51 protein-coding genes and 1 tRNA gene are annotated in these 57,671 nt (G+C 65.3%); 31 read left to right on the top strand and 21 right to left on the bottom strand.

The window, feature by feature from the left end:
* Window positions 1–16: 16 nt before the first annotated feature.
* Window positions 17–1,609 (bottom strand): lysine--tRNA ligase, encoded by a 1,593-nt coding sequence (locus tag PMES_RS11950; protein ID WP_159965954.1) that lies wholly within the window; start codon window positions 1,607–1,609, stop codon window positions 17–19.
* Between the two features lie 377 nt (window positions 1,610–1,986).
* On the opposite strand from PMES_RS11950, the gene PMES_RS11945 reads away from it, so the two are divergent.
* Entirely contained in the window at window positions 1,987–2,172 is a 186-nt protein-coding gene (locus PMES_RS11945) for a PLDc N-terminal domain-containing protein (protein WP_159965953.1), read from the top strand.
* 16 nt (window positions 2,173–2,188) lie between these two features.
* On the opposite strand, the gene dacB is transcribed toward PMES_RS11945, so the two are convergent.
* The 3 genes from dacB to mgrA all read right to left on the bottom strand — a co-directional run bounded on the left by dacB (window position 2,189) and on the right by mgrA (window position 5,420).
* Window positions 2,189–3,637, bottom strand: coding sequence for a D-alanyl-D-alanine carboxypeptidase/D-alanyl-D-alanine endopeptidase (dacB, locus tag PMES_RS11940; protein ID WP_159965952.1), 1,449 nt, complete (start codon window positions 3,635–3,637; stop codon window positions 2,189–2,191).
* A gap of 79 nt (window positions 3,638–3,716) precedes the next feature.
* On the bottom strand, window positions 3,717–4,373 hold the full coding sequence (locus PMES_RS11935) for a nicotinate-nucleotide adenylyltransferase (protein ID WP_159965951.1): 657 nt from the start codon (window positions 4,371–4,373) through the stop codon (window positions 3,717–3,719).
* Between the two features lie 15 nt (window positions 4,374–4,388).
* Entirely contained in the window at window positions 4,389–5,420 is a 1,032-nt protein-coding gene (mgrA, locus tag PMES_RS11930; protein ID WP_159965950.1) for an L-glyceraldehyde 3-phosphate reductase, read from the bottom strand.
* Window positions 5,421–5,579: 159 nt separating this feature from the next.
* Between mgrA and PMES_RS11925 the strand changes: the two genes are divergently transcribed.
* The 8 genes from PMES_RS11925 (at window position 5,580) to PMES_RS11890 (ending at window position 13,913) form a co-directional block, all read left to right on the top strand.
* Window positions 5,580–6,542 (top strand): MBL fold metallo-hydrolase, encoded by a 963-nt coding sequence (locus tag PMES_RS11925; protein ID WP_159965949.1) that lies wholly within the window; start codon window positions 5,580–5,582, stop codon window positions 6,540–6,542.
* A 136-nt stretch (window positions 6,543–6,678) separates the two neighbouring features.
* Window positions 6,679–8,472 (top strand): gamma-glutamyltransferase, encoded by a 1,794-nt coding sequence (gene ggt, locus PMES_RS11920; protein ID WP_159965972.1) that lies wholly within the window; start codon window positions 6,679–6,681, stop codon window positions 8,470–8,472.
* Between the two features lie 169 nt (window positions 8,473–8,641).
* Window positions 8,642–9,547, top strand: coding sequence for a 30S ribosomal protein S6--L-glutamate ligase (gene rimK / locus PMES_RS11915; RefSeq protein WP_159965948.1), 906 nt, complete (start codon window positions 8,642–8,644; stop codon window positions 9,545–9,547).
* On the top strand, window positions 9,544–10,581 hold the full coding sequence (locus PMES_RS11910; protein WP_159965947.1) for a succinylglutamate desuccinylase/aspartoacylase family protein: 1,038 nt from the start codon (window positions 9,544–9,546) through the stop codon (window positions 10,579–10,581). The genes rimK and PMES_RS11910 overlap by 4 nt, the downstream gene beginning before the upstream one ends.
* Before the next feature lie 64 nt (window positions 10,582–10,645).
* Window positions 10,646–11,281 carry a lysozyme inhibitor LprI family protein gene (locus PMES_RS11905; RefSeq protein WP_159965946.1) on the top strand — a complete coding sequence of 212 codons (636 nt, stop codon included), beginning with the start codon at window positions 10,646–10,648 and terminating at the stop codon, window positions 11,279–11,281.
* Window positions 11,282–11,374: 93 nt separating this feature from the next.
* Window positions 11,375–13,030, top strand: coding sequence for an energy-dependent translational throttle protein EttA (gene ettA, locus PMES_RS11900; protein ID WP_159965945.1), 1,656 nt, complete (start codon window positions 11,375–11,377; stop codon window positions 13,028–13,030).
* Between the two features lie 203 nt (window positions 13,031–13,233).
* A complete protein-coding gene (locus PMES_RS11895) occupies window positions 13,234–13,425 on the top strand; it encodes a hypothetical protein (protein WP_159965944.1) in 192 nt (63 codons plus the stop codon).
* 80 nt (window positions 13,426–13,505) lie between these two features.
* A complete protein-coding gene (locus tag PMES_RS11890; protein ID WP_159965943.1) occupies window positions 13,506–13,913 on the top strand; it encodes a DUF7282 domain-containing protein in 408 nt (135 codons plus the stop codon).
* Window positions 13,914–14,236: 323 nt separating this feature from the next.
* Here PMES_RS11890 and PMES_RS11885 read toward each other — a convergent pair whose 3' ends face one another.
* The 4 genes from PMES_RS11885 to PMES_RS11870 form a co-directional block, all read right to left on the bottom strand.
* A complete protein-coding gene (locus PMES_RS11885) occupies window positions 14,237–15,142 on the bottom strand; it encodes an MBL fold metallo-hydrolase (RefSeq protein WP_159965942.1) in 906 nt (301 codons plus the stop codon).
* Between the two features lie 61 nt (window positions 15,143–15,203).
* The gene (locus PMES_RS11880) at window positions 15,204–16,250 is read right to left on the bottom strand and encodes a YeeE/YedE family protein (RefSeq protein ID WP_159965941.1); all 1,047 of its coding nucleotides are present in this window, start codon (window positions 16,248–16,250) and stop codon (window positions 15,204–15,206) included.
* Window positions 16,251–16,288: 38 nt separating this feature from the next.
* Window positions 16,289–16,624, bottom strand: a complete 336-nt coding sequence (locus tag PMES_RS11875) for an ArsR/SmtB family transcription factor (RefSeq protein ID WP_159965940.1) — start codon at window positions 16,622–16,624, stop codon at window positions 16,289–16,291.
* Between the two features lie 89 nt (window positions 16,625–16,713).
* On the bottom strand, window positions 16,714–17,097 hold the full coding sequence (locus PMES_RS11870; RefSeq protein ID WP_159965939.1) for a thioredoxin domain-containing protein: 384 nt from the start codon (window positions 17,095–17,097) through the stop codon (window positions 16,714–16,716).
* A gap of 109 nt (window positions 17,098–17,206) precedes the next feature.
* On the opposite strand from PMES_RS11870, the gene PMES_RS11865 reads away from it, so the two are divergent.
* From PMES_RS11865 to PMES_RS11820, 10 genes are all read left to right on the top strand, one after another.
* The gene (locus PMES_RS11865; RefSeq protein ID WP_159965971.1) at window positions 17,207–17,947 is read left to right on the top strand and encodes a cytochrome c biogenesis CcdA family protein; all 741 of its coding nucleotides are present in this window, start codon (window positions 17,207–17,209) and stop codon (window positions 17,945–17,947) included.
* Window positions 17,948–18,135: 188 nt separating this feature from the next.
* On the top strand, window positions 18,136–18,612 hold the full coding sequence (gene soxX / locus PMES_RS11860) for a sulfur oxidation c-type cytochrome SoxX (protein WP_159965938.1): 477 nt from the start codon (window positions 18,136–18,138) through the stop codon (window positions 18,610–18,612).
* Between the two features lie 23 nt (window positions 18,613–18,635).
* Window positions 18,636–19,058, top strand: a complete 423-nt coding sequence (gene soxY, locus PMES_RS11855) for a thiosulfate oxidation carrier protein SoxY (RefSeq protein ID WP_159965937.1) — start codon at window positions 18,636–18,638, stop codon at window positions 19,056–19,058.
* Window positions 19,059–19,081: 23 nt separating this feature from the next.
* Window positions 19,082–19,411: a thiosulfate oxidation carrier complex protein SoxZ gene (gene soxZ, locus PMES_RS11850; RefSeq protein ID WP_159965936.1), complete on the top strand. Its 330-nt coding sequence runs from the start codon at window positions 19,082–19,084 to the stop codon at window positions 19,409–19,411.
* A 37-nt stretch (window positions 19,412–19,448) separates the two neighbouring features.
* A complete protein-coding gene (soxA, locus tag PMES_RS11845) occupies window positions 19,449–20,309 on the top strand; it encodes a sulfur oxidation c-type cytochrome SoxA (protein ID WP_159965935.1) in 861 nt (286 codons plus the stop codon).
* An 85-nt stretch (window positions 20,310–20,394) separates the two neighbouring features.
* Complete coding sequence (soxB, locus tag PMES_RS11840) at window positions 20,395–22,089, top strand: thiosulfohydrolase SoxB (RefSeq protein WP_159965934.1); 1,695 nt, start codon at window positions 20,395–20,397, stop codon at window positions 22,087–22,089.
* Window positions 22,090–22,127: 38 nt separating this feature from the next.
* Complete coding sequence (gene soxC / locus PMES_RS11835; RefSeq protein ID WP_159965933.1) at window positions 22,128–23,387, top strand: sulfite dehydrogenase; 1,260 nt, start codon at window positions 22,128–22,130, stop codon at window positions 23,385–23,387.
* On the top strand, window positions 23,371–24,591 hold the full coding sequence (locus PMES_RS11830) for a c-type cytochrome (protein WP_159965932.1): 1,221 nt from the start codon (window positions 23,371–23,373) through the stop codon (window positions 24,589–24,591). The genes soxC and PMES_RS11830 overlap by 17 nt, the downstream gene beginning before the upstream one ends.
* An 84-nt stretch (window positions 24,592–24,675) precedes the next feature.
* Window positions 24,676–25,107 (top strand): DUF302 domain-containing protein, encoded by a 432-nt coding sequence (locus PMES_RS11825; protein WP_159965930.1) that lies wholly within the window; start codon window positions 24,676–24,678, stop codon window positions 25,105–25,107.
* 140 nt (window positions 25,108–25,247) lie between these two features.
* Window positions 25,248–25,829, top strand: coding sequence for a rhodanese-like domain-containing protein (locus PMES_RS11820; RefSeq protein WP_159965928.1), 582 nt, complete (start codon window positions 25,248–25,250; stop codon window positions 25,827–25,829).
* 22 nt (window positions 25,830–25,851) lie between these two features.
* Here the strand turns inward: PMES_RS11820 and PMES_RS11815 are convergent, their stop codons facing one another.
* Window positions 25,852–26,322, bottom strand: a complete 471-nt coding sequence (locus PMES_RS11815) for a DsrE family protein (RefSeq protein WP_159965926.1) — start codon at window positions 26,320–26,322, stop codon at window positions 25,852–25,854.
* Between the two features lie 615 nt (window positions 26,323–26,937).
* Here PMES_RS11815 and PMES_RS11810 point away from each other — a divergent pair.
* A complete protein-coding gene (locus PMES_RS11810) occupies window positions 26,938–27,144 on the top strand; it encodes a cold-shock protein (protein WP_159965924.1) in 207 nt (68 codons plus the stop codon).
* Between the two features lie 98 nt (window positions 27,145–27,242).
* On the opposite strand, the gene parA is transcribed toward PMES_RS11810, so the two are convergent.
* Window positions 27,243–27,872 carry a ParA family partition ATPase gene (gene parA / locus PMES_RS11805; protein WP_159965922.1) on the bottom strand — a complete coding sequence of 210 codons (630 nt, stop codon included), beginning with the start codon at window positions 27,870–27,872 and terminating at the stop codon, window positions 27,243–27,245.
* 76 nt (window positions 27,873–27,948) lie between these two features.
* Window positions 27,949–29,130 (bottom strand): M24 family metallopeptidase, encoded by a 1,182-nt coding sequence (locus PMES_RS11800; RefSeq protein WP_159965920.1) that lies wholly within the window; start codon window positions 29,128–29,130, stop codon window positions 27,949–27,951.
* Window positions 29,131–29,313: 183 nt separating this feature from the next.
* On the opposite strand from PMES_RS11800, the gene PMES_RS11795 reads away from it, so the two are divergent.
* The 6 genes from PMES_RS11795 to PMES_RS11770 all read left to right on the top strand — a co-directional run bounded on the left by PMES_RS11795 (window position 29,314) and on the right by PMES_RS11770 (window position 33,201).
* A tRNA-Gly gene (locus PMES_RS11795) sits at window positions 29,314–29,387 on the top strand.
* A 133-nt stretch (window positions 29,388–29,520) separates the two neighbouring features.
* On the top strand, window positions 29,521–30,210 hold the full coding sequence (locus PMES_RS11790) for a DUF533 domain-containing protein (RefSeq protein WP_159965918.1): 690 nt from the start codon (window positions 29,521–29,523) through the stop codon (window positions 30,208–30,210).
* Window positions 30,211–30,381: 171 nt separating this feature from the next.
* Window positions 30,382–30,798, top strand: coding sequence for a Fur family transcriptional regulator (locus PMES_RS11785; protein WP_159965901.1), 417 nt, complete (start codon window positions 30,382–30,384; stop codon window positions 30,796–30,798).
* Window positions 30,799–30,895: 97 nt separating this feature from the next.
* On the top strand, window positions 30,896–32,170 hold the full coding sequence (gene eno, locus PMES_RS11780) for a phosphopyruvate hydratase (protein WP_159965900.1): 1,275 nt from the start codon (window positions 30,896–30,898) through the stop codon (window positions 32,168–32,170).
* Window positions 32,171–32,322: 152 nt separating this feature from the next.
* Window positions 32,323–32,466, top strand: a complete 144-nt coding sequence (locus PMES_RS11775) for an entericidin EcnA/B family protein (protein WP_159965899.1) — start codon at window positions 32,323–32,325, stop codon at window positions 32,464–32,466.
* A 48-nt stretch (window positions 32,467–32,514) separates the two neighbouring features.
* Entirely contained in the window at window positions 32,515–33,201 is a 687-nt protein-coding gene (locus tag PMES_RS11770) for a haloacid dehalogenase type II (RefSeq protein ID WP_159965898.1), read from the top strand.
* Here the strand turns inward: PMES_RS11770 and pgi are convergent.
* From pgi to zwf, 3 genes are all read right to left on the bottom strand, one after another.
* Complete coding sequence (pgi, locus tag PMES_RS11765) at window positions 33,198–34,835, bottom strand: glucose-6-phosphate isomerase (RefSeq protein WP_438943241.1); 1,638 nt, start codon at window positions 34,833–34,835, stop codon at window positions 33,198–33,200. The two genes, PMES_RS11770 and pgi, sit on opposite strands and share 4 nt — an antisense overlap.
* 2 nt (window positions 34,836–34,837) lie before the next feature.
* Complete coding sequence (gene pgl / locus PMES_RS11760; RefSeq protein WP_159965897.1) at window positions 34,838–35,512, bottom strand: 6-phosphogluconolactonase; 675 nt, start codon at window positions 35,510–35,512, stop codon at window positions 34,838–34,840.
* A 137-nt stretch (window positions 35,513–35,649) separates the two neighbouring features.
* Window positions 35,650–37,104: a glucose-6-phosphate dehydrogenase gene (gene zwf / locus PMES_RS11755; RefSeq protein ID WP_159965896.1), complete on the bottom strand. Its 1,455-nt coding sequence runs from the start codon at window positions 37,102–37,104 to the stop codon at window positions 35,650–35,652.
* Window positions 37,105–37,351: 247 nt separating this feature from the next.
* On the opposite strand from zwf, the gene PMES_RS11750 reads away from it, so the two are divergent.
* A complete protein-coding gene (locus PMES_RS11750; RefSeq protein ID WP_159965895.1) occupies window positions 37,352–38,302 on the top strand; it encodes a radical SAM protein in 951 nt (316 codons plus the stop codon).
* Window positions 38,303–38,309: 7 nt separating this feature from the next.
* On the opposite strand, the gene PMES_RS11745 is transcribed toward PMES_RS11750, so the two are convergent.
* From PMES_RS11745 to PMES_RS11725, 5 genes are all read right to left on the bottom strand, one after another.
* Window positions 38,310–38,909 (bottom strand): HNH endonuclease, encoded by a 600-nt coding sequence (locus PMES_RS11745; protein ID WP_159965893.1) that lies wholly within the window; start codon window positions 38,907–38,909, stop codon window positions 38,310–38,312.
* Window positions 38,910–39,080: 171 nt separating this feature from the next.
* Complete coding sequence (locus PMES_RS11740; protein WP_159965892.1) at window positions 39,081–42,257, bottom strand: efflux RND transporter permease subunit; 3,177 nt, start codon at window positions 42,255–42,257, stop codon at window positions 39,081–39,083.
* Entirely contained in the window at window positions 42,254–43,603 is a 1,350-nt protein-coding gene (locus PMES_RS11735; protein ID WP_159965890.1) for an efflux RND transporter periplasmic adaptor subunit, read from the bottom strand. The genes PMES_RS11740 and PMES_RS11735 overlap by 4 nt, the downstream gene beginning before the upstream one ends.
* A 53-nt stretch (window positions 43,604–43,656) precedes the next feature.
* A complete protein-coding gene (locus tag PMES_RS11730; RefSeq protein ID WP_159965889.1) occupies window positions 43,657–44,190 on the bottom strand; it encodes a GbsR/MarR family transcriptional regulator in 534 nt (177 codons plus the stop codon).
* 96 nt (window positions 44,191–44,286) lie between these two features.
* Window positions 44,287–45,198 carry an HpcH/HpaI aldolase/citrate lyase family protein gene (locus PMES_RS11725; RefSeq protein WP_201288997.1) on the bottom strand — a complete coding sequence of 304 codons (912 nt, stop codon included), beginning with the start codon at window positions 45,196–45,198 and terminating at the stop codon, window positions 44,287–44,289.
* A gap of 338 nt (window positions 45,199–45,536) precedes the next feature.
* Here PMES_RS11725 and PMES_RS11720 point away from each other — a divergent pair, with 338 nt between their 5' ends.
* From PMES_RS11720 to PMES_RS11710, 3 genes are all read left to right on the top strand, one after another.
* Window positions 45,537–46,748 carry an AGE family epimerase/isomerase gene (locus PMES_RS11720; protein WP_159965887.1) on the top strand — a complete coding sequence of 404 codons (1,212 nt, stop codon included), beginning with the start codon at window positions 45,537–45,539 and terminating at the stop codon, window positions 46,746–46,748.
* A 189-nt stretch (window positions 46,749–46,937) separates the two neighbouring features.
* Entirely contained in the window at window positions 46,938–47,777 is an 840-nt protein-coding gene (locus tag PMES_RS11715; protein WP_159965886.1) for a c-type cytochrome, read from the top strand.
* 271 nt (window positions 47,778–48,048) lie between these two features.
* Complete coding sequence (locus PMES_RS11710) at window positions 48,049–49,338, top strand: PQQ-dependent sugar dehydrogenase (protein ID WP_159965885.1); 1,290 nt, start codon at window positions 48,049–48,051, stop codon at window positions 49,336–49,338.
* Window positions 49,339–49,608: 270 nt separating this feature from the next.
* Here PMES_RS11710 and PMES_RS11705 read toward each other — a convergent pair whose 3' ends face one another.
* Window positions 49,609–54,744, bottom strand: coding sequence for a DUF11 domain-containing protein (locus PMES_RS11705; protein ID WP_159965883.1), 5,136 nt, complete (start codon window positions 54,742–54,744; stop codon window positions 49,609–49,611).
* Window positions 54,745–54,951: 207 nt separating this feature from the next.
* Between PMES_RS11705 and PMES_RS11700 the strand changes: the two genes are divergently transcribed.
* Window positions 54,952–55,884 (top strand): IS5 family transposase, encoded by a 933-nt coding sequence (locus PMES_RS11700; protein WP_038142964.1) that lies wholly within the window; start codon window positions 54,952–54,954, stop codon window positions 55,882–55,884.
* Between the two features lie 323 nt (window positions 55,885–56,207).
* Here the strand turns inward: PMES_RS11700 and PMES_RS11695 are convergent, their stop codons facing one another.
* Window positions 56,208–57,176: an IS5 family transposase gene (locus tag PMES_RS11695; protein ID WP_159965881.1), complete on the bottom strand. Its 969-nt coding sequence runs from the start codon at window positions 57,174–57,176 to the stop codon at window positions 56,208–56,210.
* Between the last annotated feature and the right edge of the window lie 495 nt (window positions 57,177–57,671).

Below are 57,671 nucleotides of genomic sequence, written 5' to 3'. Positions count from 1 at the left end.
TCGAAGTTTCACACCATCAAGTGCGACTTCCGGTGATAAGCCTGCCGGAGAGGGCCGTCTCGATCAGCTCGACCGTTTCCTGCACACCGTAAAGGGCGATGAACCCTCCGAACCGGGGCCCTTGGCTTGCGCCCAGAAGCGTTTCGTAAAGTGCCTTGAACCAATCGCGCAGCGGCTCGAAGCCGTGCTCCTTGCCCACGGCGAAGACCAGCGATTGCAGCGCATCGGCATCAAGCCCCCCCTGCCAAGCGCGTAACCGCCCGGCGAGGTCCTCGAGCGCCGCGCGCTCCTTGGCGTCGGGCTCCCGGAACGTCTTCTCCGGCTTGACGAAATCATTGTAGTAGCGCACCGCGTAGCCCGCCGCGGCATCGAGGTCGGGATGCGTCTGCGGTGCCGCGTCGGGTGCATAACGCTGGATGAAGCCCCAGAGCGCCGCACTGTCCTCGGCCGAGGCGACCGATGCGAGGTTAAGCAACATCGAGAACGGAACGACCATGTGCGAGGCGGGTGGATTGCCCGCATGGATATGGTGCACCGGGTTCGCAAGCCGTTTCGCGGCATCCTGTTCGGGATAGGCCTTGAGTTGCTGGTGATACTCGTCCACCGCTTTCGGGATCACATCGAAATGAAGCCGTTTGGCACTCTTGGGCTTGAGATACATGAAGTAGCTGAGCGATTCCGGCGCGGCATAGGTCAGCCATTCCTCCATCGACAGCCCGTTGCCCTTCGACTTGCTGATTTTCTGACCCTGCTCGTCGTTGAAAAGCTCATAGGTCAGCGTCTCCGGCGCGGGCTTTCCGAGCGCCCGGCAGATCTTGGTGGCCTGCGTGACGCTGTCGATCAGGTCCTTGCCGGACATCTCGTAATCGACGCCGAGCGCCGCCCAGCGCATTGCCCAATCCGGCTTCCACTGCAACTTGACGTTCCCGCCGGTGATCGGAACCTCGATCCGTTCACCGTCGGGCTCCTCGTAGACGATGGTGCCCTTCTCGACGTTGCGCTCCAGCGTCGGCACCTGCAGGACGTGGCCCGTCTTGGGGCTGACCGGCAGGAAGGGAGAATAGGTCGCGCGCCGTTCCTCCCCCAGTGTCGGAAGCATGATCTCCATGATCTTGTCGAAGCGTGCCAAGGCCACGAGGAGCATCTCGTCGAAACGTCCCTCCTTGTAGTATCGGGTCGAGGAGGCGAACTCGTAATCGAAGCCGAATCCATCGAGAAACGCCATCAGGCGGGCATTGTTATGCGCGCCGAAGCTGTCATGGGTGCCAAAAGGATCCCGAACGCGGGTCAGCGGAAGGTTCAGATCCTCGCGCATCCGCTCCTGGTTCGGCACGTTGCCCGGCACCTTGCGCAGCCCGTCCATATCGTCGGAAAAGCACAGCAGCTTCGTCGGAATGTCGCTGATCGTCTCGAAGGCGCGGCGCACCATGGTCGTGCGGGCCACCTCGCCGAACGTGCCGATATGCGGCAGACCGGACGGGCCGTAGCCCGTCTCGAACAGCACGTAACCCTTATCGGGCGGTGCCTTCTGGTAGCGTTTGAGCACCCGCCGGGCCTCCTCGAGAGGCCAGGCTTTCGACTGCATAGCTGCATCCCCGAGATCGGTCATCGGAACACTCCGTGGCAAGGTGCCGGGACAATCCCGGTGGCCTCCGTCCCTATTGCCGCCTCGCGGCAAGGTCAATGTCACGTCGCGCGAACCGGACCGCATGGACCGAACACCTTAACGGGAGCCGCTACCCTCACCCGCGGAGTGCCGAAGCAGCGCGCTGACCGGGTTGCCCCGCGACGATCGGGCGGGCGCGGAACCCGCAAAAATCGGTGCCGCGCGCCGCCCCTTCTGCCCACGCGGCAAGGCGCCGACCGAACCGGCAGGAGGATGCCGCCCGGCATAGAATCCCTCCCGGCGCGGGAACTTACCTCTCGGTGAAGCGCGTTGGCCCAGAACAGACATTCCCGTGCCCCGACCAGAAAAGGATAACTCTTATGGAATTCGGTATTCTCGGCATTCTCGTTTTCATCGCCGACATCTACGCGCTCTACAACGTCGTGATGAGCGGCGCCTCGACCCTCTCCAAGATCATCTGGGTGCTCGTGATCCTGATCCTGCCCGTCGTCGGTTTCATCATCTGGCTGATCGCCGGGCCGCGCGCAGGCGGCGCGAAACTCTGAACGGACCGGGCGGCGATCAGCCGAGCGCGATCGTCGCCCACCGACGCAGAAGCCGGCGCTGAAGCGTCCTGGCGCGTCCGAGCCAGGCCCGCCCACCCTCGGGTCGCTCACGCTGCTCCATCGCGAGCGCCTCGCGCCGCTCCACATCCGAGCAGAAGATCGCAAAGGCGAGCGGTGTGCGGCCCGGACGCGCGACATACCCCGTCAGTGCACTGACGAAATTGAGGGTGCCGGTCTTGGCATCGACCTTGATACTGTTGTCGTCGACGACCCGGAACGGCTTCATCAATTGGCGCAGCTCACCGTCATAGCCGCTCAGAACCATCGCGCGCGCCATGTCGGCGGCCGAAATGCGACTGTCATCCCCCAGCCCCGAATGGTCCGTGAGAACCGCGCCGCGCGGCCCGGCGCCATCGTTGAGCCAATCGTTCATCAGGGCGGCCGATTGCCTGAGCCCCGGAACCGAGGCGCCGAAAGCCTTGGAACTGGCCGACAGACCGACGATCTCCGCCGTCGCATTCGTGGAATATTCGAGCATGTCCTTGAGGATTTCGCTCAAGGGCGCGCTTTCGTGGCGCGCGAGCACCGTGCCTTCGGCGCTCTGGGCAGGCAGGATCGCACCTTGCATCATGATCCCGAGGCTCTGCACCACGGTCTGAAAGACCTCTCCGGTATACAACGCGGGCTTGCGCACCGGCAGCCAGCGCGAGCCGCCACTGCCCAGCGCGGTCTTCGCCACCGTCCAGGCGTCCCGCGTATCCGTGGTCACGAGCGTGTAGATCGGCGCCGACCTATCCACGACCTCCATCGTCGAGAAGGCGATCTCGGGCGCGTAGCCGACGGCCGGCGCCCCCATCCCCACCTCGTAGCCGGTGCCTGCGCGTTTCCATTCGAAATGGACACGGTTGTAATTGAGGTTGAGGGCCCCGACGCCGGGATTGTAGGCGACGTGGTCGGGCTGCTCCGGATCGATCTCGTAGATCTCGGGCAGCGCCTTGTTGTGAAGCCTGAAATGCCCCGCGACTTCGCGCAGACCGTCGCGCTTGAGCTGTTTGGCCATCGCGCCGAGGGCGCGCGTGTCGAGCCCCGGATCACCCCCGCCCACGAGGATGAGGTCCCCCTCGAGACGTCCGTTTATGATCGGTCCCGTTCCCACCACCTGCGTGACGAAGCGGTGCGAAAGCCCAAGCTTGTCGATACCGTAAAGCGTGGTGAGGGCCTTGGCGGTGCTCGCGGGCGGCTGCGGCAGGTTCGGCTGGAATGCCTCCAGAACCTCGCCCGTCACGGCATCGGCCACGACGAAACTGACCGCGCCATCGAGCCGCGCCGCCTCGACGATCTGCGCAACGGGTGTCGCGGCAGCGCGCACCGCGCCGTCGCCGCGACGCCTCGGGCGGATCGTGCCATCGGGCACCTTGGCCAGGGCGACATCCGCCGCACCGGCAAGCAAAGCTCCGAGGATCATTCGTCGTGTCAGCCGCACAGCCTGTTCCTTTTACCATTCCGCATTCCGGCGCCTCCCCGCCGGACGCATCCCTGCCCGCTCACTGGGGCCATCGTCCGGCTGCGCGCAGCGCGGTCGAGCTGTCTTTCACCATTGGAATATCTATCAAACACCAGCAGGGCGCCGCAATCCTGCCGAGGCGTCCTGCCTGTGATTGACGCAAGCGTGCGTGATCAAATCTTCGCGCGGCGGGCGAGAGCCGTGCCGCGAGGCTTTCGGATGGCCGGGCCAGCACCCCGATCGGGATCGTTCGCATCAAGCGTGTCCATTGCGCCCAAAGATGTAGCACGGCAAGGTTGTCTGCACCCATCAGCCAGACGAAACGCTGTCCCCGATAGGCGCGCCGCAGCGCCTCGACGCTCTCCCATGTCATCTGCGTGCCCATGCGTGCCTCGACATCGGTAACCGTGATGCGCCGATCGCGCGCCGCAAGCCGCGCGGCATGCGCCATCCTGCGCTCCAGCGGCGCGGGTGCATGACGTTTGAGCGGATTGGCCGGACTGACCAGCCACCATATGTGATCGAGCCCGAACCGTTTCATCGCCTCCCTGCTGATGTGCAGATGCCCATCATGCGCGGGATCGAATGAGCCGCCAAGCAGACCGACGATCTGTCCGGGACGCGGACGCGGACCGGGATGGGCGGCACGTTTTGGCCCTCGCTCTTCCGGCCCCGCCGCCAAAGCCGCGTTTTCCATGGCCCCGCCCCGCTCTCAAACCGCCTCCGAGCTGCGCTCCCACAGGTTGATGTTCTCGTCCCCCGCGATCTCGTCGATCCGGGCAAGCTCGTCCTGCGTGAAATCGAGGGCCTCGACCGCGCCGGCGCATTCGGCCACCTGTTCCGGGCGCGAGGCGCCGATCAGGGCGCTCGTGATCCCCTCGTCACGCAGCACCCAGGCGATCGCCATCTGCGCGAGGCTCTGGCCGCGCGCCCCCGCCATCTCGTCGAGTGCCGCGATCGCGTCGAGCGCCCGGCGGCTCAGCATGCCGGGCTTGAGCGACTTGCCCTTGGCGGCCCGGCTTTCGTCCGGGATGCCATCGAGATACTTGCGCGTGAGCATGCCTTGCGCCAGCGGGGTGAAGGCGATGGAGCCGATCCCCAGCTCCTCGAGACTCGCCTTCAGACCATCGCGCTCCACCCAGCGGTTGAACATGTTGTAGCTCGGCTGGTGGATCAGGCAGGGTGTGCCCATGTCGCGCAGGATCGCGGCCGCCTCGCGGGTGCGCTCCGTGTTGTAGGAAGAGATGCCGACATAGAGTGCACGCCCGGAGCGCACGATGTGATCGAGCGCGCCCATCGTCTCCTCGAGCGGTGTGTCGGGATCGAAGCGGTGGGAGTAGAAGATATCGACGTAATCGAGCCCCATCCGCCTGAGCGAGCGATCGCATGAGGACACAAGATACTTGCGGCTGCCCCATTCCCCGTAAGGTCCGGGATGCATGTTGTAGCCCGCCTTCGAGCTGATCAGCAGCTCGTCGCGATGACCGGCGAAATCGGTCCGCAGGATCTCGCCGAACGCTTCCTCCGCGCTGCCCGGCGGGGGGCCGTAATTGTTCGCCAGATCGAAATGCGTGATACCGTGATCGAAAGCCGTGCGGCAGATGTCCCGCTTGACCCCGTGCGCCACGTCCTGCCCGAAATTGTGCCAAAGGCCCAGCGAGACCGCCGGCAGCTTCAGGCCAGACCGTCCGCAATACCTGTAGCGCATGCGCTCGTAGCGATCGGCGGCGGGAACATAGCTCATGGAACATCTCCGGTTCTTTTGGCGCGGATGCGCGGCCATCGACGCGCAGACTAGGCAATCTCGCGCTCCTGTTCAAACCTGTGCCGGCCCCGCGCGCCATTGATCCTTCCGGGCCGCGGCCTAGCTCGACGAGGGAAACAGGACAGATCGGGAGATCCCATGCACAGACGTCATTTCCTCACGGCCGCACCGGCCCTGCTCGGAGCCGCGAGCGCGTTTCCCGCGATCGCGGGCACGGCCGCCAGTGGCGCGATGCCGGCGAAGGCGCCCGCCCTTCCGGGGGCACAGCGTTTCCAGTTCGGCGACACGATCGTTACCACGATCTCCGACGGCTATCTCCATATCGAGCCCTCCAACCTCATCGGCATCGAGGAGGACGCCTATGGCGAGCTCTTGAAGGAACGCTTCCGCGATCCCGAGACCTATCCGTCGGCGGTCAATGGCTTCCTGATCGAGCGCGGCGATCAGAAGATCCTGGTCGATGCCGGCGCCGGCGATTTCTTCGGACCGAGCATGGGCAACCTGCCGGCCAATCTCGCGGGTCTCGGGGTCGATCCGTCCTCGATCACGATGCTGCTCGCCACGCATTTGCATCCCGACCATGTCGGCGGCGCCGTGAAGGACGGCACCGCTGCCTTCGCCAACGCGGAACTGGCCGTTTCGGCAAGCGAGCGTGATTTCTGGAGCGACGAGAGCAACTTCTCTGGCGAGATGATGATCAATTTCGCCAAGTCGGCGCGCGGCGTTCTCGAGGCCTATGGCGACCGGCTCAACATCTTCGAGGGCGAGAGCGAGATCGTCTCCGGCATCAGTGCCCTGCCCCTGCACGGACACACGCCCGGACATACGGGCTACATGATCGGCTCCGGCACGGACGGGCTGCTCATCTGGGCGGATATCGTCCACGTACCGCCGGTGCAATTCGCCCGCCCGGAAGTCGGCATCGGGTTCGATGTCTCGCCGGAGGAGGCGGCCAAGACGCGCGCGGCGATCCTCGACCGGGTGGCTTCCGACAGGCTTCTGGTTGCCGGCAGCCACATGGAATTCCCGGCGCTGGCAAATATCGCGCGCGAGGGCGAGGGCTACCGCGCCGTCACGGCCGTCTACGACTACTCGGCCTGATTGCGCCCGAACGCGAAGGGTCGGCGGGTGGCTTGCCATCTGCCGACCCAGCGAGCACCATCCCGGTATCGTATTGAACGATTGCAAAACGGGGTGTTTTTTCATGACGATTTCCCTTTCTACCAGCGTAGTGGCCATGGTTGTCGCGGCCCTCGGGTTCTCTTCGGGCATGTCCGCTGCCCAGACGGCCGCCGATGCGGTGACGCCGGAAGCCGCGGGTGACCAGGCCGGAGAAACCGCGACCCGTCCGCAGGCGGGCCTCTCGGATGCCGTGGTCGCCGCGATCGCGTCCAAGGAGGCCGGCGAGCCGGTTCTGGCGCAGGAGTGGATGATTTCGGCGGCGAACCCCTTGGCGGTCGAGGCGGGCGCCGAGGTGCTGCGCGCCGGGGGGACCGCGGCCGATGCCATGGTCGCCGTGCAGACGGTTCTCGGCCTCGTCGAGCCGCAAAGCTCGGGCCTTGGCGGCGGCGCGTTCCTCGTCTGGTACGACGCGGACAGTGGCGAGATCACGACGCTCGACGGACGCGAGACCGCACCGCGTGCCGCCACGCCCCGCCTCTTCCAGGATGCGGAGGGCGTTCCCTTGCAATTCTGGGATGCCGTCGTGGGTGGGCGTTCCGTCGGCACGCCCGGAACGCCGAGATTGCTCGAGCGGGCCCACGAGAAATGGGGCAATGCGGAATGGGCGACGCTTTTCGACCGCGCCATCTCCCATGCCGAGGACGGGTTCGCCGTCTCGCCGCGCCTCGCTACCCTGATTGAGGACGGACAGGAGCGGTTGCGCCGGTTCCCCGGGACGGAGGCGTATTTCTTTCCCGGCGGCACAGCGCTCGCCGCCGGCGATACGCTCAGGAATCCCGACTATGCCGCGACATTGCGTGCCATCGCCGATAATGGTTCCGATGCCTTCTACAGCGGACAGATCGCGGAGGATATCGCCGCTACGGTGCAGGGCGCGCAAGGCAATCCCGGCCTGCTGACGGCGCGCGATCTCGAGCTCTACGAGGTGGTGGAACGGCCCGCGGTCTGCGCGCCCTATCGCGGCCGCGAGGTCTGCGGCATGGGCCCGCCCTCCTCCGGCGCGCTGACGGTCGGACAAATCCTCGGCATGCTCGAACCCTACGACCTCGCCTCGATGGGCCCTCAGAGCGCCGAGGCCTGGCGGCTGATCGGCGACGCCTCGCGTCTCGCCTTCGCCGATCGCGGCCGCTACATGGCCGATATCGATTACGTTCCCATGCCGCTCGACGGGCTCGTCGCGCCGCAATACCTCCAGGAGCGTGCACGACTGCTGGAAACCGAGAGCGCGCTCGAATCCGCCGAGCCGGGCATGCCGCCCTGGGATCACGCGATGCTGCTGGGCGACGATGACAGCATCGAGCTGCCATCGACCTCGCACATCTCGATCGTCGATGCGAAGGGCAACGCGCTGAGCATGACGACCACCATCGAGAACGGTTTCGGCAGCCGGCTGATGACCAACGGCTTTCTGCTCAACAACGAGCTGACGGATTTCAGCTTCTCGACCCATGACGAGGGCCGTCCGATCGCGAACCGAGTCGAGCCGGGCAAGCGGCCGCGCTCCTCGATGTCGCCGACTATCGTGCTCAACGGCGGCACGCCCGAACTCGTCATCGGCAGCCCGGGCGGCAGCCGCATCATCGGCTATGTCGCACAGTCGATCATCGCGCATTACGACTGGGGCATGGATGTGCAGCAGGCCGTGTCGATGCCGCACCTGGTCAACCGGTTCGGCACCTTCGACATCGAGAGCGACACCGAGGCCACCGACCTGGAGACGCCGCTCGCCCAGATGGGTTTCGAGACCAACCTGCGCGATTTGACCTCCGGTTTGCATGCGATCGCGCTGGGGGACGAGCTGCGCGGTGGCGCCGACCCGCGCCGCGAGGGCATCGCGCTGGGCGAGTGATGCCCCTGTGGTGCCGGGCCGCCCCGCGCGGCGGCCCGGCACCACAGGGGCACGGCCAAATGCGGGGCGGCACTGGCAACGCTGCGCGATCGCGATAAGTTAGCCATGCGTATGCCCGACCCCCCGCCATCACGGCCAGGCAGGCAGGCAGCAGCTACAAGGACGCATGATGAAGATCGCAATGATGGCGCAGAACGCCAATCTCTATTCTCACCAACGCCTCAAGGAAGCGGCAGAGGCCCGGGGCCACGAGCTCGACATCATCAAGACGTTGCGCTGCTACATGAACATCGCCTCGCGCCGTCCCGAGATCTATTACAACGGCGAGAAGCTGCCCCATTACGACGCCGTGATCCCGCGTATCGGCGCCAGCGTCACCTTCTACGGTCTCGCCGTGCTGCGCCAGTTCGAGATGCAGGGCGTCTATCCGCTCAACGAATCTGTCGCGATCGGCCGCTCGCGCGACAAGCTGCGCTCGATGCAGCTGATGGCACGCGATGGCATCGGCCTGCCGGTCACCACCTTCGCCCATGATCCGCGTCAGACCGAGGAAGTGCTCAAGCTGAATGGCGGCGCGCCCACGGTCATCAAGCTTCTCGAAGGCACGCAAGGCATCGGCGTCGTCCTCGCCGATACCGATCGCAGCGCGAAATCCGTGATCGAGGCCTTCCGCGGCGCCAATGTGAACATCATGGTGCAGGAATTCATCAAGGAGGCCGGCGGCACCGACATCCGAGCCCTCGTGGTCGGCGGAAAGGTCATTGCGGCGATGAAGCGCACCGGCGCCGAGGGCGAGTTCCGCTCGAACCTGCACCGCGGCGGCTCGGCCCAGACCATCAAGATCAGCCCCGAGGAACGCTCGACCGCCATCCGCGCGGCCAAGGCGATGGGCCTCAACGTGTGCGGCGTCGACATGCTGCGCGCCAATCATGGCCCCGTGGTGATGGAGGTGAACTCCTCGCCGGGTCTCGAAGGGGTCGAGAAGGCAACCGGCATCGACGTCGCCGGCAAGATCATCGAGTTCATCGAGAAGACCGCCAAGCCAGGCAAGACCCGGACGGTCGGCAAGGGTTGATGGCACGCGCGCCTTTCGAAATCGGCGGCGAGAAGATCGCCGCCGGCAGCCGCCGCACCGTCGATCTGCCGGTCAGCGTCCTGTCCGATCATACCCCCGTGACGATGTCGGTGCATGTCGTGCATGGGCGCCGTCCGGGCCCGGTGCTTTTCGTCAGCGCCGCGGTGCATGGCGACGAGGTCATCGGCGTCGAGATCGCCCGCAGGGTCCTGCGTGCACCGCAGATCGACACGCTGCGCGGCACGCTCCTCGTCGTGCCGATCGTCAATACATTCGGCTTCCTCAACAATTCTCGATACATGCCCGATCGGCGCGATCTGAACCGGGTGTTTCCGGGCTCCGAACGCGGCTCGCTTGCCTCGCGGCTCGCGCATCTCTTCATGACCGAGGTGGTACAGCGCTCGGATTTCGGCATCGACCTGCATTCCGCCGCGATCCACAGGACCAACATGCCGCAGATCCGGGTCTCGGCGAGTTCGGACGAGACGCTCGAGCGGGCGGAGGCCTTTGGCGCCCCGGTGGTGATCCGCGCCAAGCTGCGCGAGGGCAGCCTGCGCGCCGCCGCGCGCGAAGTGGGATGCGACATCCTGCTCTACGAGGCCGGCGAGGCGCTCAGGTTCGACGAGATGTCGGCGCGCGTCGGCGCCAGCGGTGTTCTCAGGGTCATGCACAGAATGGAGATGATCGGCGGCAAGGGCCTGCCCCGCCGCCGGGCTGCACCCATCCATGCCGGCAGTTCCTCATGGGTGCGCGCGCCCGCCGGGGGCCTGCTGCGCTCTTTCAAGGAGGTCGGTGAAGGCGTCGAGGAGGGCGCCGTGATGGCCGTGGTGACAGACCCTTTCGGCGAGGCCGAGATCGAGATCAGGGCCCCCAGCACCGGCATCATCCTCGGCCGGGCGATGATGCCGGTGGTGAACGAGGGCGACGCGGTCTACCATGTCGCGATGACCAGTATCGATCCGGAGCGGCGCATGGCCCGTCTCGCCGCGGACCTCGAGGCCGAGCCGATGTTCGACGAGGATGAGATCCTGTGACCGGGCGCCGCGATCATGCGGCCGGCCGGGCGGCAGTGCCATGGGCCGGATGGAGGAACGCGCGATGAAGCCTTGCAAGACCCCCCGGTGTGATCTGCGATCGGCATGGCGCGGTGCGGCGGGCCGGATCGCGGGCGGTTTCGCCGCCCTGTCGCTGCTCGCCATCGCGGCAACCCTTGCGACGGCGCCGGCCGCGAGCGCACAGGACTGGTGCGGCGCCGGCGGACTTAACAGCACCGAGCGGGCGATCTGCGGTGATGCCGTTCTCGGAGCGCTTGATGCCGAGTTGAACCGTGTGTTCGACGACTCGGGCATGGATGCCCCCCGACAGGCGCGTTGGTTGAGACAGACGCGCGATGCCTGCGGGTCGGACATCTTTTGCATCGAGCGGGCCTATCGCGACCGGATTGCCGCGCTGTTGCAGAGCCCCGCAGATCGCGTGGATCCCGATCGCCGCCCCTGGTGCTCGGCCGCGAGCCTCAACGAGGCGGAGCGCGCGATCTGTTCCGACGATCTTCTGGCCGATCTCGATGCCGCGCTCGGCGCTGTCTATGGCAGCCTGCGCGCCCGGAGCGAAGATGCGAGCCAGGTTGCCTGGCTGCGCGGTGAGCGCGACGCCTGCGGCAGCGACCGCGACTGCATCGCGGCCGCCTATCTGCGCCGGATCGTCGTGCTCGGGGGCCGCCTGCGCGGATCGTGAGCCCGGCCCGGCTCCTTCGCAGGCTGGGCAATTGAACCTCGGGGCCATGCGCCTTAGGAAGGGCGCCAATTCATCAAAACCTGGAGCGCGTTCATGGCAGCCTATCAGTTCGTCTATCATATGGACGGGGTCTCGAAGAACATTCCCGGCGGCAAGAAGCTGTTCGAGAACATCCGTCTCAACTTCCTTCCCGGCGTGAAGATCGGCGTCGTCGGCGTCAACGGCGCCGGTAAATCGACGCTGCTCAAGATCATGGCGGGGATCGACAAGGATTTCTCCGGCGAGGCATGGGCCGCCGAGGGGGCGCGCGTGGGCTACCTGCCGCAGGAGCCCAAGCTCGACGAAAACCTGACCGTGCGCGAGAATGTCATGCTGGGTGTCGCCGAGAAGAAGGCCGTACTCGATCGCTACAACGAACTGGCGATGAACTATTCCGACGAGACGGCCGACGAGATGGCGCAGCTTCAGGACGACATCGACGCGCAGAACCTGTGGGATCTCGACGCGCAGATCGACGTCGCGATGGAGGCGCTGCGCTGCCCGCCCGATGACGCGATGCCGGACACGCTCTCGGGCGGCGAGGCGCGCCGCGTGGCCCTATGCAAGCTGCTGCTCGAGGCGCCCGACATGCTGCTGCTCGACGAGCCGACCAACCACCTCGACGCCGAGACCATCGCCTGGCTGCAAAACCACCTCATCGAGTACAAGGGCACCATCCTCGTGGTCACCCACGACCGGTATTTCCTCGACGACATCACCGGCTGGATCCTAGAGCTCGATCGTGGGCGCGGCGTTCCCTACGAGGGCAATTACTCCGCCTGGCTCGAGCAGAAGTCCAAGCGCCTCGCGCAGGAGGCCCGTGAGGACAAGTCCAAGCAGAAGACCCTCGAGCGCGAGCTTGAATGGATGCGCCAAGGAGCCAAAGCCCGGCAGGCCAAGTCCAAGGCGCGGATCACGGCCTATAACGAGCTCGCCGACCAGTCCGAGCGCGAGAAGCTCGGCCGGGCGCAGATCATCATTCCCAACGGCCAGCGCCTCGGCTCGAAGGTAATTGAGGTCGAGAACCTGCAGAAGGCGATGGGCGACAAGCTCCTAGTGGAGGATCTGTCCTTCTCGCTGCCGCCCGGCGGCATCGTCGGCGTCATCGGGCCCAACGGCGCGGGCAAGACGACCCTCTTCAAGATGCTGACGGGCCAGGAACAGCCCGACGGCGGCAGCGTCGAATACGGCGACACCGTCGATCTGGCCTATGTCGACCAGTCGCGCGACGCGCTCGATGCCGGCAAGACCGTGTGGGAGGAGATCTCGGGCGGCGGCGAGGTCATCGATCTTGGCGACGCGCAGATGAACAGCCGCGCCTATTGCTCCGCCTTCAACTTCAAGGGCGGCGATCAGCAAAAGAAGGTCGGCAACCTGTCTGGCGGCGAGCGCAACCGCGTGCACATGGCCAAGTTGCTCAAGTCTGGCGGAAACGTGCTGCTGCTCGACGAGCCGACCAACGATCTCGATGTCGAGACGCTGCGCGCGCTCGAGGATGCGCTGACCGATTTCGCCGGATGCGCGGTGATCATCAGCCACGACCGCTTCTTCCTCGACCGGCTCTGCACCCACATCCTCGCCTTCGAGGGAGATGCCCATGTCGAATGGTTCGAGGGCAACTTCGAGGATTACGAGGAAGACAAGAAGAAGCGTCTCGGCGTCGATTCGCTCGAACCCAAGCGCGTGAAGTTCAAGAAGTTCACACGCTGAGTTCGCGCGCCGGCGGGAGCCTGTCTCCCGCCGGTGCCACATTTACAGCATGATCGGACGCCGGATGGGAAACAGTTGACCGACCTCCCGCCGCATTGGCCGCGAATTCTCGAATCGGTCCAGATGAAGTCATAATTGCGCCCCACTGGCTCCCCCGCACCCCCGCATATTCATGTCCAAGGATCGTATATCGGGGACAAGTCATGACCATTGGCGCACTTTTCATCGGCATCTTCGCAGGGCTCATCAGCTTTACCACCACCCTGGTGGCCGGCTACGGCTTTCTCTTCGCCCTGCTCGCCTATATGGGCGCGGGTTCCATCGTGACCGCCATCGTGCTCCTCGCGGCCATCGCACCGCGCCGCAACGAGCCGCCCGTCTCGCAGACTGCCTGATCCCCCGGCGGGTGATCATTTGAAACTCTTCTTCGCAGGCTTGCGTGTCTTATGACATGACCCAACGAAGGAGAGACCCGATGAAACTTCCGATACTGACCGCCGCCGCGCTTCTCGTCGCAGGCACCGCAAGCGCAGAGCACCTGAACATCGCGACCGATGGTGCCCGCTTCAAGGATGACACCATCACCTTTTCCTCCGTGCTGATGGACAAGCCCGGCTGGATCGTCGTCCACGCGATGGAGGATGGTGCGCCCGTCCTGCCGCAATCCGTCGGAGCCACCATGATCGAGACCGGTGTCACCACCGATGTCGAGGTGATGATCGATGGCGGAGTGATGAAGGACACAGGCTACATGGCGATGCTTCACTACGAAACCAACGGGAATGACTCGTATGATTTCGGCGTCGAGAACACCATGGATGACGGTCCGGCAACCAAGGCCGACGGCTCCCCCTACATGACCGAGTTCAAGACCGACATGTGAACCTCGGGGACCCCGATCCGCGCGGCCGCCCCCAAAGGTGGCCGCGCTCCGGTCCCCTCCTGCCCGCGAGCGCATCGCGTCGCCGCAAGCGCCCATCCCGGCCCAAAACGGCCCGAGCCTCAGGCCGGCCATCACGGCGGATCCCATCGAACCTGCATCCTTCGAGGCGACATGGCTCGCTGTTCGGTGCAGCCTTCTCTCTTCGGCTCCGGCAGGGCAATGAACGGCGCGATCCCGGTGGCGCGAACCCGACTGCCGGGACGCCTTTGAACCGGGCACATCCGCCGAGCCCGCGATCCCGCCCTTGCAGGACAAAGCCGCGACTAGGCGCGCGGGACGTAGAGATACCCCTCGCCTGTCCGCGCAACCTCTCCGATACCGCCGCCCGGAAGATGGAAGCCGATCAGCGGCATCCCACGCTCGGCAAGCTCCTCCAGAAGCGCCTCACGCGTTCTGGCGGCCAGTTCGGGGTCCTGATCGGCAGGCATCGGCCAGCCGGGCCGCGCAAAGGCGAGATGCGCGTTGCCGATGGCATCGCCGGCGACAAGCGCGCGGCCCTCGCCGATCTCGAAGGACATGTGACCGGGCGTGTGACCGGCGCTCATCCGTGCCATGACGTCTTCGAGGATCATGTCGCCATCCTCCGCCGTCTCCAGCCTGTCACCCAGCAACGCGATCCGGCGCGCGGCTCCGGCAACGAAACTCTGTCGCGCCGCTCCGATCGTGTCCGGTGTCCGCGGATCCATCCAGTAGTCGCGCTCCACCCGCCCGATGAAATGCCGCGCATTCGCGAAGAGCGGCTCGTCGAAATCGTCGATCACACCCCAGAGATGATCCGGGTGGCCATGAGTGAAGATCACATGGGTGATGTCCTCCGGCGACAGATCGAGCGCGGCCAGCGTGCCGGGCAACCGGCCGGCGCTCTGCATGAAGGACGGACCGGCACCTGCATCGAAGAGCACGGTCTGCGTGCCTTTGCGCAGCAGCGTTACATTGCAGGGCGGCGCGAAGCCGCCGGGAGCGATCCCGGCCTCGTCGAGAATCGCGCGCGCCTCGTCCCGCGGCAGATCGCCGATCAGGAAACTCTCGGGAAGCGACAGATATCCATCGCTCACCGTCGTGATCCTTATATCGCCCAGATCCATCTCCGTCACGGCCGAGGCCCGTTGACCGAACATGGCTGCGACGCCTGCGGCGCCTTGCAACATGGTGCGTCTGGTGATCCTCATTGCCACTCCCCTCGACAAAACATTCACATCATTGCATGCGATAGGTCGCGGCGTCGAGGGCTCAATCCGCCAATGCGAACCCCTCGAGCAGCTGCCGCAAGCCGATGGCCGCGCCCAGCGCGATGGCCGCGAGCGTCAATGGTGCGCTGACCGCCAGGACCGAGAAGGCGGTGATGCCTTGCCCGATGCTGCAGCCGGCGGCCGTCACCGCACCCCATCCCATCAGCCCGGCGCCCAGGATCTGCCGCTTGAGCTCGCGCGGGTCCTCGCAGGCCTCCCACCGGAACTGTCCCTTCCAGAGACTTCCGGCGAAAGCACCCAGCAGCACTCCGGCCACCGATCCGACACCGAAGCTCAACGCCGCGCCGCTCGAGGTCATGGCATAGAGCATGGTCTCGCCCAGGGGCGCCGAAAAGCTGTGCGATGCGACAGGAAGCGCATCGAAGCCGGTGCGGAACAGCCAAGCGGTGCCCGCCCACCCCATGGCCACGGCCAGACCGACGCAGATGGCGCAGATAACGCCGCCTCTGCCCGGCCTGCTCGCCCCTCGGAGCGACAGGACGAAGATGGCGAAACCGGCCAGCATTCCGCTCGCTCCGAGCGGCAGCCCGGTGACCTGTGCCAGCCAATGCCCGATACCGGGTACGGGACCGCCGCCGGGGACGAACAGAGCGACCCGCGCCGCCGCAAGCGGTCCCGACAATGTCACATAAGCCGCCAGCCCCATGACCAGCACGATCACGAAGGCGCGCATGTCGCCGCCCCCCAGCCGCGCCAGCGCGCCGTAGCCGCAATTCCCCGCAAGGGCCATGCCGTAACCGAAGACGAGGCCGCCGAGAACCGCTCCCGGCAGGCTCCATCCCTGGGCGAGGTAGAAGCTGTCCATCGGGTCGAAGAGCCCCGCGGCGATCAGGGCGAATACCGCCATCACCGCGACCCCGATCGCAATGCCCCACATGCGCAGACGCGCAAGCGAACCGCCGTAGAGCGCATCCTCGAGCGCACCGAGCGTGCAGAAACGGCCAAGACGTGCCGCGGCGCCAAGCACCATGCCGCTGCCCATGCCGATGAGGGCTGCGACAGTCGGCTCGCCGAGCCAGTCCAACATATCGTGATCCTCCCTGCGCGCCCTCCCCGGCGCGCCTGTCAGCCCGTCCGGCAGAACAGCTCGTAGACGAGTTCCATGATCCGGCGCGGCCGGTCATCGGTCAAGCTGTAGTAGATGATCTTTCCCTCGCGGCGTGGCGTCACCATTCCTTCGAGCCTGAGCCGGGCGAGTTGTTGCGAGACGGCTGCCTGCCGCGCCGAGAGCAGCTGCTCCAACTCGGTCACGGATTTCTCACCGGTGACCAGGTGGCACAGGATCATGAGCCGGCCCTCGTGGCCAAGCGCCTTGAGGAAGTCCGAAGCCTCGCGCGCATTGCGCATCATGAGGTCCGTGTCGGCCTCGCTCATGTCTTCCGTGATCCGCGGCAGGGCCATGGTAAGGCTCCCCTCTACGGCGAAGCGTGTCCGCCCGTTGTCAGGCGGGTAATCTATGGCGCCGGAACCCGTATCACAATGCGATAGGCTCAGCGATTCGTGGTCTGAGGCGCCAAAGTCGCGCTCAGAGCCCCTTCGATGAGCCGCATAAGCAACCCCCAGAAGAATTCCTCGCCGGGATACCCCTCGATCCGGCCCAGCTCACGGCCGTCATCGACCAGAAGGAAGGTCGGCGTGAACACCACCTTGCCGTCAAGCTCCAACCCGCCGGGAAGATCACCGATGTCGATCCGGCGCAGCGGCGCAGCCGCGCCTTCCTCGCTCTTGGGATAGATCGGCCCGATATCGGCATTCCAACGCGCGCACCAAGGGCAACCGGCCTGCTCGACCATCACCAGCTCAAGCGTGGCACGCGCCGCTACGGGTTGAAAGGCCATGAAAAGACCGAGAGCGAGAGCCGCGATGCGCAACATGGAAAACCTCGTGCATGATCGGGGCCAAGTTGGATCGACTAGCATCGATTGACTGGCCACCGGCATATTATCCTAATATCAGAATATGAATATTGCAATTGGGGGCCACATGTTCGAGGTCACGCTTGGCGGTGCCTTTCTGGCGGGGCTCTTGTCCTTTCTGTCGCCTTGCATACTGCCGATGGTGCCCTTCTATTTGGGGTACCTGGCGGGAACGGGCGCGCGGTTGGCCGAAGGCGGCGCCGCGGCGCCCTCGCGCGGACGCACCATCCTATTCACCGCGATCTTTTCGGCCGGGATCATCACCATCTTCGTCGCCCTGGGTGCCACGGCCTCCCTGGCGGGACTGGTTCTACGCGAGTGGTTCGACGTTCTGCGCTGGATCGCTGGCGGACTGATCGTGCTGATGGGTTTGCAGTTCATGGGTGTGCTTTCACTTGGCCTGCTCTACCGCGAGTTCCGCCCCGGGGCGGCCGTACGTTCAGCGCGCGAGATCGGCCTTGCCGGGGCCTACGTGATGGGTCTCGCATTCGCTTTCGGCTGGACGCCATGCGTCGGTCCGGTGCTCGGCGTGATCCTGTTCACCGCCGGAAGCCTGCAGAGCTCTACCCAAGGCGCTTTGCTGCTTCTGGCCTACGGGATCGGCATGACGCTGCCCTTCGTTCTGGCAGGCATCTTCGTGGCACCCTTCATGCGCCTCATGCGCCGGTTCAGGCAGCATCTCGGCAAGGTCGAGAAAGCGACCGGCACGCTCCTGGTCACCTTCGGTCTTCTGGTCGCGACCGGCAAGGTCAACCAGATCGCGCAATGGATGCTCGGGGAATTCTCACCTCTCAGCCGCTATGGCTGATGCGCCCTTTTGAAGACGTTCGAACCGCCGCCGGCAGAAACGGCTCCGTCAGTGCGATTGCGCTGAGAATGACCGCTCGCCGGCAACGATGCATCAGGACGTATTCAGAAAATCAAATTTATTGTTGCCTAGAACGCTCGGTCCAGAGTAACGTCGATTTGTGGAACAAAATGCCGCAGGGAGGACTCATGTCGCGACAATTTACCCTTGCCGTGACCGTCGTGTTGATCAGCACGACCGTTCAGGCCGAAGTCGCGCCGCAGGAAGTAGCCTACGGCGAATACGGCGCCATCGACACATCCCTCAGCGGCGCACCGGGCGATCCGGCATCGGGTGCCGAGATCATGGCCAACCGGGGCCAGGGCAATTGCGTGGCCTGCCACGCTGTCGGCGCGCTCGACGAGGTGCCTTTCCATGGCGAGGTCGGCCCCCCGCTCGACGGGGTGGCGGACCGCTGGAGCGAGGCGGAACTGCGCGGCATCGTCGCGAATGCCAAGATGACATTTCCCGGCACCATCATGCCGGCTTTCTACAAGACCACGGGCTTCATCCGCCCCGGCGACGGCTTCTCCGGAAAGGCCGGCACCGAGCCGCTCGAGCCGCTGCTGACTGCGCAGCAGATCGAGGATGTGGTCAGCTATCTTATGACGCTGCACGAAAACTGATCGCGCCGCAGGAGGGGAATAACATGAGTTACTCACGCAGACATACACTGGCGATGATTGCCGGCAGCGGAATCACCGTGATGCTCGGTGCGCGCATGGCCCTGGCGAAGTCAGCCGAGGAAATGATCGCCGCGTTCACCGGCGGCGCGCAGATCACGGGAGAGGGCCTGACGCTCACCGCACCCGAGATCGCGGAGAACGGCAACACCGTGCCCGTCGAGGTCGACGCGCCCGGCGCCGAGGCGATCATGATCCTGGCCACGGGCAATCCCAATCCCGATGTGGGCGTGTTCCACTTCGGACCACTGGCCGGTGCCCAGATGGCATCGACGCGAATCCGTCTTGCCGGAACGCAGGAGGTCGTCGCCATCGCCAGGATGTCCGATGGCAGCTTCGCGCGTGCCGCACAGGAAGTGAAAGTGACCATCGGCGGCTGCGGCGGCTGAACTCGGAACAAGGAACAACAGACATGGCAGAAAACGTCACCCCCCGCGTTCGCGTCCCGAAGGAAGCCGCCGCCGGCGAGGTCATCACCATCAAGACCCTGATCAGCCACCCGATGGAATCGGGACAGCGCAAGGACAAGGAGGGCAACCTCATCCCGCGCTCGATCATCAACCGCTTCACCTGCGCCTTCAACGGCGAGACCGTGATCGATGTGGCTATGGAGCCGGCGATCTCGACCAACCCGTATTTCGAGTTCCAGGCGAAAGTGCCCCAAAGCGGCACCTTCACCTTCACTTGGATCGACGATGACGGGTCGACCTACGAGGACAGCAAGGACATCGCCGTCGCCTGAGGGCAGCGATGGACACGGGGCAAGGGAGGAGGCTTCGATGAGACAGACGCTGAGGACGGGCGCGGCGAGGGTGATGCTCGGGCTGGCCGGGTCGGCCGCCCTTGCCACGGGCGCGATCGCGCAGGAGGCCAATCTCGTTATTGATGGCGAGATCGAGATTGTGACCCGCGCACCCGCGCCCGATCACATGGAGAACGTTTCGGAAATCGTTTCCGGATGGGAGTATCGCTCGCCGGAGACGCAGGCGGTCCAGATGGATGATTTCGAAAATCCGGGCATGATCGGCGTCGACAACGCCCGGGCCGACTTCTCCGCCGCCATGGGACCGGACGGCCAGTCCTGCGCCGCATGCCACGACAATCCCGAATCCCTCGAAGGAGCGCGCGCGGTCTATCCCAAGTGGGACGAGACCAAGGGCGAGGTGCAAACGCTCGAGATGCAGGTCAACGAATGTGTGACCGAGCGCGCCGGGGCGGAGGCGTGGAATTATACCGGCACCAGGATGACCGAGATGATCGCTCTGATTTCCTCGGTTTCGCGCGGTCTGCCGGTGAATGTCGCGATCGATGGTCCGGCTCAGCCGACTTGGGAGCAGGGCAAGGAAATCTACTATACCCGCTACGGCCAGCTGGAGCTTGCCTGCGCCAACTGCCACGAAGACAATTACGACAACATGATCCGTGCCGACCACCTGAGCCAGGGACAGATCAACGGCTTCCCCACCTACCGGCTGAAGAACGGCAAGCTCAACGCGGTGCATAACCGCTTCAAGGGCTGTGTCCGCGACACCCGCGCACAGACCTTCGCGCCCGGCAGCCCCGAATTCGTGGCGCTCGAGCTCTACGTCGCATCGCGCGGCAACGGCCTTTCGGTCGAAGGGCCCTCGGTCCGCAACTGAACGGAATCCCGTCCGGCTCCGGTTTGGCGGGTTTTTTTCGCCCCGACATATTCACTAACGTGCATCCGATGACAGGAAACCGCCCATGATCGCCCGCCGCCATTTCCTACAGGCCGGACTTGCCACGAGCGCCCTTTGGGGCACGTCGGGTTTCGGCAACTGGTCGCGGCTCGCGGCTCGGCAACGGCTCGGTCAGGAGGACCTGATCGGTACCGGTGGCCCCGGCAACGTCACGCTGATCCACATCACCGACATCCATGCCCAGACACAGCCGATCTGGTTCCGCGAGCCGGAGATAAACCTCGGTGTCGGCGACGCGCTCGGCCTGGTGCCGCATGTCACGGGGGCCGCGTTCCGCAAGCTCTACGGGATCGCCGATGGCGCACCGCTCGATTACGCGCTGACCTATGACGATTTCGTTGCTCTCGGGCGCGAATATGGCCGCATGGGCGGCCTCGACCGTATCGCCACGGTCCTGAAGGCGATCCGTGCCGAGCGGCCTGACGCGCTGCTCCTCGACGGCGGCGACACCTGGCAGGGCTCGCTACCCGCTCTGCGGACCCAAGGCACCGACATGGTGCGCCTTTTCAACGCGCTCGGCACCGACGCGATGACGTCGCATTGGGAATTCACCCTCGGCATCGACAGGGTGAACGAGATCCTCGAGACCGAACTCGACCCCGCCTTTCTCGGTGCGAACATCTTCGATGCGACCTGGGACGAGCCGGCTTTCGAGCCCTACAAGATGTTCGAGCGCGGCGGCACCTCGATCGCCGTGATCGGTCAGGCATTCCCCTACCTGCCGATCGCCAACCCGAACTGGATGTTCCCCGATCTCAGTTTCGGCGTGCGCCAGGAGCGCATGGCCGAAATGGTGCAGGAAGTCCGCGAAGCGGGCGCGCAGATCGTCGTGGTGCTTTCGCATAACGGCTTCGACGTGGACCGCAAGATGGCGGCGCAGGTGCCCGGCATCGACGTTATCCTGACCGGCCACACCCATGACGCCCTGCCCGAACCGGTGCTTGTCGGCAAGACGCATCTCATCGCGAGCGGCAGCCATGGCAAGTTCATCTCCCGCGTCGATCTCGATGTGCAGGATGGCGCGCTGAAGGGCCTGACACACCGTCTTATCCCGATCTTCTCGGACGTGATCGCGCCCGATCCGGAGATGACGGCGCTGGTCGAGGAGACCCGCGCGCCTTTCAAGGACGAGATGGCCGAAGTGCTGGGCACGACCGACTCGCTGCTCTATCGGCGGGGCAACTTCAACGGCACCTGGGACGACCTGATCTGCAACGCGTTGATCGAGGAGCGCGAAGCCGACATCGCGCTCTCCCCCGGCTTTCGCTGGGGCGCCTCGCTGATGCCGGGCCAGGAGATCACCCGCGAGGATGTCTTCAACGCCACCGCGATGAGCTATCCGGAGGCCTACCGCTCGGAGATGACGGGCGAGACGCTGAAACTCATCCTCGAGGACGTGGCCGACAACCTGTTCAACCCCGACCCCTACTACCAGCAGGGCGGCGACATGGTCCGTGTCGGCGGCATGGGCTACCGCATCGATATCGCCCGGCCGCAAGGCAGCCGTATCACGGAGATGACGCTCCTTTCCTCGGGTACGGCGATCGACCCGGCCAGCAGCTACGTCGTCGCGGGCTGGGCCAGCGTCACCGAGGGAACCCAGGGCCCGCCGATCTGGGATGTCGTCGAGAGCCACATCCGCAAGCAGGGCACCGTGTCCATCGATCCCAATACGAGTGTCGACGTGGTGGCCAGATGAGCCGCCGCGCCGATCTGGAAGACAAGAGGATACAGACAATGAGCAACGATTCCGCCCCGTCGCGGCGCGGCTTTCTGACCGGTGCACTCGCCACCGGCGGCGCGGTCGCCGCCGCGCGCGCATCCGCGCAGGCACCCGATCCGGCAATCACCGAGTTGCAGCCCTGGATGCAATATCTCGGTGACGGGGTCGACGCACGGCCCTATGGCTCGCCCTCGCGGTTCGAATCGCACGTCATCCGGCGCAACGTGGAATGGCTCACCGCCGATCCGGTCTCCTCGGTCAACTTTACCCCCCTGCATGAGCTGGACGGCATCATCACCCCGAACGGCCTATGCTTCGAGCGTCATCACGCGGGCATTGCCGAGGTCGATCCCTCCGCGCATCGCCTCATGATCAATGGCCTCGTCGACAAGCCGCTGGTCTTCACGATGCAGGACCTGATGCGCTTTCCGCGCGAGAACCGGGTCTATTTCCTCGAATGCGCCGCAAATTCGGGCATGGAATGGGCCGGCGCGCAGCTCAACGGCTGCCAGTATACGCATGGCATGATCCACAACGTGCAATACACCGGCATTCCGCTGCGACTGCTGCTCGAGGAGGCCGGGGTCAAGACCAACGGCAAGTGGATCATGCCCGAGGGCGCCGATGCCTCCGCCATGACCCGTTCGATCCCGATCGAGAAGGCGATGGACGACTGTCTCGTTGCCTTCAAGATGAACGGCGAGGCGCTGCGCCCCGAACAGGGCTATCCCGTCCGGCTCGTCGTGCCCGGCTGGGAAGGCAACATGTGGATCAAGTGGCTGCGCCGCATCGAGGTTGGCGATCAGCCTTGGCATCACCGCGAGGAGACGTCGAAATACACCGATCTTCTCGACAATGGCATTGCCCGCCGCTTCACCTGGGAGATGGATGCGAAATCCGTCATCACCAGTCCCAGCCCCCAGGCGCCGATCCTGCACTCCAGGGGGCCGACCGTTCTGACCGGCGTTGCATGGTCAGGCCGCGGCACCATCCCGCGGGTCGACGTGACGCTCGATGGCGGCAAGAACTGGCACGAGGCCCGCATCTCGGGGCCAAGCTTCGACAAGTCGATGCACCGGTTCTACTTCGAGTTCGACTGGGACGGGACGCCGCTCCTGCTGCAAAGCCGCGCGCATGATTCCACCGGTTACGTGCAACCGACCAAGAACGCGCTGCGCGACGTGCGCGGCGAAAACTCGATCTACCACAACAACGGCATCCAGACCTGGCTTGTCGACGAGCGAGGCGAGGCGGAAAATGTCGAGATTTCTTAAGGTGCTCGTGCCGGCCACCGCCGGGACGGCCGGCCTGCTCACCCTCTCCTACATCATGGCCGGACATTTCGTGACCGAAACTCCGCCCTCGCCGCAGGCGGTCTTTGTGACGGCGGCCAATGCGCAAGGCAACGCGGCGCCGGAGCCGGCACTGTCTCCACAGCCCCCCGTTCCCGCCACCGCGCGCGACGGCGGCTACGGTCTCGGCCGCGAGGCGCTTGCCGAGGAGATCGCGGCATGGGACATCGACATCCGCCCCGACGGTCAAGGCCTGCCCGCGGGATCGGGCGACGTGTGGACCGGCGAAGAGGTCTTCGTCGAGAAATGCGCCGCCTGTCACGGCGATTTCGGCGAGGCGGTCGGGCGCTGGCCGCAGCTTGCCGGCGGGATGGGCACGCTCGAGCGCAAGGATCCGGTCAAGACAATCGGCTCCTACTGGCCCTACCTGTCGACGGTCTGGGACTACGTCAACCGCGCCATGCCCTTCGGCGACGCGCAATCTCTCACGCCGGACGAGGTCTACGCGATCACGGCCTATCTTCTCTATCTCAACAACGTGGTCGAGGATGACTTCGAACTCTCCGACGAAAGCTTCGCCGGGATCGAGATGCCGAATGCCGAGGGGTTCAAGCCAGATGACCGCCCCGAGACCGAGCTTGCCGCCTTTGCGGGCGATGTCTGCATGCAGGGGTGCAAGGACGATGTCCGGATCACGATGCGCGCCGCCGTGCTCGATGTGACACCCGGCTCGGATACGCCTGATACCGATGTCGCCCAAGACACGGTCGAGGTCGAGTCATCGGCGGAGCCGGAGCCGGCCGATGATGAGAACGCGGCAAGGACGGATGCGGCTGATGAGGCCAGCGCGGACCAACGCCCTGATCCGGAACTCGCGGCCGCGGGCGCGCGCGTCTTCAAGAAATGCTCCGCCTGCCACCAAGTGGGAGACGGCGCGAAACACCGCAGCGGCCCGCAGCTCAACGGCATCGTCGGGCGTAGCGCCGGAACGGTCGAGGGCTTCCGCTATTCGAGCGCGATGGAGGAGGCCGGTGCGAACGGTCTTGCGTGGGATCACGAAACCCTCGCGGCCTTCCTCGCGGACCCGCGCGGATACATCAAGGGCACGAAAATGGCCTTCTCCGGTCTACGCAGCGCAGACGATATCGCCGCGATCACCGCCTTTCTCGAAGCGCAGGGAGATTGATCATGTCCCGGCGGCCCGCGACGGGCCGCCGGTAACAGGCCGGGCCATATGGACCCGCGCCGCAACAGCGAAAGGAGAACAGTCATGAGACGGATCCTCTGGGCGGCACTGACCGTCATCGCAGGCGGCACCGCATCCGCGCAGGATGTCGTTACCTACGCCTTCGACGGCAGTTTCGACGATGCGACCTTCGGCGTCGAAAGCGCCATCGTCGGCAAGGGACTGGTGGTGGATTACGTCAGCCATGTCGGCGAGATGCTCGATCGCACCGGCAAGGATGTCGGAAGCGACGTCACCATTTTCGAGGCTGCCGATGTCTTCCTGTTCTGCTCGGCCGTGCTCTCGCGCAAGGTCATGGAGGCGGATCCGAGCAATATCGCGCACTGCCCCTATGGCGTTTTCGTCGCCGAACGGGGCGGCATGGTCGAAATCGGCTACAGAATACTGCCAGAAGGTCCGATGCAGGAGGTCCAGGCGCTACTCGACAGCATCGCGCGCGAGGCATCGGGTCAGTAGAGGATGATTGCCGGCCGCCTTTCGCAATGCGCTCGCGAGGGAAGCTTCATGGCAGCGGCGCGCCCGGCCCCGAGGCCGCCACGCTTCTGCCCCCGCCGCCGGCACCTCTGCCGAAGCACGTTTCGAAAAGGATATTGCCCATGATCCGCCATGCCGCTTTCATCGCCCTGCTCGCAGGACCCGTGCCTGCCGATCCCGTGCGCATCGACGCGGACCGCCTGTCGGTTACCGTGCAGACACCGGACGGACCGGTGGAGATCATGCGCGCGCAGGACAACGAGGGCGTCATCACCGGCGATTTCGCCAGAACCTCGCGCGCCTGTCCGCCCTTCTGCGTGCAACCGATGAGTCCCGCCGCGGGCGTCACCACCATCGGTGAGCTGGAACTTCTGGACATGCTGGCCGATCCCGAGGCGCTGGTGATCGACAGCCGGACGCGCGAGTGGTTCGAGGGCGGCACGATCCCCGGCGCGGTCCACATGCCCTGGGACCGGATCACCGACCAGCTTGGCGCGCTTGGCTGCACGGCGGATTTCGAAGGCTGGGACTGCACGCAGGCACGGGAGGTCGCGCTCTTTTGCAACGGTCCCTGGTGCGGCCAATCGCCCACCGCGATCCGCGCGATGATCGGAGCGGGCTATGCGCCGGAGAAGATCAGCTATTACCGCGGCGGAATGCAACTCTGGCGGCTTCTCGGCTTCACCCTCGCCGAGGGAGGTTGAGCCCGGCCCACCCCCCCCATGGTCAGGGCTTGACGTAAGTGTAGCCCTGACCTTGCAGATGGCTCAGCTCGGCAACCCCGGACGGCACGATGTGATCCTGAAAGACTTCAAAGAGATCGGTCTCGTAGTTGATGTTCCGACCCGACAGGGTGTTGTTGCAAACCACGAATTCGACATTCTGACCGCGCAGGCTGGTCACGTCCATCTGCAACGGCTCACTCGTCAGTGCGTTCTGAAGGAGCCCCACACCGTTGCCGTGCAGGACGACCCGCACCTCGATATTGTCGCGGCCAACGGCGTTGATATGGTTCTGCACATTGCGCAGGGCCCCGCGATAAGCCCTCTCCTCCTCGCCGCCATTGCCGTTGATGTGATAGACGACCTTCTGCTGGCCATAGCGATCATTGTCCTGCCCAACGGCGCCACCGGCCAGCAGCGTCACCACCGCGAGCCCGGCCGCGATGGCGCCCTGCAGCCGTTTGAGTATCTTCATGGTATCCTCCCACCAATCGGCATATCCGACATGCCTCCCCGTACATCGACCGTCCGCATGGCCTGTTCCGAGCAGTGTCGGTCCACACCAAATAGACGCATTCATATATCTATCTACGTATTATTGATTTTGTCCAGCCCCGGAATCGCACAGGTGGCATGAATCCATGCCACCGGCCCGCAGCAGCTTCCACGAACTTTGCGCATGCGCCGTCCGATGCATCCCGCTCCGCCGATTCTGTTCGAACAGTTGCGCCCCGCAGGCCGCGCATGGAGGACGCCCATGCTGCCCGGAGCCCGGCGCCTCGATTGGCCCTGCCTGGGGGGTATGCCATGGCCGATCGAATGCGATGAGCGACCTTTTTTCCAAAGCTCGCATGAAGGTTGCGGGCGGACATATGCCCCCTGCGAAAGCATGGCGGGCGCAACAGTCGCATGGACAGTTCCGGCGCTCTATAGGCTTTACTTGTCCTGCATGATTTGCGATTATGGTGTTGCGACGTTACTCTCTATCGATCCCCTGTCTCCCTAACCGGCTGCAGCGCACTCGATCCAGCACTGACCTAGCCGCGCTGTTGCACTTCCGCGAACAGTTGAAAAGACAGGAGACATCACGATGGCTAAAGGCACCGTGAAATGGTTCAATTCCACCAAAGGTTTCGGCTTTATAGCCCCTGAGACCGGCGGCAAGGACGTTTTCGTTCACATCTCTGCCGTTGAGCGTGCTGGCCTGACCGGCCTCGCCGACGACCAGAAAGTGACCTTCGACGTCGAAGCCGGCCGTGACGGCCGCGAAAGCGCGACGAACCTCGCCCTGGCCTGAGCCAGACGCGACAGGATGATCGAAAGGGGCGCCGTGCGCCCCTTTTTTTGTGTCTGCTGATACGGACCAGTCCCCTAACTGGCGGCGGCAGCCGTCTCTCAGAGACCGATCTCCCCGGCGATCTCTTGTGTCAGAGCTTCGAGCTCGGACGACCAGGCGCCGCGGGCTTCCTCGAGAACGCCGCGCCCGTCTCCCATCGTTCTGGCATAGACGATCCGGTTGCCGATCACCGCATTGGCACGCGGCGCGCCGAGACGGTCGATCTCGGCCATGACCTCTTCACTCACGGTGGTGCGCGCCTTGAACCGGTTGAGCACCAGCATCACCGGTCGATCAACACGCTGCGCCATGTCGAGAATCGATTCGGTGGCCCACAGATCGACCTTGCTCGTGGCCACCGGGATCAGGAGGAGATCGCTCTCACGAAGCGCCGGCCGCAGGTCTGAATCAACCTTCGGCGGGGTATCGACCAGGATGATATCCGCTTGCTTGCGCAGCTTGTCGCATTCGTAGCCCACGCCCCAAGCGCTCGCCGTCGAGAACTCCATGCCTGGCTCGATGCTTTCGCGCCGCGTCATGAACCAGCGGCCCAGCGAGCCTTGAGGATCGGTATCGATGAGCGCTGTGCGATGGCCCGCCCGCGCGAATGCCACGGCGAGATTGGCCGCGAGGGTGGTCTTGCCGGCGCCCCCCTTCTGCTGCGCCACGGTGATCACCTTGCCCGCCATGCCCGTCCCCCTGCCCGTCCTTGCACCCTAGCGCCGCGCCGCATTGCGTGCAACGGCGCGCCCGGACGTGTCCGGCTTACTTGACGAAGATCCCGCCGGGCGTATCGCACAGGCATTCGGCATCTGTCTCGGTAATGGCGATCGTCTCGGTCATCTCGAGCCCGCCATCCTCGAGCCAGAGCGCGGGCATGAAATGGAAGACCATCCCCGGCTCGAGCACCGTGCGATCACCACGCCGGAAGGACATGGTCCGCTCCCCCCAATCCGGCGGGTAACTCAGCCCGATCGAATAGCCGCAGCGGCTGTCCTTCTCGAAGCCCAGAGCGTTGAGCTTGGCATTGAACGCATTGGCGATATCCTCGCAGAAATTTCCCGGACGCGCCATCGCGAGCCCGGCCTGCGTGGCCTCGAGAACGGCATTCTCGGCGCGCCTGTAGAGCGCCGGCGGCTCGCCGAAGAACAAGGTGCGCGATTGCGGGCAGTGATAGCGCCGATGCGCCCCGGCGATCTCGAAGAAAGTCGCCTCGCCCGGGATCAGCGCACGGTCATCCCAGGTGAGATGGGGCGCGGTCGCATCCATGCCCGAAGGCGCCATGGGCACGATCGCGGGGTAATCGCCCCATTGCCCGTCAGCGCCCTCGATCCCGCAACGGTAGATTTCCGCCACGAGCAGGTTCTTCGCCATTCCGGGCTGCGCGAAAGTCAGGATGCATTCATGCATCCGCGTCACGATCTTGGCCGCGCGGCGGATATAGAGCATCTCGGTCTCGGACTTGACCGCGCGCTGCCAGTTCACGAGGCCGGTGGCATCGTGCAGCGCCGCACCGGGCAGCGCCTCGGAAAGCACCTGATGGGCCTTTGCCGAGTAGTAGTAATTGTCCAGCTCGACACCGATGCGCCCCGCACCGCCGCCCATCTGCTGCACCAGATCGCCCAGGAGACGCATCGGGTGCTTCTCCGGGTTCTGCACGTAGCTGTCGTCATAGCCGCAGATCGCATCCGCTCCGGACATGAAGACGGTCCGCGCGGCCCCGGCCGCATCCATCCCCCGCCCCCACCAGACCGGCTCGCCCTCCATCCCGAGCACGACGGCTTGGTAGACATAGAAGGACCAGCCATCGTAGCCCGTGAGCCAGTGCATGTTCGACGGATCGCAGATCACCAGCATGTCGAGCCCGCGCCGCGCCATCTCGGCCCGCGTACGCGTCAGCCTGGCATGATAGTCGGCGTCGCTGAAATCCTGGTGGAACGTGCTCATGGACACCCTTCTTCGCGTCTGGCCAAGATGGCCGTCATCATCGCCCGCCACGACAAGGATGCGCCCGGCGGCCTCGGCCCCACCTTCAACATCATGGCGAGACCCGCAAGCCCGGATCTGCGTCCCCGAGGTCATCGAGCTCTTGCATCGCCCCCCGTGGCGGCGGTAAGGACAACCCACGGCGCGGGTATGATGTAATGGTAGCCTGTCAGCTTCCCAAGCTGAACGCGCGGGTTCGATTCCCGCTACCCGCTCCAATATCCCATGAACCGGCCCACCCCGCTCCCGCACGGGGCCACGCATGAGCGGGTTTCGTTCCGAAGGGGCCGACCGCCGGAACGGCCCGAGGGTCGTTCGCGTTTGCCGAGCGAACATGTGGGAGTGCGTTATATGTCTTTGAAGAACATGATGACCAAGATGGCGATCGCCTTCGTCGCGGCCAAGGGCGTCCAGACTTTCCGCGACCAAGGTGGAATGGAGGGCGTGCGGGCCAAGCTGGCACAGCAGAAGAAGCCCGGCGGCGCGCTGCATGGCAGCGGCTCGGGCGGGTTGTCCTCCATGCTGGGCGCGCTGGGACTGTCGAGCGGAACGGCCACCGGATCGGCGCAGCCCGGTCTTGCCGGTCTTTTCGGCGGTCTTGCCGGGACGACGGGCGGCGCCGTTGCCGCGTCGCGGATGACGGGGCTGCTCGAGCGGACGCGCGCCGATGGCCCGCGAACGGATGACGAGGCGGTTGGCGCGCTGATGGTGCGGGCGATGGTGCAGGCCGCCAAGGCCGATGGCGAGATCGACGCGCGCGAGCGCGCGGCGCTTCTGGACGTGGTCGGCGACGAGGATCCCGAGGATCGCGCCTTCCTCGAGCAAGAGATGGCGAAGCCGGTGGATCTCGACGGGCTCGTCAAGGACACGCCCAAGGGGCTCGAGGTCGAGACCTATACCGCCTCCGTGATGGCGATCGAGCCTGATAACAGGGCGGAGGCCGAATATCTCGACCGGCTGGCCCGCGGATTGTCGCTCGACAAGAAGACGGTCAACGAGATCCACGAGGCCAATGGAAAGCCGATCCTCTACAGCATGTGACGTGAGGGGACGGAGCGCGCATCGCCTGGGATACCGGGCGGTGCGCATGCATGGAGACCGCCCGGGGCGGCGAGGCGTGGCCGACGGGACGCGCGCGAAATTCGCGCTGGCCATGCCCGCCGCCCCCGCGCTAGACAGCCGGCCTGACGCAGGTGCCGATGGAGCATGGCCATGCCCGAAACCATTCTCGAACGCTGCGTGGCCAAGGGGCTGCGCATGACCGAACAGCGGCGGATCATCGCGGCGGTTCTCGAAGAGGCCGTCGACCATCCCGATGTCGAAGAGCTCTATGCCCGTGCAAGCGCGCGTGATGCGGCGATCTCGATCGCCACCGTCTATCGCAGCGTCAAGCTCTTCGAAGAGGCCGGCATTCTCGACAAGCACGAGTTCGGTGACGGACGCGCACGCTACGAGGATGCCGAACGCGACCACCACGATCACCTGATCGACATGAATTCCGGCGCGGTGATCGAGTTCGTCGATCCCGAGATCGAGGCCCTGCAGGAGCAGATCGCGGCCAAGCTCGGCTACGAGCTGAAGGGCCACCGTCTGGAGCTTTACGGCGTTCCGAAGCGCAAGCCGGGCTGAGGGCCCGGACCGCCGCGCCATCGCGCGGGCATTGCCCTTCCACGCCGGGCGATCGCTGTTATACGTCTAGCTGAATGACTAGCCCGGAGGGACATCCATGAGCACCATCATCGACATCATCGGCCGCGAGATCCTCGACAGCCGGGGCAACCCGACCGTCGAGGTCGACGTGTTGCTCGAAGACGGCACCATGGGGCGTGCTGCCGTCCCGTCCGGTGCCTCGACCGGCGCGCATGAGGCGGTCGAGAAGCGCGATGGTGACAAGGCGCGGTATCTTGGCAAGGGCGTTCTGGACGCGGTGGCCGCGGTGAATGGCGAGCTTGCCGAGGCCCTTGCCGGCATGGACGCGACGGAGCAGGAAGCGATCGACGCGGCGATGATCGAGCTGGATGGAACACCCAACAAGGGCCGTCTCGGCGCTAACGCGATCCTGGGCGTAAGCCTCGCGACCGCGAAGGCTGCCGCCGATGCCACGATGCAGCCGCTCTACAGGTATATCGGCGGCACCTCCGCGCGCGTGCTGCCTGTTCCCATGATGAACATCATCAATGGCGGCGAGCATGCCGACAACCCAATCGACATCCAGGAATTCATGATCATGCCGGTCGGCGCGCAGGATATCCGCGATGCCGTGCGCATCGGTGCCGAGATTTTCCATACCCTGAAGAAAGAGCTTTCGGCGGCCGGCTACTCGACGGGGATCGGGGATGAGGGGGGTTTCGCACCCGCGCTGAGCTCGACGCGCGACGCGCTCGATTTCGTCCTGCGCTCCATTGAGACCGCCGGCTATAAGCCCGGCGACGATGTCATGCTCGCTCTCGACTGCGCGGCCACCGAATATTACAGCGGCGGCCGGTACGAGATGAAGGGTGAAGGCATCTCGCTCAGTTCCGAGGAGAATGTCGACTATCTGGAGAAGCTCTGCGCCGATTACCCGATCCTGAGCATCGAGGACGGGATGTCGGAGGATGACTGGGAAGGCTGGCGCCTCCTGACCGAACGGCTCGGCGGCAAGGTGCAGCTTGTCGGAGACGATCTTTTCGTCACCAATCCCGATCGCCTCGCGGACGGGATCTCCCGCGGATGCGCCAACTCGATGCTGGTCAAGGTCAACCAGATCGGCACGCTCTCCGAGACGCTGCGCGCCGTCGACATGGCTCATCGCGCCGGCTTCACCAATGTCATGAGCCACCGCTCCGGCGAGACCGAGGACGCAACGATTGCCGATCTCGCCGTCGCCACGAATTGCGGTCAGATCAAGACCGGAAGCCTGTCGCGCTCGGACCGGCTGGCCAAGTACAACCAGCTGATCCGTATCGAGGAGCTGCTTGGCGACACCGCCCGTTACGCCGGGCGCTCCATCCTGCGCTGAACGTGCCGACCCGCCATCCGCTTGGCGGGCCGGTTCAGACATACGTGAGGTAATTTCCCCCGGCATTTGACATTCCCGGCCGGTGCATCATATTCCGGTATACAGGTTTTCGCGGTGTCATGGGGCATCCGACCTGGCTGAGGGAGAACCAGATGAAAAAGATGACTGCATTCGGTCTCGTGGCTGCCATGCTGATACTGAGCGCCTGCAACACGGCCACCGGAGTGGCGAAGGATGTCTGGGGCGGAACCAAGTATGTCGGCAAGAAGATCACCGAGGATGACAAGCCACGGTAACATTTTCGGCGGGATACCCGCCGATCGTCGTGAACGGGATGGCATGCGATGACGCAAGCCATCCTTTTCGACGTTTTCGGCACCTGCGTCGATTGGCGCTCCGGGATCGTGCGCGCGGTGGCACGCGAATTTCCCCTGCTGGATGCCGAGCGGATCGCCGACGAATGGCGCGCCCGATACGATCCGTCAATGGCACCCATCCGCGACGGAACGCGCGGCTACGCGCCGCTGGACCAGCTGCACCGTGAAAACCTGCGCGCTGTCCTGTCGCGACATGGCGCAGAGTGCAATGATCTCGATCATCTCGCCAGCGCTTGGGAGCGTCTCGATCCCTGGCCGGACACGCTTGCAGGATTGCGCGCCATGCGGTGCCACCACCTGATCGCACCCTGCTCGAACGCCTCGATCGCTCTCATGATCAGGTTATCGCGCCATGCCGGGCTCGAATGGGACTGCATCCTGGGGGCCGAGATCGCGCGGAGCTACAAGCCCGATCCCTCCGTCTACGAGGCGAGCTGCGCCGCGCTGGGCTTCGCACCCAATGAGGTCACCTTCGTGGCCGCGCATAATGGCGATCTGGAGGCCGCGCGCCGGTGCGGCATGCGCACGGCCTACCTGTGCCGCCCGGCCGAGCATGGCCCGGCACAGACGAGCGATCTTGCGCCCACCGGCCCGTGGGATCACGTGGCCGATGACATGCGCAGTCTTGCGGCGATGTTGCGCCCGGACGGCTAGTCCGTGCCCTCGCCGATCCCGTTGCCGCGCAGGTAGGCGACGAGCGCCCGCGTGGAGCCATCCTTGCCGTCTGCAGGCTCGTCGCCCGCGAGGATCGGCTCGACGGCCTTCGCAAGCTCCTTGCCCAGTTCCACGCCCCATTGATCGAACGAATTGATCCCGAGCAGCACTCCCTCGACGAAGACACGGTGCTCGTAGAGCGCCACGATCTGCCCGAGCACGAAGGGGGTAAGCTTCGGATAGGCGAGCGTGGTCGAGGGCCGGTTACCCGGAAAGACCCGGTGCCGCGCCTGGCGTTCGAGCTCCGCACCCTCGAACTTGCCCTCCATCAGCTTCATGGCCTCACCGAAGCTGCGGCCCTTCAAAAGCGCCTCCGACTGCGCGAGGCAATTCGCGGCAAGCAATGTATGCTGATGCGCCAGCTCGGGCTCGTGCCCCTGCGCGCCGATCATGAACTCGCATGGGACGACATGCGTCCCCTGGTGGATGAGCTGATAGAAGGCGTGCTGGCCGTTGGTTCCGGGCTCGCCCCAGACAATCGGTCCGCTCTGAATGTCGAGCGAGGCGCCATCCATCGACACGCCCTTGCCGTTGCTCTCCATCTCGAGCTGTTGAAGGTAGGCGGGAAGCCGGGCAAGCCGCTGCTCGTAGGGAAGAACCGCGCGGGTGGCATAGCCGCAGCCCTGGTTGTGCCACAGCCCCGTCAGTGCCAGCATGACGGGCATGTTCTCGAGAGGCTCTGCCGCGCGGAAATGGATGTCCATCGCCTCCGCGCCCGACAGGAAGGCGCGAAACGCCTTCGGTCCGATCGCGATCATCAGCGACAGCCCGATCGGCCCCCACATCGAGTAGCGCCCGCCAACCCAGTCCGCGAAGCCGAAGACACGGTCCGGGCTGATCCCGAATGCCTCGGTCCGCTCGGCGGCGCTGCTCAGCGCGGCAAATTGCGCCGCCGGATCGGTTATCTGGCGGGACATCCATTGCCGGGCGGTCTCGGCATTGGTCATCGTCTCGATCGTGGTGAAGGTCTTGGAGGCGACGATCACGAGCGTCGTCGCCGGATCGAGCCGGCGCAGGGTATCGGCGATGTCGGCACCGTCGACATTGCTCACGAAATGACAGCGCGGTCCGTCGTGATAGGGCGAGAGCGCCCGCGCCGCCATGGCCGGGCCGAGATCGGAGCCGCCGATGCCGATATTGACCACGTCGGTGATCGCCCCGCCCGCCCCCGTGAAGCTGCCGTCGCGGACCGAGGCGGCGAAGCCCTCCATCCGCTCGAGCGTGCCCAGGACATCGGGCATCACGTCCCTGCCATCCACCGTCACCGGCGCGGCGCGCAGGTTGCGCAGGGCGGTATGGAGCACGGCCCGCCCCTCGGTCTCGTTAATCGGCGCGCCCGAGAACATCGCCTCGCGCTTGGCCGGCAAGTCCATCGCATCGCAGAAGGAAACCAGCAGGGCGCGGGTCTGCTCATCGAGGTTGGTCTTCGAGTAGTCAAAGAGCAGATCGCCCGCCGCGACCGAGAATTGCCCGGCGCGCTCGTCATCCATCAATTCGAAGATATGCCGGCTCCGGACCGCCTCGGCCCGCGCCCTCAGATCGTCCCAGCGCATCCCGTCGCCTCCGTCCATCATCGTCATCCTTCGGCCCAGTGAACTGTTGCGTCCCGCAGGACGGTCATGATCGGCGCCTCCTCGGCGGTCAGCCGCTGCGCCCGTTCGAGCGCGGCCCTCTTCTCGGGCCCGATGATGACCACATGCGTCGAGAGCGCGGAGCGCAGCGCCGGCGCGGTCAGCGTGATACGCGGCTCGGGCGCGCCCTCCGCCCGCATCGCCATCAGGGGAGGCGCGTCGTCCGACAAGGCCTGCACGAGGCGGTCGGCCCCCGGAAAGAGCGAGGCCGTATGCATGTCCGCCCCCATGCCAAGCAGCAGGATCGAGATCGGCAGCTCAGGACGCACGCCCTCGATCAGGGTCTCGATCGCCTCCTCGGGGGTCGGTGCCGGCGCGTAGAGGGGCACGAGGCGCGCCGCGGCCGCCCGGTCACGCAGCAGCCGCGCGCGCAACAGGCGCGTGTTCGACCGCTCCGATGTCTCGGGCACCCAGCGCTCGTCGGTGAGCATCACGTGCACGCGGTCCCATTGCAGCCGCGCTCCGCTCAGCGTGTCGAAGATCGGCCCCGGCGTCGTGCCGCCGGGAACCGCCAGCGATGCCCAGTCATGGCTCGTCAGGCAGGTCGAGATCTCACCGGCGAGCGTGTCGGCGAGATCCATCATCATCATCTCGGCATCTGGATATTCGATCAGGTCCATTCGGGAGCCTCTGTCGGTTCGAAACGGGATCGGATGCGGGGCGAGGCCCCTGGCATCGGCGGTACGGCCGGACGCAAGCTGCGTCCGCGCGTCGCGGCAAGTCTAGGTGATCGGCGCGACGATGACAGCCCCGGCGCTCAGGTCTTGATCTCGCGCCAGCGGCGTCCCGCCCGGTGCATGAGGATCTGCGCCTCCTCGGGCCCGGTGCTGCCGGGCTCGTAGGAACACGGGCGCCGTCCGTCCTCCTCCCAGGCCTCGATCATCGGATCGGTCCAGGCCCAGGCCGCCTCCACCTCGTCGCCGCGCATGAAAAGGGTCTGATTGCCGCGGATCACGTCCATGATCAGCCGCTCATAGGCGTCGGGCACATCCTCTCCCTCGGGGCCGAGCGCATCGGCGAAGGTCATGTCGAGCGGCACGTCGATGAGGCGCATCCCCCCCGGGCCCGGCTCCTTGATCGTCACGCCGAGGGTCATTCCCTCGTTCGGCTGAAGCCGGATCGACAGGATGTTGCGGTGGCGCCCGGCCTCCTCGCCGAAGATGGAATGGGGGGCATCCTTGAACACCACGGCGATCTCAGAGGCCCGGGCCTTGAGCCGCTTGCCCGTGCGCAGATAGAAAGGCGTGCCCGCCCAGCGCCAGTTCGACACGTTCACCTTGAGTGCGATGAAGCTCTCGGTCCGGCTGTCGGGATTGTCGGCATCGTCGCGATAGGAGCCGGTATCGCCGGAGGCGGCATATTGGCCGCGCACGATGTCGTCCGGCCTGACGGGATCGAGCGCCCGGATCACCTTGAGCTTCTCGTCGCGCACCGAATCAGGCTCGAACCGGCTCGGCGGTTCCATCGCGATCAGGCACAAGAGCTGCATCAGGTGATTTTGCACCATGTCACGCATCGCGCCGGACTTGTCGTAGTAGCTTCCGCGACCCCCGATGCCCACCGTCTCGGCCACGGTGATCTGGATGTGATCGACATACTGGCTGTTCCAGAGCGGCTCGAAAAGGACGTTGCCGAAGCGGACCGCCATCAGGTTCTGGACCGTTTCCTTGCCCAGGTAGTGATCGATCCTGTAGATCTGCGTCTCGTCGAAATGCTGCGCCAGTGTCCGGTTGAGCTTCCCGGCGCTCTCGAGGTCTCGGCCGAAGGGCTTTTCGACGACGATACGGCTCTGCTCGTTGGCGATGCCATGGTCGTGGAGGCGCTCGGCGAGCGCGCCGAAGAGCGCCGGGCCAACCGAGAAGTAGAAGGCGCGCACGACATCGGCGCGCATCATCTCCGCAAGCCTGTCCCACCCGCCGGTCCCGGTCGCGTCGATGGCGACGTAGTCGAGCTGCGCGAGAAAGCCGTCGAGCGGTGCGTTGACGCGCTTTTCCTCGGGGACGAATTCCTCGATCGCCTCGCGGATCATCGCCCTGTAGCCCTCGGCATCCATCTCGGAGCGCGCGGCGCCGATGATCCGGGCCCCTTCAGGCATCTGTCCCGCCTGGAACCGCCTGTAGAGGCCGGGGAGAATCTTGCGGCGGGCGAGATCGCCCGTTCCGCCGAAGATCACGAGGTCGAACGTATCGACCGGGATAACACGCGAAACCATGGCCTTCTCCTCAAGCTCGGCATGGCACCGCGGCGCCATCCAGATTCCCTTGCCGCACCGCGGCGCCGTCATGGCCAACCCCCTTGGGTTAGCGCTAACCTCGCACGATCCGCTCTTAGACCGGACCCGCCGGAAAGTCTAGCGCACAGCGTGACCTTCACAACCGCGTGCGGGCGTCACGCATGACATTCCCGTGCGGGAACGTCGTGTTATAGGGCGGGGTGGACGCAATGCGAGGAGACCCGAAGTGAAGGACGAACGCACGCAGGCCCCGGAAGAGAAGTTCTCGGACCCATTCGTGACCGCGAAGGGCGAACGGCGTGCCGGCGTCACGCTGCGCCAGCCGCGCACGCTCTGGTTCAACACCGGCACCCTGTGCAACATCGCCTGCGTCAACTGCTACATCGAAAGCTCGCCCAGCAACGACGCGCTCGTCTACATCACGGCCGCCGAGGTGCGCGACTATCTCGCGCAAGCCGAGGAACGCGCATGGGGCCTGACCGAGATCGCCTTCACCGGCGGCGAGCCCTTCATGAATCCCCAGATCATCGAGATGAGCCGCGATGCGCTCGCGGCGGGATACGAGGTTCTGATCCTCACCAACGCGATGCGCCCGATGATGCGCAAGCGGGTGCGCGAGGCGCTGCTGGAGCTGAAGGCCGAGCATGGCGAGAAACTGACCTTCCGTATCTCGCTCGATCACCACTCGCGCGCCCTGCACGATGCCGAGCGCGGCACGGGGAGCTATGACCTGACGCTGGCCGGCATGGACTGGCTGCGCGACAACGGCTTCACCATGGCCGTCGCCGGACGCAGCGCCTTCGGCGACAGCGATGCGCAAAGCCGCGCCGGATACGCCGCTCTTTTCGAAGCGCGTGGCTATGCCATCGATGCCCATGATCCGGGACAGACCGTCCTTTTCCCGGAGATGGATGAAAGCGTGGACGTTCCCGAGATCACCACCGATTGCTGGTCGATCCTGGGCACTTCGCCGGACGCTGTGATGTGCGCCTCCTCGCGCATGGTGGTGCGCCGGAAGGGCAGCGAGAAGGCGAGCGTTCTGGCCTGCACATTGCTGCCCTACGCGCGCGAATTCGAGCTTGGCCACAGCCTCGCGGAGGCCGAGGGCACGGTGCAGCTCAACCATCCCCATTGCGCGAAGTTCTGCGTGCTTGGCGGGGCGAGCTGCTCGGCCTGACCGGGTCTCAGGCTTCCAGCTCCGCCCCCCAGTAGAGAAAATCCACCCATGTCTCGTGCAGGTGATTGGGCGCGAAACGCCGCCCGACATTCTTGAGCTCCTCCGCGCCGGGGCGGCGCGGGGGCTTGCGCAGCGTCATGCCAGTCTGGCGCAGGCTGCGCGCGCCCTTCGCAAGGTTGCAGGGCGAGCAGGCCGCGACCACGTTCTCCCAACTCGTCACCCCGCCCTTCGAGCGCGGCACGACATGGTCGAATGTAAGCTCCCCCGTCGCGCCGCAATACTGGCAGCAGAACTCGTCCCTCAGGAAAAGGTTGAACCGCGTGAAGGCCACGCGTTTCTGCGGCTTCACGAAATCGCGCAGGACCACGACGGAGGGAATGCGGATACGGGTTGTCGGCGAGCTCACCGTCCGGTCGTATTCCGCGACGATCTGCACCCGGTCGAGACAGACGGCCTTGATCGCCTCCTGCCAGGGCCAGAGCGACAGCGGGTAGTATGAGAGGGGCCGGTAATCGGCATTGAGCACCAGGGCCGGATGATGCCTGAGGTTGCTCGGTTGCCGGACGAAACTTTTCCGGAAATTGGTCTGCCCGTCGCTGCGCGTCATTCACTCTTCCCCGCCCCGTCCGCTTGCATGTCGCGTCGGGGCGGGAAACCCGCCCCCGCGTCGCGTTCGACTATATCGGGCGGTTTCGCACTGGCAAGTCCCCTGCCCGCCCGCGGCTGCCCCCGGCGCGCGGCGCGCCTTCGGGGGGCATCCGTATCGCGCCGGGGCCGCTCAGACCGCGGCGCCGTCCTGCGCCCCGAGCCGCTTTTGCTTTTTCGCCGCGCGTTTTTGCGCCTTGGCCCGTGCCCGGGCGGCCTTCCGCGTCTCGCGGTTCGCACCCAGCATCAGCATCGCGGGCGTGACGACCAGCGTGAGGATGGTGGCGATCACCAGCCCCCCGGCAATCGCGCTCGACAGCTCCGTCCACCACTGGGTCGAGGGCGCGCCGTAGACGATGTCACGGGTGAAGAAGTCGATGTTGATCCCGATGACCATCGGCATGAGGCCGAGCGCGGTGGTGATCGAGGTCAGCACAACCGGTCGCAGACGCTGTGCGCCCGTTCGCAAGGCCGCCTCGAGCGGGTCCACCCCCTCCTTGCGGAAGTCGTTGTAGGTGTCGATCAGGACGATGTTGTTGTTCACCACGATTCCCGCCAGGGCGATCACGCCGATCCCGCCCATCACGACACCGAAGGGCCGCCCTGTGACCAGCAATCCCAGCAGCACCCCCGCGATCGAGAAGATGATCGCCGACATCACCACGAAAGCCTGGTAGAAGCTGTTGAACTGCGCCACAAGGATCGCGAACATCAGGAAGATCGCGGTGATGAAGGCGCCGATGAGGAAGGTCATCGCGTCGGCCTGATCCTGCGCCTCGCCGGCAAAAGACCATTCCGTTCCAGCGGGGAACTCCATCTGCTCAAGCGCGGTGCGCAGGGCGGTGATCTGGTCGTTGACCAGTAGCCCCGGTGCGACGTTGGCCTCGATCGAGATCACGCGCCGCTGATCGACGCGGCTGATCGTGCCGGTGCGCGGGCTCGGCTCGAAGGTGACGAAGTTGGTTATCGGCACCAGGCCGGCACTGGTCGGCACGCGCAGCGACTGCAGGGCCTCGAGCGTCCGTTCGCCGGAGGGGAAGCGCACGCGGATGTCCACGGGTCCGTCGGCGTCGTCGGGGCGGTAATCGGCGACCGTGATCCCCTGCGTCAGAAGCTGCACCGCCTGGCCCAGCAGGCTGATATCGGCGCCGAACCGAGCCGCCTCCGAGCGGTTCACCGAGATGCGCCATTCCACGCCGGGAAGCGGCCGCGTGTCGGTCACGTCGGTAAAGCCGCCGATCCGCTCCATCTGCGCACGGACGGCCGCGACGGCGGCGAGCTGGTTGGCCGGATCGCGCGCCTTGATTCTCAACGAGACCGGCTTGCCGGCGGAGGGTCCGGCGGCGGCGGTCTGCACCTGCACATCGATCCCGGCGATCGCGCTCATTTCCTCGCGGATGTCCTCCCCGATCATCGCGGCCGTCCGCCGGGTGTCCCATTCGGTCAGCTCGAGCTGGATCGTCCCGATGACTTCCTCGTCGCTCCGGTCGCTTCCCCCGGTGCGCGCGTAGACCGAAGCCACCTCCTCGTAATCGTAGAGCCGGCGCTCGACATCGCGCACCAGCGCGTCCTTCTCGAAAATCGAGAAATTGTCGCGGGCCCGCACCTGGACGGACATGAAGTCGGGTTCGATCGAGGGGAAGAAGCTGATCCCTGTCCCGAACTGCGCATAGGCGCCGAACGCGCCGAACAACAGCGCAACCGACAGCATCAATGTCGCGGCAGGGCGCAGGATCGCCCATTGCAACACCCGCACATACCGGCCCGTCATGCCGCCCAGGCGCCGCGGATCGCCGCGCTCGGCGGCGTGCAGCGTTGCCTTGTCGGCCGCCGATTGCGGCGGGCGCTTGCCGATCAGGCCGCCCACGACGGGGATGAAGATCAGTGCCATGAAAAGGGAGGCGCTAAGCGTCAGGATCACCGTGATCGGGAGGAATTTCATGAACTCGCCGGTGGTGCCCTGCCAGAAGAGCAGCGGAAAGAACACGGACAGGGTCGTCGCCGTCGAGGAGATGATCGGCCACGCCATCCGCTTGGCCGCGAAGGAATAGGCCTGGCGCGGGCTCGCGCCCTCCTGAAGCTGCCGGTCGGCAAGCTCGGTGGTCACGATCGCACCGTCGACCAACATCCCCACCACGAGGATCAGCGCGAAGAGCACGATGATGTTCATGGTGAAGCCCATGAAGTAGAGCGCGGCGACACCGGCGAGGAAGGCACCCGGGATGGCGAGACCGACCAGGAAGGCCGAGCGCAGGCCCAGCGCCCAGACGATCACGATCATCACCAGTATCACGGCGGCGATCACGTTCGCTTCCAGGTCGCTGAGCATGGATTTCACCTGCTCGCTCTCGTCCTGCATGTAGTTGACCGTGACACTGTCGGGCCAATCGGCGGAGGTCTCGTCGATCACCGCCTTAACGTCGGCGACGGTGTCGATGATGTTGGCACCGGAGCGCTTCTTGATCTCGAGCGCCAGGGCCGGCTGCCCGTCAATCCGCGCGAACCCGGTGGGATCCTGGAACGTCCGCCGCACCGCCGCGATATCCCCGAACGTGACGACCGTGTTCCCGCGCACCTTCATCGGCAGCGCCATGACATCGCCGATATCCTCGATCAGTCCTGGCACCTTGAGCACGATGCGCCCGGCGGCATTCTCGATCGCACCTGCCGCGACGAGGCGGTTGTTGCGGTTGATCTGCCCGATCAGCTCTTCGAAGGAGATGTCGTAGGTCTCGAAGACGGTGGGATCGATCAATACCTCGACCAGCTCGGTGCGCTTGCCGCCGATATCGACCTCGAGTACGCCGGGAAGCCCCTCGATCCGCTCCTGCAGCTCCTCGGAGATGCGGTTCAGCGTCCGCTCGGGCACCGGCCCGGACAGGATCGCCGTCAGGATCGGGAAAAGCGCGGTGTTGATCTCGGTGACCACCGGATCATAGGCGTCCTCGGGCAGCTCGGGCTTGGCCCGGTCCACCGCCTCGCGCACCTTGCCCAGCGCCTCCTCGGCGTCGAAGCCCGGCTCGAACTCGAGCACCACGCTGCCATGGCCCTCGCTCGCGCTGCCATCCATCCGCTTGATCCCGGTCAGGGAGGCCAGCTCCGTCTCGAGCGGCTCGACGAGGAGCCGTTCGGCATCCTCCGGCGAGATGCCCTCGAAGCCGGTCGAGACATACATCGTCGGGATCGGGATCTCCGGCGAGCTTTCCTTCGGGATGGAGATATAGGCGAAGGCCCCGACGAGGAGGATCATCACGAGGGCGATCATCGCCACGCGGCTGCGCGAGAAGGCAGCGTCGATGATGGCGTTCATTGCTCGGTCTCCCGCTCCGGCAGAACGGCCGGGGTGTCGGCCTGATCCGCGATTTCGAGGCCCGCATCTCCAGGGCCCGCATCCTCGGTATCGACGGCACGCGGCTCACCCGCCCCGCCATCGCCCAGGATCATTCCGTCATCGCCCCCCGCCTCCGGCACGGACGCGTCCGGCAGGCTCGGTGCCCCTGCGGAGGGCGCGCCGCCAAGTGGCCCGGATGCGGCCGCCTCTTCCTCGATCCTGGGATCGACGCGTTCGCCGTCATTCACGAAACCCTGTCCCACGGTGATGATGTCGACCTCGCTGGGCAGGCCGGACACCCAGATGCCTTCCGTCTGCGCACGCTCGATCGCGATCTTGTGGAAGACCACGCGGTTCTCATCGGTGACGACCTTGATGCCGAGCGTGCCGTCGGTGCCGAGCGAGAGGAGCGCGGGAGAAATGAAATGCGCCACGACCTCGCCCGTGGGAATGCGGACCTGCGCGCTGATGCCGGCCGGGATCGCGCCATCGGCATTCTCGATCTCGATCTCGGCCGTGAACGTGCGGGTCTCGGCATCGGCGCTGGTGCCGACGAAACGGACCTCGCCCATGGCGCTCTCGCCGGTGATGAAATCGACCTGCGCCGCCTGCCCCGCACGCACCGCGTTGAGCGATTGCTGCGGGATCTGGATGGTGATCGAAAGGGGCGAGTTGTCGACGATGCGCGCGATCGCGGTTCCGGCGGCCACGTATTCGCCGACATTGATGTCGAGCGCCTCGATCCGTCCGGCGAAGGGGGCCTTGACGATCGTGTCGGCGATCGCGTCCTGCGCGGCGGCGAGCCCCGCCTCGGCCGCCGCGACGCCGGTGCGCGCATCGGCCACGCGGTCCGCCGTGGAGATCCCGCGCTCGAGAAGGGTCTGCGCGTTCTCCAGCTCGCGGTTGGCCCGCGTCAGATCCTCTCGCGCCCTGGCGAGATCAGCCTCCCGCTTGTCGGTCGAGAACCGCGCGATCGTCTCGTTGCTCTGCACGGACGCGCCGCGCCGCACGCCAAGCTCGGCGATCTGTCCGGAGACTTCCGCAAGGATCTGCGTGTCGCGATCCGGCTCGGCCTGGCCTTCGGCGACAAAGACCTGATCCACCTGCTCGGCCTGCGAGCGGCGCACGGCCACGGCCACCGCGCGCGGGCCCTCCTGTGTCTTTTCCTCACCCGCCATGTCCTCCTCCTCGGAAGGCAGGACGAAACCTGAACCCATCCATCCGACCAGGGCAAGGATCAGGAACCCCGCGACGATCTTGGAGCGAGCAGAGCCGGCGTCGCTATCGAATTCGAGCGTCGCGCGCTCTGGGCTGTCAGTGCTCATGTCGTCATCTCCTTGCACCAGGCCATGGCGATCGCCGCCGGCCCGATCGCGGCTCATTCCTGCGGCCGCGCGATCTTGCTGATTGCGAAACCGAGACCTTCATCGACCGCGGTATAAAATTGCGAATAGGCCTCGACGCGCGCCCGCACGTCATGGGCCTCGCGAGGCAACTCGTGCAGTGTCGCATCGATCTCGGCATGGGCTTGCGCCGAACGCTCGCGCACCACCTTGAGCATCCGCCCAAATGCATCATCCGCGAGGCGGAAATAATCCTGCCGCGCGCCGGTCTTGGCGAGACGCAGGACCAGACCGCGCTCCTCGAGAAGACGCATGTTCGTGCTGACGCTGGCCCGGCTGACCTGGAGCCGCTCGGCGAGCGCGCCGAAGGCGATCTCCTCGCCATCGAAGATCAGCAGCGCGAAAGCACGTCCCGCGATCCGCGTCATGCCCTCGGCCTGCGCGACGATGCCGATGCGCTCCATGAACCTGTCGCGCGCCGTATCGAGCGCGCTGTCGGCCATATTCCCGTCCGACCCTTCCATCGATGTGCCGATCCCTTGCGCGGAACCGCTTGCAGACTTCGTCATCCATGCCGCCTTTCGTAGTCGAGCCGCACAGATAGGGTAATATCGCCGTTTGTATAGTCCGTTAAGTCATGACTGAACGTAAATTGCCCGTGACCATCACCCCGGATTTTCCGGCGGTTTCTCCGCCTCGGTCCCATGCGCCTGCGACAATTCGAGAATGGCGCGGGCCTGCCGCAGATGAGGGATATCGAGCATCTTGCCGTCGAGCCCGACCACGCCTGTTCCGGGTGCCGCCTCGAACGCGGCGACGACGCGCCGTGCATGGGCCAGTTCCTCGGGCGCCGGGCTGAAGGCCTCGTTGATCACCGGCACCTGCGCCGGGTGGATGGCAAGGCGCCCGGTGAAGCCCTCGCGCGCGGCGGCCCGGCTGTCCTCGCGCAGCCCGTCAGGGTCGCGGAAATCCGCGTAGAGCGTGTCGATCGCCAGAACGCCGGCCGCGCGTGCGGCGAGCAGGCAGCCCGAGCGCGCCATCCGGTATGTGAAGGCCCAGCAGCCACCGGGATCGCGGTTGGTCCGGGCCGCCAGCGCCGTCGCAAGATCCTCCGCCCCCCAGGTCAGTCCGGCCAGCCGCGCGATCGGGATATCGCCATAGGCTCCCAGGTTGAGCACGGCTCGCGCCGTCTCGGTGGCCACGGGAAGCAGCCTGACGGGCGCCGCGACGGGATCGCGCGCCTCGAACGCATCGAGCATCAGCGACAGCTCGGCAAGCTCGCGGGGATGCGCGACCTTGGGTATCATGATCCCCTCCGGTCCCATGCGCATCACCGCCGCCAGATCCTCGAGCCCGCCCTCGGCGAGCGGATTGATCCTGACCCAGACCTGCGGCTGTCCCCGGGGCGCGGGGCGGTCGGCGAGGAAGGCTGCGGCCCTTTCGCGCGCCGCGGCCTTGTTCTGGGGGGCGACGCTGTCCTCGAGATCGAGGATGATCGCATCCGCACCCGACTGCGCGCCCCGTTCGAGCTTGCGCGGACTGTCACCCGGCACAAAGAGCAATGATCGCAGGATCACCGCGCGTCTCCCCGGCTTCGGCATGCATGGCCGGACGCCGCCGGGCGAGCCGCGCGTGATTGCCGCGCCGGCCGCCCCGCCCCGTGCCGGTTCATGCGCCGGCCCTCATGCCGGCCGCGTCCTTGCGTGAGCTTCATCATCCCGCCTCCCCGTTTCTAGCAGCCTAAGCGGCATTCACGCGTCGCGGCAACCCGGCGCGCGGACTGGGCCGCCTCGAGCGCAGGACCGCTTGCGTCCGGCGGTGATCGCGCCATTATCCGTGCGGGGCGCCATTCCCGCCGGGGGCGCCGCAATCCAACCGGCGCCGCCCCGGCGCGCCGCCAGACCGGAGCCCCCCGATGCCCGATCCCGGACGATGGTGCGATCTGCCTGACCACCGCGCATGGCTTGCACGCGAGGCGGACGATCTGCTGCGCCTGTTCGAGGCACAAAGCGTCGATCCCGAAGGTGGCTTCTTCGAACTCGACAGCGCCGGACAGCCATTGCGGCAGCGCCCCGTTCGCGCGATCCACGCGACGGCACGAATGGTCCACTGCTATGCCATCGCCGCGTTGCGCGGACGGCCCGGCGCGATGCGCATCGTCGATCACGGACTTCGTTTCATCCTCGCGCGCCATCGGCGTCCATCCGGCGGCTTTGCATGGGGGGTCACCGCGCATGATGTCCCCGACCCCAGGCTCACGGGCTACGGACACGCCTTCGTTCTGCTTGCCGCCGCGAGCGGCGCGCAGGCCGGGCATCCCGAGGCGCGCGCCCTTCTGGATGAGGTCGCGGGGGTGATCACCGAACGGTTCTGGGAGGAGGATGCTGGCGCGATCCGCGAGGCGTTCGACGGGCAATGGCGCGAGCTGGAGCCTTATCGTGGGCAGAACTGCAACATGCATCTGGCAGAGGCGCTCATGGCGGCGCATGAGGCGACCGGCACGGCGCGCTACCTGCGCATGGCCGAACGCATCGCGGAACTCCTCGTCCACCGCCGCGCGCGCGAGAACGACTGGCGTCTTGCCGAGCATTTCGATGCGGATTGGCGTGTGGATCGCGGCTATGCGGGGGATCCGATGTTCCGCCCGGCGGGCCTGACCCCCGGCCATGCTCTCGAATGGGCCCGCCTGCTGGTTCAGATGTGGGAGGCCGGGGAGCGGCGCCTCTCATGGGCCCCGGATGCGGCCGAGGCCCTTTTCGCCCGCGCGGTCGAGGATGGCTGGGACATGGCGCGCGGCGGGTTGGTCTATACCACCGACTGGATCGGCGCCCCGGCGGTCGCCGAGCGCTACTGGTGGCCGATATGCGAGGGGATCGGCGCGGCCCATGCGCTGGCCGGAATGACCGGGAAGGCGGTCTACGAGGATTGGTATCGCCGTTTCTGGGATTTCGCGGCTGCCCATCTTATCGATCGCGAAAACGGTGGGTGGCATCCGCAGGTCGACGCGGAGGGGTATCCCTCGAGCGATCCCTTCTTCGGCAAGCCCGATCTCTACCATGCGCTGCAGGCCTGCCTGATCCCTCTATCGCCGGTGGACGGCACGACGCTGGCTGGCCGGCCTTCCTGAGCCGGCACGCGCGACGGACCCGGGCCCGCCCTGCCCTGCCCTGCCCTGCCCTGGCGCAAAGTCCGCCTTGATCGTTGCCCATGCATCGGCGAATATCGGCTGAGGGATCGGCCTGCCGGATCTGCCGCGGGACATGCCTGCGGATCGGCATGGCTGGCGGGATGGAGAACAGGGTTGGACCGGAACATCATGACTTCACGTATGCTGCTCACTTTCGCGGCCGCGGCCATTCTGGGGGCTGGCTCCGCCGGTGCCCAGGACATCGCGGCAGGCCAGGACCTCTACGATGGAAGTTGCAAGAACTGCCACGGGCCCACGGCCAAGGGCATGGCGAGCTTCCCCAAACTCGCGGACAAGAGCGCCGAACACCTGACCATGCGCCTCGAGCAGTATCGCGCGGGTGAGATGGTCGGGCCGAACTCCGCATTGATGCAGCCGATGGCGGCGGATCTCTCCGACGCGGACATCATGAATATCGCGGCCTACATCACCGACCGTTTCGGGCCGAAACCGGCCAAGACAGAAGATGCGACGGACGCCGCGGCCGATGCAGGCGGCACGAATGGCGGCCATGACGGAATGACGGCAAAGGACGGTCAGGGCAACATGACCGAAGGCAAGTCCGGCGCGGCGAATGGCCATGACGACGCGGCCACCAAGGCGCATTCCGGTGACGAGCCTGCCGCGGCGGAAGCGGATGTCGCCTCTCATAGCGATCACGCCGACATGCCGCAGGATGCAGTTCACGATGCCGCCTCCTCGCCCGCAATGGCGGATGCCAATGTTGACGCGGGCAAGGAGATCTACCAGGGCAATTGCAAGAACTGCCACGGGCCCACGGCCAAGGGCATGGCAAGCTTTCCGAAACTCTCGGACAAGAGCGCCGAACACCTGACCATGCGCCTCGAGCAGTATCGCGCGGGCGAGATGGTCGGACCCAACTCCGCGCTGATGCATCCGATCGCCGGTGACCTTTCGGATGCCGACATCGCCGATATCGCGGCCTATATCACCGAAACCTTCCAGTAGATGCCGCCGGCGTCCTCCGCATCTGGCGGGGGGCGCTCCCTCGCCCTCTGCGGCCCCGTCCCCTCGACCCGGGGGGACGCGCGCCTGCGGATGCGCCGCGCCGCCGTTTCGGGGCCGCTCGCCGCCCCCGGGACCGCGCATGTCTGACCTAAAAAAGATTGATGGACCTGCCGTTACATCATAGCGTGACCGGGACCGAAGCGAATTCGGTCACATAAGACATGGCGGCCGCGCTGGCCGACCTGTCGAGAATGCTCAGGGAGGAGAATTCATGACATATCACACGCGCACCGCAATTGCGCCCTGGCTCGTTTCCACCGCCGCCTGCGCGCTGGCGCTGGCAACGCCCGCGCTGGCCCAATCCGGGATGAACACCAGCAACCTGCAGCATGAGGTGGTCCTTTCGGATCTCGAGAACCCGTGGGACATGGCATTCCTTCCCGATGGGACGATGTTCTTCACCGAGAAGTGCAAGGGCCTTTCGGTCATGATGCCGTCGGGCGATGTCAAGCCGCTGCTCGGAATGGGCGAGTCGGAAGGCTATCCCAGCAAGGAGGACGATCTCTTCTGCGAAGGCCAGGCCGGCATGATGGGCGTCGCGGTCGACCCCGATTTCTCCGAGAACCGCCGCATCTACGTCTATTCGACATCCAACATGTCCGATCCGCATACCAACCGCCTCATGCGGCTGGAAGTCGGCGAGGATTTCGCCAGCGTCTCGAACCGCACCGATATCGTCGACGACGTTCCCTACAAGATGGAAGCCAGCGATCACCCCTTCGGCGGCCCCGGCGCGCATAATGGTGGCCGTGTCCGTTTCGATGCCGACGGCGCACTGTGGCTGACCACGGGCGACAATCATAACGAGGAAATACCACAAAGCCCGACCAAGATGGGCTCCAAGGTCCTCCGCATGGATACGGACGGCAACGCGCATCCGGAGAACACGCCGCCAGAGGGCTTCGACAAGCGGACCTTCACCTACGGCCATCGTAACGTGCAGGGCATCGCCTTCGATCCTGCGACCGGCAACGCGATCACTGCCGAGCACGGCCCCTGGCATTCGGACGAGATCACCGTCCTCCAGAATGGCGGCAACGGCGGCTGGGATCCGCGCGGGAACATGGCCGGGCGCAACGACTGCCCGGACGGCTATTGCGGCTACATGCCCAACCAGGCTGAAGGGATGAACCGTTTCGAGCGGGCCGCCTTCATGCCGATGACCGACTTCGCGACCTATCCCGACGCCATGCCCCCGATCTGGGAGAACAACGGCTGGTCGCAGGGCACCTCCTCCGCCGCGTTCCTCGAGGGCGAGCAATGGGGTGACTGGAACGGCAACATGGTCGTCGGCATCATGGGGATCGGCTTCGGCGGAACGCCAATCGGTCAGCGGATCGACGTGATCGAGCTCTCCGAGGATGGCATGTCGGTGGTCGATGTCACCGAGATGACCCTGCCAATGGAAGCAGGCCGGTTCCGCTCCCTCGTGCTCGGCCCCGATGGCAGCCTCTATGCCGCGGTGGACGAGGGCATGATCCACAAGCTCACGCCGCAGTAAGACAGACTGGCGCCGCCTTCCATCGTGGAGGCGGCGCCGACGCCTCGCAGCCCCGTATCCTAGCCGCGACCCATTCCGATCCCCGCTCCTGCACGAGTTCGCCGGGCACGACGGCAGAACAGCGTTCTCCACGGCAGAACCGATCGAACGTCGTGAAATCGGTGAGACGAATGGCCGTGCCAGACGGCTCGATCGTCACGATGCTCGCGCGCCGCCGAGCCGCCATGGCCGCGCATAGCCGAACCCCGCGTGGCATGGTTCGGGTGCCCCTCACGGGTCGATGGCGACCCGGAAGAGGACCACGCCGACCGCCCCCGGCAGAAACGAGCCGGTGCAATCCCACTCGATCGACCCCTCATAGCCGGCCGCGTTCACCTGCGGCGCGACGAGGTTGCACGATGTCGTCGGCGAGACCGATTGTGGATCGGCGATCGGTTCCGCGAGGCTCGTATAGGGCGGGGTCCTGTCGTAGATCCTCACGTTCGTCACGGGCGCGGGGGACGTGTTCTCGAGGTAGATGCGATACGCCAGGACATCGCCCGCGCTTCCCGAATTGGACACGGCCTCGCTAGTGGCGGTCGTCTCGTTCTCGACCGTCTTCGAGAGGGTAACCTGACCCGATTGCGACGCGACGACGACCTCGTCGGTATTGCTCGCCGAGCTGACCACAGATGTGCCGGTAAAAGCGGTGCTCGCCACGAGCTGATAGGTGAACCGGCTTCCCTCGCCAGCGCCCGATCCCGCCGAAACGCGCGACTGGATACACAAGATCTCCCCGGGACCGACCGCGACCGGACCGTTGACGGGGCCATCGGCTGTTCCGTCGCAGCCAAGGTCGCGGAAGAGAGTCGCGCTTAACGCGCCGGTGGGCGCCGAGGTCGCTCCGGCATAGGAGAAGGATACGGCGCCGGCCGATGTCGAGACGTATTGGTGCGCAAGGGAAGCCACTTGCCCTCGGCCCATTGCAATCGCCTGATCCCGTGTCAGCGTCGGCAACCGGAGCAGACCGATATCGAGATCCGTCCGGTTCCCGGCTGTATCCATCCGGAAAGTAAAGGCGCCATCATGGGGGTTCGGGTTGTTCAGTCCGGGCAAGCCTGTCGTCGCTTCCGATATCGCCCTGTAACCGTTAGACGCAATGGCTCTGATGGTGATGTCGCCCGAATAGGCACCGGCAAGCGCGTAGCTCCATGAGCCATCGGCCGCCACGCCCGGTGTCGCAAGGATTGCGCCCTGATCGTCTAGTATTTCAAGGGTGGCCGCGGACATGCCCGCTTCCGCACCGTTGATTGCCGCGTCATGCGGCGTCCCCCCGCCCGCGCCATTGTCGAGAAAGAGGCGGCCCGACAATGTGCGATCATTGGTGACGAGAGTGACGGAGTAGGATGCCTCGTCGTCATCGGCGACCTGATCGAAAAGGTCATCCGTCAGGGGACCGGTATCGGGGTCGCTGTCGGGGTCCTCGAGTGAGCTGTAAATGATTTCGGCGCGGTTGGTCAGATCGCCACTGTCGAGCACGACGGTGGTAATCGTGAGGGTTTCGCTGGCACCGCTCAGAAGCTCGTCCACGAACCACAAGCCTGTCTGCGGGTCGTAGGTATCGCCGGTCGCCGGCGCATCGTCCGACAGGTAGGAGAAGCCGCTGGGGATCAGGTCAAGCACCTTGACGCCCGATGGCGAGCCGCCGCTGACGTTCCTGATGGTGAGCACCCAGTCGATGATGTCGCCCTCCGAGACAGCCGTGACTTGGTTGGACGTTCCCGTCGCCACCGCGATTTTCGACAGCTCCAGATCGCTTCCGGCGGGATCGAAGCCGAAATCCTGTGCCTGCGTGACGGAGCCGCCGGTGACGGAAATGTTGTTTCGCGGGTTTGATGTGCCGATGGTCAGCCCTGCATCGAGATCGGGATCGGCTTCGTCCAGCAGAACCCTGTATGTCGTGTTGCTCAGCAAATTGTCGAACCTGTAGGTGCCATCGGCGAGGGTACCGGTCACGACGAGAAACTGGTCATCCGCCGTATTGCCCGTCGTTCCGCTTTCCGAGAAGAGCGCGATGCCGATGCCCGCCCCGAAATTCGTCTCGCCGGCCTCCCGCGCATCGGAGGCATTCGCGTCATCATAGACATTTCCGGCAATCGCGCCGAACGCGACGGGCGCCGGCCCGCGGCATGAAACGCCGTCGCTGTCGCCGCCCTCGTCCGTTGACCCGGTGCCGATCAGTTGGGCCTGCCCGGTGATCGTGTCGATCAGGAAGAAGGAGTTGGTCGTGTTGCTATAGCCGTAGAAACGGCCATCTTGATCGAACCACATGGAGCCGAATATGCCGGAGTAGATCGCAGGACCGAATTCCGTGACCGTGACATTGCCTGCCACGCCGCCATTCCCGTCGACACGGAACGCACGGCCGCTGATCTGGTTGATGCCGTAGAGGAAACCGTCGACGGGATTATAGGCAATATCCTGCGGTTCCACGGCCTGGCTCAGGTTCAACCCGTCCAAGTCTGTCGGAGCGCTCGGGATGGCGAGGCCGATGAGCTGCCAGCGCGTTTCGTCGTCGACATAGACCATGGTGCCGTTGGGGAAGATCGTGCCCGCCGTCGAGCCTACGGCCGTGCCACCGGGCAGGTTCGCAAGATCGACGAAGGTCCCCGCACCGTCCAGGCGGTAGAGATCGCGCCGTCCCGGCCGCAGCGCATACATGTAGCCGTCGCGCTCGTTATATCCCCAGTTCGCGTTCAGATCACGCGGCGCGCCTCCGACATCCTGGAACGCGATACCGTAACCCGGTCCGGTCTCGGACATCGTGATGCGCCGCATGACGCGATCCCCGTCATCGTAGCGGTAGAGGCTAGCATCGCACAGGAAGGGCGGCGGATCGCCCGATATCGTCAGGGTATAATCCTCGACCTCACCCTCGAAACTCGTGGCGAGCCCGGCATCATCGGTCGACCAGCGGAACCGCGCGAAGGTCGGTGTCGTCACAGCATTCGCCGGCACTGCGACTTCGAAAGTGATGCTGCCATCGCTCACGCCATCCTTGTCGAGCGCTGCACCGTCCTGAAGGTTGGTCGCAACCTGCTCTCCTGCCTGTGCGAACGTGCCATCGCCGTCGAAATCGATGAAGGCCTGCAGGTAGGAGGACCGCTGCGGCGGATCACCCAGATCGTTGACCGTCACGGTGATCTCCGCGAGCCCGCCCTTGTAGAGGGTCGGCAGGACAACTCCGTCCTCGTCGTCATTGCCATCGAGATCGTCGCCATTGGCCGCGGGATTGCCCTGCGCGAGCACGTCGATATCGGGCGGCACGGTTCCGAGATAGATCTGCGGCGCCCCGGGGCCTTCAACGACATGCTGGGGATCGCCGTAACTCGCCGGAGCATCACCGCGATCCGCATCGGGCGGTGTTCTGACCGTGATGGCGTAATCCTCGACCTCGCCATCGGCGACAGTGGAGATTGCCGTGACGCCGGCAACCGATGACCAGCGCAGACGCGCGAAGCTGGGGGTCAGGACGGCCGTGGCAGGAACCGCGACCGCGAACTTGATCTCGCCGTTCACCGTGCCGTCGAGATCCTGCGGGCCACCGTCGCGGATATCGGTGGCGACCTGGTCGCCCAGGAAGGTCCCATCGCCCCCGAAATCCACGAAAGCCTGCAAGTAGCCTGTCCCGGGAACCGGCTCGTTGACCTTGACGGTGACCGGCCGCGTCAGGTTGCTGTAGAGTTGGGGGAAGGTCTCTTCGCCCTCGTCATCGACCTTATTGAGATCATCGCCGCTGGCATCGACCGAATGCTGCGCCGAGGCATCGCCATCCCCTCTCAGGGCGCCGATCCAGTATTGGGAGGTATCAGCATGCTGCGGATCGCCATAGGTCACCGGCGCATCGCCGCGATCGGGCCCCGAACCGGCATAGATCGAGGTCGGATCGTCGCGGCCGGGCCCCGGGCCGTTGGACGCCGTTCCATCGCCGTCGCTCGGGTTCTCCGAATCCGACAGGTCCGAGACAACCGTGCCTCCGGGGGTCTCTGCGGTCACCTCTGCCTGGTTCGTGATGGTCGTGTCGAGATCTTCGGGCACCAGCGTGTAGGTCGCGGTATAGATTGCCCGCTCCCCGACCAGCAGCGTGCCCTCGGGGGAAAGCGCGGTGGCGCCCTGGAACGTGATGACCGGCGGGATTCCCGCGCCGCTGAACTGCGTTTCGGCCAGGCGCACGTTGGTCAGGTCGACATTCCCGAAATTCTCCGCCGTGAAAACATAGGCGATGGTCTCCCCGGGATCGGCGTAGCCGTTCAGGTTGGTATCGACCAGTTCGGCGAGCTTGAGCAGTCCGACGGAGCCGACATCGACCGAAACCTGCGCGGGCGCGGAATAGGATTGCGGCTCGCCCGGCAGGATGATCGGCGACTGGAAGCGGTAGTTGATGGGGGTGGGCGCCGCGAAGAACGTCGCGAAGGGGGTGAAGGTCAGCTCTCCCGTCGCATCGTTGTAGCTCCATCGTCCCTCGCCCAGCACGTCGAAGGCGACGCGGTGGCCCTCGCCATCCACGGACATGTTGACCGCGCCCGCTGGTGGTATGAGGTCGATGGCCTGCTTTGCGTATTCGCTGGGCTGGTTCGTGTTATTGGCCGGCGCGTTGTCGTTCTCGGTGGAGATGCTGTCGTTGAAGAGGATGTTCTGTACGACCGGCTCGCCGAGAACCTGCTCCTTGACATCGTCGCGCAGGATCGGCGCCTTGAAATCCCCGCATTCCAGATCGTAGGTCTGCGCCTCGTCATAGGTCGGGTTCGCCACCCTCACCAGAAAGAAGTTATTCGCCGTTCGACCGAAGCGGAAGGTGGAAGTCTGCGGGTAGAAGATCTCCAGTCCGGACACGGGCTGATTGTTGTAGCTCTGATCGCCGGCGAGAAAGAAGAGCTCCGATCCGAGACTGGGATCGGGCCCCTCGATATAGCCGCGATAGGTTGTCGCCGATTTGTCGATCCTGACATTCGCCACCGTTCCGTCGCACAGGTTGACATAGACCTGCTCGTTCGAGGGTCCGTCGATATCGTTGATCTGGATCCGCACATCTGCGACCACCGGAACGCCCCCGGTATTGCTGGGCAGATCGTGGGTGCCGGCCTCGAAGAGCGTGAATTCGATGAAATGTGGGTCCTGACCGACCGAAGTGACCTGAATCTGCCCGTTCCCGGTGGTGAACGTGTGGTCAAGGGTCGTGAGGGTCATCTCGGCCATGATGTCGACGGATGCCCCGTTCACCGTGCCGGCATCGCGCCAGATCGCCCGCTTTCCCGTGCCGTTGCCGACGACCGAAGGGGCGCCAACGGTGTTGAGTATCAGGCTCTGGGCCTGCGCGGCTTCGGCGCCCAGGATGGCGGAGGCGATCGTGAGAAGCGTCGTGAGCACCGCCCTGCAGAGGTTGGCACTCCGGCCGCCTGGTGTGGGCCTGCCGGAGAGAGAGAGCTCGCAAAGCTGGAAAGGCTGGCAACCATATAATTGATCTCTTCTCGTGATCCCGGATCGACCGGCGCCGCATCACCGGGCGGCATGGCTCTGTTGCACAAATCGCGTGAGGGATTCATCTTGTGAATCCAGCGTGGTAGCTGGGGGCGCATGAGCCGACCCAGCCCCCCCGCCTACAAGACCAGGAATTGGCCCGCCTATAACGAAGCTCTGAAGCGTCGTGGCTCGCTGACGATCTGGTTCGATCCCGAGATGACCTGGGAGGCCAGGCCAACAGGCAAACGTGGCCGACAGCCTGACTATAGTGACGCAGCCATACAGACCTGCCTGACGATGAAGGTGCTGTTTGGCATGGCGCTCAGGCAGACGACGGGCTTCGTTGAGAGCCTGCTGCGCCTGACCGGCCTGGACTGGACCGTGCCCAACTTCAGCACGCTGTCGCGGCGCCAGAAGTCCCTGAAGATCAATATTCCCTACCGTGGATCCGGCGGCCCGTTGCACCTGCTGATCGACAGCACCGGCATCAAGGTCGAGGGCGAAGGGGAGTGGAACGCCCGCAAGCATGGTGGCACCAAGCGCCGGGTCTGGCGCAAGATCCACATCGGAATTGACGAGCAAACGCTGGAAATACGCGCGGCCGAGTTCACCACCAGTGATGTCGGTGACGCGCCCATGCTGCCAGAGCTTCTGGACCAGATCCCGCCAGATCACGAGGTTGCAAGCGTCACCGCTGATGGTGCCTTTGACACCCGCAAGTGCCACGATGCCATCGCCGCCCGAGGTGCCGCCGCAGTCATACCGCCACGCAAAAATGCCAGGCCATGGAAGCCCGACACTCCCGGAGCAATCGCGCGCAACGAAGCCCTGCGCGCGTCACGTCGCTTCGGGCGAAACATCTGGCGACGATGGAGCGGCTATCACCGCCGGAGCCGCGTCGAAACGAAGATGCATTGTGTGAAGCTGCTGGGCCAACGCCTGACTGCCAGGGACTTCGACCGTCAGGTTGCCGAGTTTCAGATCCGTGTGGTCGTCCTGAACGGCTTCACCGCACTCGGCATACCCGTCACTGAAGCCGTGGGATGAGTCTGTCCGGGGGAAGGGGAACCTCGACCCTCAGCCGATTTGTGCAACAGAGCCGGGCGGCATTCGAGACAGATAAAAACAGTCGAGCCTTAAGAGCAGTTTAAACGCGTGCAATCTTGCGTTCGGTCATTCAGGGAAATCGCAGGCGGTTACGGCAGCGCCGTGATCGCGGGGACGACGGTACGGGGAAGATGCTGGCGCCGCGCCTCAATCGCTCATGGCCCGAGCCTCAGTATCTCTTTCACAGACGTTTCCGAAGGGTTGGCGCGGGCGATGTTGCACAAAGCAGCCTCGGGCATGACGGCTCCCTTTCCGGCCTTTCTTCAGCGGACGGCTTCGATCTCGGCCCGCCCGAGGGCCGAGAAGCGGTTCATGATGGCGATGCGGATCTGGATTTCGGCGGTCTGGCGGTCGGGGTCTCGTGACATGATCCTCTCGCCGAAGAGCTTCAGGCAGTTCATCCGGGCCTCGACCCGACTTCGGACGTGATAGCCGGTCCACTTCTTCCAGAGTGTCCGGCCCAAGCGCCGGGTCGCCCGCAGGATCTCGTTTCGCGCGGCAGCAGCGGGACAGTCTTCTTTCCAGGCGCGACCATTGCGACGGATCGGTATGACAGCGTCCGCGCCTCGATCGATGATCGCGCCATGGCAGCGGCGCGTATCGTAAGCGCCGTCCGCGGTGACCATGCCGATCGTCTCCTCCGGCGGGATCTGCCCCAGCAGCTCCGGCAGCAGCGGGCTGTCGCCTTGGCGGCTCGAGGTGAACTCGACCGCGCGCACGTCCCCGGTGCCTGCGTCCATGGCAATATGAACCTTCCTCCACTGCCTCCGACGTGACGGGCCATGCTTGCGGGCCTGCCATTCGCCATCACCGCGAAACTTGATACCATTCGGCATCGTCCTCGGACCGATGGCGGACGATGCCTCATTGTCGACGAGCAGGTTCAGCGGCTGTCGCGATGCGCGATACGGGACCTGCACCGCGATCCGTGCCTGCCGGCGACACAGCGTCGAATGGTCCGGAACCGGCCAGTCGAGCCCTGCCATCCGGATCAAGCTCTCGGCCTGGCCGACCGTCTGCCGAAGGGGCAGACCGAAAAGCACTTTGAGGGTCAGGCATGTCTGGATCGCAGCGTCCGAGAAGGTCTCCGGCCGCCCACGCTTGCCGGACTTCTTCGCGTGCCAGACCATCTCGGGATCGAACCAGACCGACAGCGAGCCGCGCTTGCGCAGCGCCGCATTGTAGTCGGACCAGTTCGTCGTGCGGTAGCGGGTCGCAGAAGGCTTCGGCATCCCCGCGAGCTAACCGTCAGGACGCGATCGGTGAATCCCCCTCACCGAGATGTGCAACAACGCCCCGGCATACTGGCCAAACCTTCCCACCCCCCCAAACCCGGAGCTTGGAACCCGCGCGATGCGCAGTTGCGGATCGGAGCGCGATCAGTCGGAGAGTTTAAGCAAACACACACAGACACACGAAACCAAACGATTCCATCTGGGGGATGCAGTGGGGCATGTGACGCTAGGGCGAATGCCTAACGAACTGATATATATACCATATTTCTATCTCGATGGCGGAGGAGGAGACACTGTGATTCAACGCTCTCTCGTGCAGTTGTCGGATGACAAGGTGCCAAGCGAACTCTATCGCACTGCAGCCGCATCGTCGTAGAAATCTGGCAGCGAAAGATTCACATCGCGGATCGGCGTTGTTGCAGAACTCTGATTGTCGAGGATTCACATTGTGAATCCATGCGGTTAGACGGTCCGCATGAGCAAGCCATCACC

This window comes from Profundibacterium mesophilum KAUST100406-0324, from assembly GCF_009835145.1.
GTDB classification, from domain to species: Bacteria; Pseudomonadota; Alphaproteobacteria; order Rhodobacterales; family Rhodobacteraceae; genus Profundibacterium; species Profundibacterium mesophilum.
This window is presented reverse-complemented; position numbering and strand designations above follow the sequence as displayed.

Coding starts and splice junctions, on each gene's coding strand:
- PMES_RS11950 (WP_159965954.1), bottom strand. CDS start 1,609: ATGACCGATCTCGGGGATGCAGCTATGCAGTCGAAAGCCTGGCCTCTC.
- PMES_RS11945 (WP_159965953.1), top strand. CDS start 1,987: ATGGAATTCGGTATTCTCGGCATTCTCGTTTTCATCGCCGACATCTAC.
- dacB (WP_159965952.1), bottom strand. CDS start 3,637: ATGATCCTCGGAGCTTTGCTTGCCGGTGCGGCGGATGTCGCCCTGGCC.
- PMES_RS11935 (WP_159965951.1), bottom strand. CDS start 4,373: ATGGAAAACGCGGCTTTGGCGGCGGGGCCGGAAGAGCGAGGGCCAAAA.
- mgrA (WP_159965950.1), bottom strand. CDS start 5,420: ATGAGCTATGTTCCCGCCGCCGATCGCTACGAGCGCATGCGCTACAGG.
- PMES_RS11925 (WP_159965949.1), top strand. CDS start 5,580: ATGCACAGACGTCATTTCCTCACGGCCGCACCGGCCCTGCTCGGAGCC.
- ggt (WP_159965972.1), top strand. CDS start 6,679: ATGGTTGTCGCGGCCCTCGGGTTCTCTTCGGGCATGTCCGCTGCCCAG.
- rimK (WP_159965948.1), top strand. CDS start 8,642: ATGAAGATCGCAATGATGGCGCAGAACGCCAATCTCTATTCTCACCAA.
- PMES_RS11905 (WP_159965946.1), top strand. CDS start 10,646: ATGAAGCCTTGCAAGACCCCCCGGTGTGATCTGCGATCGGCATGGCGC.
- ettA (WP_159965945.1), top strand. CDS start 11,375: ATGGCAGCCTATCAGTTCGTCTATCATATGGACGGGGTCTCGAAGAAC.
- PMES_RS11895 (WP_159965944.1), top strand. CDS start 13,234: ATGACCATTGGCGCACTTTTCATCGGCATCTTCGCAGGGCTCATCAGC.
- PMES_RS11890 (WP_159965943.1), top strand. CDS start 13,506: ATGAAACTTCCGATACTGACCGCCGCCGCGCTTCTCGTCGCAGGCACC.
- PMES_RS11885 (WP_159965942.1), bottom strand. CDS start 15,142: ATGAGGATCACCAGACGCACCATGTTGCAAGGCGCCGCAGGCGTCGCA.
- PMES_RS11880 (WP_159965941.1), bottom strand. CDS start 16,250: ATGTTGGACTGGCTCGGCGAGCCGACTGTCGCAGCCCTCATCGGCATG.
- PMES_RS11875 (WP_159965940.1), bottom strand. CDS start 16,624: ATGGCCCTGCCGCGGATCACGGAAGACATGAGCGAGGCCGACACGGAC.
- PMES_RS11870 (WP_159965939.1), bottom strand. CDS start 17,097: ATGTTGCGCATCGCGGCTCTCGCTCTCGGTCTTTTCATGGCCTTTCAA.
- PMES_RS11865 (WP_159965971.1), top strand. CDS start 17,207: ATGTTCGAGGTCACGCTTGGCGGTGCCTTTCTGGCGGGGCTCTTGTCC.
- soxX (WP_159965938.1), top strand. CDS start 18,136: ATGTCGCGACAATTTACCCTTGCCGTGACCGTCGTGTTGATCAGCACG.
- soxY (WP_159965937.1), top strand. CDS start 18,636: ATGAGTTACTCACGCAGACATACACTGGCGATGATTGCCGGCAGCGGA.
- soxZ (WP_159965936.1), top strand. CDS start 19,082: ATGGCAGAAAACGTCACCCCCCGCGTTCGCGTCCCGAAGGAAGCCGCC.
- soxA (WP_159965935.1), top strand. CDS start 19,449: ATGAGACAGACGCTGAGGACGGGCGCGGCGAGGGTGATGCTCGGGCTG.
- soxB (WP_159965934.1), top strand. CDS start 20,395: ATGATCGCCCGCCGCCATTTCCTACAGGCCGGACTTGCCACGAGCGCC.
- soxC (WP_159965933.1), top strand. CDS start 22,128: ATGAGCAACGATTCCGCCCCGTCGCGGCGCGGCTTTCTGACCGGTGCA.
- PMES_RS11830 (WP_159965932.1), top strand. CDS start 23,371: ATGTCGAGATTTCTTAAGGTGCTCGTGCCGGCCACCGCCGGGACGGCC.
- PMES_RS11825 (WP_159965930.1), top strand. CDS start 24,676: ATGAGACGGATCCTCTGGGCGGCACTGACCGTCATCGCAGGCGGCACC.
- PMES_RS11820 (WP_159965928.1), top strand. CDS start 25,248: ATGATCCGCCATGCCGCTTTCATCGCCCTGCTCGCAGGACCCGTGCCT.
- PMES_RS11815 (WP_159965926.1), bottom strand. CDS start 26,322: ATGAAGATACTCAAACGGCTGCAGGGCGCCATCGCGGCCGGGCTCGCG.
- PMES_RS11810 (WP_159965924.1), top strand. CDS start 26,938: ATGGCTAAAGGCACCGTGAAATGGTTCAATTCCACCAAAGGTTTCGGC.
- parA (WP_159965922.1), bottom strand. CDS start 27,872: ATGGCGGGCAAGGTGATCACCGTGGCGCAGCAGAAGGGGGGCGCCGGC.
- PMES_RS11800 (WP_159965920.1), bottom strand. CDS start 29,130: ATGAGCACGTTCCACCAGGATTTCAGCGACGCCGACTATCATGCCAGG.
- PMES_RS11790 (WP_159965918.1), top strand. CDS start 29,521: ATGTCTTTGAAGAACATGATGACCAAGATGGCGATCGCCTTCGTCGCG.
- PMES_RS11785 (WP_159965901.1), top strand. CDS start 30,382: ATGCCCGAAACCATTCTCGAACGCTGCGTGGCCAAGGGGCTGCGCATG.
- eno (WP_159965900.1), top strand. CDS start 30,896: ATGAGCACCATCATCGACATCATCGGCCGCGAGATCCTCGACAGCCGG.
- PMES_RS11775 (WP_159965899.1), top strand. CDS start 32,323: ATGAAAAAGATGACTGCATTCGGTCTCGTGGCTGCCATGCTGATACTG.
- PMES_RS11770 (WP_159965898.1), top strand. CDS start 32,515: ATGACGCAAGCCATCCTTTTCGACGTTTTCGGCACCTGCGTCGATTGG.
- pgi (WP_438943241.1), bottom strand. CDS start 34,835: ATGATGGACGGAGGCGACGGGATGCGCTGGGACGATCTGAGGGCGCGG.
- pgl (WP_159965897.1), bottom strand. CDS start 35,512: ATGGACCTGATCGAATATCCAGATGCCGAGATGATGATGATGGATCTC.
- zwf (WP_159965896.1), bottom strand. CDS start 37,104: ATGGTTTCGCGTGTTATCCCGGTCGATACGTTCGACCTCGTGATCTTC.
- PMES_RS11745 (WP_159965893.1), bottom strand. CDS start 38,909: ATGACGCGCAGCGACGGGCAGACCAATTTCCGGAAAAGTTTCGTCCGG.
- PMES_RS11740 (WP_159965892.1), bottom strand. CDS start 42,257: ATGAACGCCATCATCGACGCTGCCTTCTCGCGCAGCCGCGTGGCGATG.
- PMES_RS11735 (WP_159965890.1), bottom strand. CDS start 43,603: ATGAGCACTGACAGCCCAGAGCGCGCGACGCTCGAATTCGATAGCGAC.
- PMES_RS11730 (WP_159965889.1), bottom strand. CDS start 44,190: ATGACGAAGTCTGCAAGCGGTTCCGCGCAAGGGATCGGCACATCGATG.
- PMES_RS11720 (WP_159965887.1), top strand. CDS start 45,537: ATGCCCGATCCCGGACGATGGTGCGATCTGCCTGACCACCGCGCATGG.
- PMES_RS11715 (WP_159965886.1), top strand. CDS start 46,938: ATGACTTCACGTATGCTGCTCACTTTCGCGGCCGCGGCCATTCTGGGG.
- PMES_RS11710 (WP_159965885.1), top strand. CDS start 48,049: ATGACATATCACACGCGCACCGCAATTGCGCCCTGGCTCGTTTCCACC.
- PMES_RS11700 (WP_038142964.1), top strand. CDS start 54,952: ATGAGCCGACCCAGCCCCCCCGCCTACAAGACCAGGAATTGGCCCGCC.
- PMES_RS11695 (WP_159965881.1), bottom strand. CDS start 57,176: ATGCCGAAGCCTTCTGCGACCCGCTACCGCACGACGAACTGGTCCGAC.